Raw genomic sequence first — 57,671 nt, forward strand, 5'->3', positions numbered from 1 at the left:
TGGAAAGAGGGAGACTTACCAAATGCAGAGCAGTATTATAGAGGCTGTTTAAGCTTACCTATGTTTCCAACACTTACGGAGGATGAATTGGATTTTATAATCAATGCTGTATTTGAATATTATGGCTAACCTATGCATAATACCTGCCAGAGGTGGGAGCAAAAGAATTCCCAATAAGAATATTAAAAATTTTCTTGGAAAACCGATTATTGCCTATTCGATAGAAACCGCATTAAAAAGCGGACTTTTTGATGAGGTTATGGTTTCAACAGACTCAGCTGAAATCGCGGATGTTTCAAGAGAATTTGGAGCAATAGTCCCCTTCAATAGATCTGGTAAAAATTCCGATGACTATGCAACTACGTCAGATGTCATTCTTGAAGTGATTGAATCCTACAAAGCAAAATTATCTCGAGAATTTGAATATGTATGTTGTATTTACCCTACTGCTCCATTTATTAGTGTGGAGAATCTTACAAAGGCATACGATTTAATGTGCTTAGAAAAAAGAAGTACGGTGTTTCCAACTGTTCGCTATGCATACCCTATACAAAGGTCGCTTAAATGGAGCGATAAGTTAGGAAATATTGAATTTGTATGGCCTGAATATGCACAAACTAGATCTCAAGATTTGGATGAACGATATCATGACGCAGGACAATTCTATTGGATTAATGTTGATAAATTCAAAAGCCAACCTACTCTTATTTCTGAGAATACCTCTAGTATCCTCATGAAAGAAATAGAAGTTCAAGATATTGACAATATCAGTGATTGGAAAATTGCAGAATTAAAATATGAGGCATTACGAAGCTCTTAACAAGCAAGTTTATTCAAATGACAATTACTCTATTGTGCCTATAAGGGAGGAAGATAGGTACGAAATAATGAACTGGAGAAACGAGCAGATTTATCACCTCAGGCAAAGTGAACCATTAACTACAGAAAAGCAGGATCATTACTTTTCTAATATCATTTCGGACTTATTCAAAGCTGAAAATCCAAACCAAATTCTTTTTTCATTTATGAAGGGAGAAAAGTGCATAGGTTATGGAGGACTCGTTCATATAAATTGGATAGATAAAAATGCCGAAATTTCTTTTATAATGGATACCAAACTAGAAAACTCTGAGTTTCGAATAAACTGGGAACAGTATTTAAAACTGATTGAAAAAGTAGCTTTTAAAGATTTAGCTTTTAATAAAATATTTGTCTACGCATTCGATTTAAGACCTCATTTGTATGATGTTTTAGAACAGCAAGATTTCTTTTTAGATGCTCGATTAAAAGATCATTGCTTTTTTGAAAATACATTCATTGATGTTGTGATATACTCTAAGCTAAACGGTCAATGAAAATAGCATTATTAATTAGCGGACATTTAGGATATTTATTATTTAAGCAACTGCTAAATGATTATTTAATAACCGCTGTATTTACTGATAAAAATTCTCAAGAAATAATTAAGAAGTGTAACTCATTATCTCTACCATGCTTTGTAGGCAACCCTCGTGAAGGACGTGCCAGCGAGTTCTTAAAAATGGACCGGCCAAATGTGCTGCTTTCAGTCAACTATTTGTTTCTTATTCAATATGATATAATTCAATGGCCAACTTTGGTAGCCTTGAATGTACATGGCTCATTGCTGCCAAGATATAGAGGAAGGACTCCCCATGTATGGTCAATCATCAACGGCGAAAGTAAAGCTGGTATTACCGCCCATGTCATTGAAGAAGAATGTGATTCTGGTGATATTGTAGCACAAGTTTCTATAGATATAGAAGAAAATGATACCGGTGGCGATTTACTAGAAAAATATAAAGTAAAATATCCGGAGCTAATTAATGGTACACTTAAAGACATTGAAAAGGATAGTCTGAAAAGAGTAAAGCAGGATGAACAAAAAGCCACATATTTTGGAAAACGTACACCAGGTGATGGCCTCATTGATTGGAATTGGCAAAGAGAGAGGATAAGGAATTGGGTGAGAGCTCAGGCGAGCCCATATCCGGGAGCATTTTCTTTCTATAAGACACATAAATTAATAATTGATGAAGTTGTATATTCAGATTACGGATTTCAGGCAAGCCAAACAAACGGAACAATACTTAACACTGAGCACGGAATTGTTGTAAAATGTCCGAATGGAGCTGTTATGATATCCAAACTTCGAACTACACTGCCATCGGATCTGAGTGAAGGTTATATATTGAATTGATATGTATATAGGAAATTACAAAATAGATGAACACAGTCCTGTTTTTATTATTGCAGAGCTTTCTGCCAATCATAATCATGACAAAGAAATTGCATTGAAAACAATATATGCTGCTAAAAAAGCAGGCGCTGATGCAATCAAACTGCAGACATATACTCCAGATACACTTACCATTGATTGTGATAATGAGTATTTCCAAATAAATCAAGGTACACTCTGGGATGGAAAAACTCTTTACGATCTTTATAAAGAAGCTTTTACACCCTGGGACTGGCATGAAGATTTATTTTTAGAAGCCAAAAAATTAGGGTTAGAGTGCTTTTCGTCACCTTTTGACAATTCTTCGGTTGATTTGTTAGAAAGTCTGGGTGCACCTGCTTACAAGATTGCTTCATTCGAAATACAAGATATTCCCTTAATACAATATGCTGCTTCTAAAGGGAAACCAATGATTCTAAGTACAGGGATTGCCACATTAAATGACATTGAATTAGCCTTAGAAGCTTGCAAAAAAATGGATAATCAGGATGTTGTTCTGTTGAAATGCACATCTTCTTATCCTGCTCCTATTTCGTTGGCAAACCTTAGGACAATGGTTGATTTTCGTACCAGATTTAACATTCCTGTAGGGCTATCAGATCACACTATTGGAAACATAGTGCCAACTACATCTACAGCTCTTGGCGCAAGAGTTATTGAGAAACATTTCATACTTGATAAGTCAATAGGAGGGCCAGATGCCGATTTCTCCCTTGACCCAACGGAGTTTAGGTCCATGGTAGATTCAGTTCGTTCCGTAGAAGAATCATTGGGTGATATCACTTATGAAATTTCAGAAAAGGTTAAAAAGAATCAAAAATTTGCACGTTCTCTGTTTATTGTAAAAAACGTTCAAAAAGGAGAAAAATTCACACCTGAAAATGTCAGATCAATTAGACCAGGGTATGGATTACATCCAAAATACTATGAGGATGTAATTGGTTCTACGGCAAAACGAAATATACAAAGAGGTACACCGCTGGTGGAGGGGATGTATTGATGCTGCAATTTGCGAAGCATATCTATCATTATTTTAGAGCTTTATGGTATATACTGCTTTTAAAACCGCCTGCGGTTAAAGGGAAGAAAATTATTTTAGTCATTAACCATTTCTTTGATCAAGATATAGCTGCATTGAAAGCAGCTGAAGATGAATCAAGCGTGCATTTTTTTGTGATCGAACCTCAAAAGTTGTTTGCTCCAATTATTTCTACATTCCCACATGAAATAAAATTTGCCAGCATTCCATACGATGACCCTACCCAAACTAAGAACCGGAGGAAAGCATCGAAAATTTCCAGATATATTTTAAAGATCTTACTGAGTAAGATTCCATTTGATCTAATTCTAACACCGTCTGATTTATACTACTGGCTCAGAGAATTTATTCATACAGCAAAAAATCAAGAAATAGAGACAATCGTTTTAGACAAGGAAGGGATAATTTCACCGCATTATTATTTTCATCACGCAGAGAAAATAAAAAATCTTTTTCCTCCAATTTCTGATCAGTTTATTGTTTGGTCTGATCGTCAAAAATCTTTCTGGGAGAATGTGGGAATTAGTAGCAGTCTTATTAAAGTAATAGGTCAACCACGTTCTGACCTCTTGTTCACTTTAAAGAAGCAAGATCTAGGACTTTTTGAGGATGAATCAAGACATCAGGTTTTGTTTTTCACCTATTTCGAGAATGCTTATATAACACCTGAACTGGAAAAAGAAAAAGGACTTTCATGGCGCGAACTAAGAAGCAGCACTCATAGTCAAATAAAAAAGCTAGCTGAATTATACCCAACCACTCACTTTATAGTGAAGTGCCACCCGCAACAATTAGACATTGATAAAATCGAATCTTTTTTTGCAGGAGTAAAGAATGTTATAGTGTTGGCAGGTGCTGAGTCGTCCAATCAGCTTTTGATCAATTCCAGTTTAGTTGTGGGATTTCAATCAACAGCTCTTATTGAGTCAATTGTCCTTAGAAAACCTACGATATATACATTTTATACTTCGGATGTTAAAGCCTTTAAGGAAGGTATACTACCATTTCATGAGTTTGATGTTTTTGATATCGTACAATCGGAAACCCAATTATTTGACAGAATTTCGGCTTATATCAGTTCGGAATTTAAAAGTATACCGAATGAAAAATCGCGAAATGAATTATTGAAGCTTTATTTTAATGATCCTGATGGTGATACTGGCAAAAAAGTGATTTCTTACTTAGAGTCTATTTTAAAGTGAGTTTAAGTAAGAAGATAGCTAAAAACACCTTAATTAACGGTATAGATCTATCGGTAAGTATTTTATTCGGATTTCTTGTTGTTCCAATATTATTAGGAAGATTGGGTGAGGAGGTATTTGGTATATACAGTTTAATAGTAGTCTTTTCAGTCGGCGGATTTCTTTCATTCTTTGATTTAGGTCTGGAAGGTGCACTAGTAAAGTTCCTTGCAAAGTATGATGGATTAAAAAATTATAAAAGCTTCTCAAAATATTTTTGGAATGGACTCGTGTTGTATACTATTATAGGAGTTGCCATTTATACTTTACTGTTTGTAACATTCTACTTAACAGAATTTTTCCCATTCGATATCTCTGAACCGCTTATTTATTTAAGTAGAAATGTTTTAATGGTATATATATATCAATTCCCATTTCAATTTTTGTCTCTAGGCCTAAGAGCTACCCTGACATCAGTCCATAAGTTTGCCGCTTTAAAAACAATTAACGTTATATATGTGGGAGCTAACTTCTTACTGATTTATTTTCAGTTTCAGAGTGAGAATGATTTTTTGCAATACATTTATTATTTCAACTCACTATTTATACTCAAGTGCCTAATTGAGTTTGTAGTGTCAGTAAGAATTATTCCATCAAATTTGAGGTTTCAAATCTCTTTCCAAAGAAGTGTACTAAAAGAGCTTTTTTCTTTTGCCAAATATCTATTTCTAAGCAAGCTCGTAGGCTTTGTATACAACTTTACTGATAAGTTAATTATCAGTTTTTTCATGCCTATAGCTTATCTTTCTAAATTCAATATTCTTGTTAAACTGCCTAATTTGATGACCTCAATCAGCTCAGTACTTAACTCAACAATTGTTCCAATAACTTCCAATTTATCTGCAGCCAAGGATGACAATGCACTTAAATCTCTTTTTATTAAAGGAACGAAGTATAAGATGATGATAATCATTCCATTTGTAATTGTTTCGATTTTTGCTGCAGATCAATTTATCAGGCTGTGGATAGGAGAAGAGTATACAAATCTTGCACTTCTTTCTATTATACTTCTTATACAGTTTCTATTTAGTCAGTTCACATCGTTTGGATCCACTATGGTGGTTGGTAGTGGCTATGTTAAAGAAGTATTACCTTATTCGATATTTGGGAGTATTATTAATATTGTTGTAAGCCTATCTTTATTATCTAGACTTGGTCTTTTAAGTCTTGTTTTAGGGACGACAATTTCTCATGCAGTTATTTTTTTACCGTATACCTTGAAAATAATGAGCATGTACAACATCTCAAAGAGAGAGTTTTGGATTGAAATTAGGAAACCACTACTATCATTTATTCTATTTGCTTTGCTTTGTATTCCAATCAAATCATTTTTTGATCCAGGAAATTTTTTCATGCTTGGTGTTGAAATGGCGACATTGTTGTTTTTTTATTTTCTGATTGCACTATTTTTTGTACTGAGTAAGAGAGACAGGAATCGTGTAAGAGGCATAATGAAAATTTAATGGACAGTATGTCTTATGTGATATTATTAAATACGTTAATGGTTGCTCTTTATATCCTTTATATGGTAAGGATTTTTAGAACACTAGGAGCACATATATTTCCGTTATTATATCTAATAATCATTTCTTCGTGGATTTTATCCTCTGTTTATGCCCTTGACTTTGGAGGCACATATATTTTTGAATTGAGAATAACTTCTACTCAATCATTCGCTACAAGCGCTTTGGTTCTTTGCAATATTGTATTTTTTGAAGGTATATTTTCATATTTAAAAAAGAGGGACTATTCCATTACGCCGATAATAGATAAGCCACTCATTCTTCCTAAGAAGCTACAATTGCTAGACTTCTCTATCAACATCCTTGTTTTAATAGTGTATAGTTCATTTGTAATTACTGGTATTCCCCTTTTATCGGGAATGGATAGAGCATCTTATTGGGATCTGGTTTCTGAGATTCCAATAATTAACATTGTTTTGGGAAATTACCTGTTGATTTCATTTTTAGTTGGACTCAACTATGGGCTAAGAAAGAAAATGGGACAAAAAGCTGGGTGGTCTTTTTTCCAATTAATATCGATTATTGTTTTCTTCATACTTGCGGGAAATAAATTTTCAGCACTATTTAGCATCATCACAAACTTCCTCATTTCACCAACTTTTCTAGGAGTGTTTGATTCTATCTCATTTAAAAGACTATTCAAAATAGGATTTGCCTCAATTGGTTTTTTTCTGATTGTTATTTTTATTCAAAGTAATACGTATTCACTATCAAGCGAATCATATGGAAAATATAAAATCTTCTCATATCTATTTCAGCGGGTTTTTGTTTTGCAAGGAGAGCTTTGGTGGAAAACGTTTCAAGATATTATTGTCGAAGGACAATTTGATAGTGGCCATTTGATGGAAGAATTGAATGCTGTTTTTTTCAGAACTCAAGAGTCATATACGGGATTGAGATATTTAATGATTGAGTCGGCAAATGGGAGTTTTATTTATGAAATTTTAAAAGGAAATTATATGTACACAGGAGCATTTCCTGCTATTATAATTGCCACATTTACCAAAGTCTTGGTTCTGCCCGTCCTTTTTGTTTTGGGAAGATTAATAGCGATTCTTCTACTGATCTTTAAGAAACTTCACTTTAAAAGAAGCTTGTTTAGATTGTATCTCATTTATGTGTTATACAGTACTTGTTTATCTATGATATTGGGCGGAGCATTCGGTAATTTTTTTATGCTATCGAATGTGCTTAGAGTTATAATTTTACTCGGAATTACGCTTCTCATTCATGACAATTATAAGAGAATAAAAATACAAACCAATTAATCACAATGGAGGGTAAGAATGTTTTATTTATTTCAATTTTTGATTTGACGAAAGTCTTTGACGCTATAAGCAAAAAACTCCCTCCATCTAATAACTACTTTTGGATAACGACAAATGAAATTTGGACAACATACCTACTTGAACAAGGTATTGAAAAGCATAAAATCCTTCAGCTAATTTATAAGGAATCAGATTTTTTATCAGATGCCGAAAAAGATGAATTGATAACTGATGTTGTGAATGATGAAAACATTGCTGATTTAAATATTTTTCAAAGCATAATAATGGACAGGTTTTTAATGCACTCAAACATGAAAAACATAGATGACTATGTTTTTCTCTACTACAGAGACATTAGAAATTTCTTATTGAATAATAAGATGAATGTCGTTTTCGGGGAGCCGACCAATTTTAATGAACTTCTTCTTTACATAATAACTAAAGCTCACGGTATTGAATTTATATCTCCTAATCATATGAGGTATCCAAGTGATAGGGTAGTATTTACAAAAGGTTATTTAAAATCGGAGCTGGTTAGAATGAATAATAAGCAAGACCGTGCTTTAGGAAGTCAATATTTTATTCGATTCAAAACTGAAAGAGATCTTCCATCGTATTTCACTATTAATAACAAGAATAAGATTTTTAACATACCCCGAATTGTTAAATCCCTTCGACAAAGATTGACTCAGTATAGAAGAGGATCTATCAATCACTTGACACACCATCCTCTTCGGGAAAGAGTTTCTTATAATCTCAAGAGAGTTTTCAATTCTTTCGTTTTGCGAAAAATATATAGATACCAGTCGCTTAGTTCGATAAATACAAAAATTGCCTTTTACGGAATACATGTGCAGCCAGAGAACTCCATTGATGTAATCGCCTCTTTTTTTAGTGACCAGGTAAAACTCATTAAAGATCTAAGGCGGTCTTTACCCTTTAATTTTACTTTAATTGTAAAAGAGCATCCGAATAAATTAGGATCGAAGCCTCTTAGATTTTATTCAGAAATAAGAAAAATACCAGGTATTGTTATAGTCCATCCATTTACAAGTACTTTTGAAATTATGGAAAAGTCAAGTTTAGTATTTACTGTTTCAGGGACAACGGCATATGAAGCTGGTTTACTTGGCAAACCCGCCATTATGTTTTCACCTTTATTTTTTAATGATTTATCAACAATTTCTTATTGCAAGAACATTTCTGATCTAAGTGATCTTGTAAAAAAAGCGATATCCACTGAGCAAGATGCGAAAAAAGATGAAATTGCAATGGAAGATTTATTCGAAAATTCAGGGGAAGGTTATTGGACCGATCCATATACAGATAGTAGTGTATTGAAGGATGAGAATATTGAAAAGCTTGCAGTTGCATTTGATAGAGTTATTTCAAAATGTTAAAGTATTTATTTCAAGATAAAGCTCGAAATAAAGGCAATCCAAAATTTATTTTCATCCTAGCCTTTTTCCGTTTGGTGCACCTTTTCGCAAAAGATAAAAAAAGCTTCTTATGGTTTTGTGGAATACCACTTATGGCAACTTATCGCATTTTTGTTGAAGATTTTTTGTGCATAGAAATAAGAGCAGCTACAAAAGTGGGACAAGGTTTGAAGATCGAACATGGATTTGCTTTGGTGATAAATGATAGCACAATTATTGGAGATAATGTACATCTTAGACATTCTACAACTATAGGCTGCAAAATGAAAAAAGATGGAAGTCAAGGACCGAGCCCAGTAATAGGAAATAATGTTGAAGTTGGAGCTCATGTAGTTATTCTTGGAGGTATATATATTGGGGATAATTCTAAAATTGCTATTGGAAGTATTGTTATAGATGACGTGCCACCAAATTCAATAGTTGCAGGAAATCCAGCAAAAGTAATTCGCCAGAGACCATAATTTCTTTCTGTATGGAAATTAAAACCATCATTATAGTTAATGATTTTGCATATGTAAATGGTGGAGCTAGTGAAGTAGCAATTTCTTCAGCAATTGCCTTGTCTAAAAAATATCGTGTTATATTTTTTTCATCGGTAGGTCCAATTGATAAAGTATTAGAAAAAAGTAATGTTGAAATAATTTGCCTCGGACAGAAACCGATTGGAGACGGGAAAAAGTCGATCGCATTAATTCAGGGAATTTGGAATCAAAGAGCAAAGTTAAAATTCAAGCTGTTACTTAAATCATTAGACAATAATAGTACAATCATTCATTTACATGGGTGGACCAAATCTTTATCCTCATCGTTTGTTCCAACAATGAGTAAAATGAAATTTAAAAGCGTTCTTACCCTACATGATTATTTCACTGTCTGTCCAAATGGAGCTTTTTACAATTACAATAAGCGTGAGATATGCAAATTAAAACCTATGTCTGCGTCTTGTTTAGCTTCCAATTGTGATAAGCAGTCATTTTACCACAAAATGTGGCGAGTTCTCAGGCAATTTGTGCAGAAAAGAATTTCAGGCATACCCGGAAAAGTAAACGGGTTTATAAAAGTATCTCATTTTAGCTATAATATCCTTTCTCAGTATCATAAATTTAAAAATGTTCAATTAGTAAAAAACCCGATCAACATGTCTATGCATGACCCTGTGAATGTAGCCAAGAATGAATCTTATGTTGCTGTTGGGTCTATTGACTTTCAAAAGGGGCCATTTCTCTTTGCCGAAGCAACTAAAATGGCGGATGTCAAATCCATGCTTATTGGATCAGGTCCTTTAGAAGAGAATATCAAAAAGAAGTTTAGCGAAATTGAGATTACTGGGTGGCTAGCACGACCCGATGTAATTGACAATTTAAATAAGGCGAGAGTGCTAATATTTCCTTCTGTATGGTATGAAACTCTAGGGCTCGTGGTGTTGGAAGCTGCTTCACTTGGAATTCCCTCAATAGTAGCAGACACTAGTGCAGCAAAAGAATTAATTGAAGATGGAGTGACTGGACTCTTATTTAAGAGCAATGACGTAAATGATCTTACGGAAAAAATAAATACTTTGAAATCAGATCAAATTGTATCCAAACTCGGAAAAGAAGCCTATCTAAGGTACTGGAAAGATCCTCAAACGAAAGAGACACATTTTGATGAACTAAAAGCAGTATACAATAAATTAGCTAGTTTATGAGCCCTAGCAATTACGCAGATTTTGACAAAACCATCGGGTTAGTATGTCCGACATATAATGCTGGAAGTATGTGGATTGAGTGGATATCTGCAGTCAAGTCACAGTCTGTTAGATTGAAAATTCTCATTATTGATTCTGGATCTTCCGACAATACGGTAGCTCTGGCAAAAGATGCTGGATTTGAAGTGAAATCTATCTCAAATAAGGAGTTTAATCATGGATCGACAAGAAATCTTGGTGCTGATTATTTCGGTGATTCTGTTGATATTTTGGTTTACTTAACTCAAGACGCAATTCTTGAGTCCACAGATTCCATTTTGACTATTGTAAATTACTTTCAAGATTCTAACATTGGTGCAGTATGTGGTAGACAATTACCTAGAAAAGGGGCTAAAGCGATTGAAGCTCATGCAAGAATATTTAATTATCCTTCTGCTTCTTCAACTAAATCGAAGATAAATATTGATGAAATTGGGATTAAAGTTGCTTTTATGTCAAATTCTTTTGCAGCATATCAACGATCACTCTTTTACGACTGTGGCAAATTTCCAGATGATACCATCTTTGCAGAAGATATGAGCCTTGCTGCTCGCATGATTTTAAAAGATTATAAAGTTGCTTACTCGGCTGATGCAACTGTGTATCATTCTCACAACTATACATTCACTGAAGAATTTAAAAGATATTTCGATGTTGGTGTCTTTTATTCAAGAGAAAGTTGGATAAAGGATAGGTTTGGCGGAGCAGGAGGAGAAGGAATTAAGTATGCGGTTTCAGAATTAAAATATCTAATTAAAATTGGTAAAGCCTATTTACTATTTTATGCAATAATTAGAAATATTCTAAAATTCATAGCATTTAAACTTGGAGGAATAGAATCTCATTTACCAAAAGGTATCAAACAAAGGCTTAGTATGAATAAAAGTTATTGGAATAGATGAATGTAATAATTACGGGAGGGTCAGGCTATATAGGGACGCACATAATAGAATCTCTTTTAGAAAATCCTAAAGTTGATCATATAATTAATATAGATTTAAATCCTTCTACCATCAAACATTCTAAAATTGAAAATAAGATAGGAGATATTCGTAATTCTAAATTATGTGAAGAATTGGAAATTGAAGGGGATTACAGCTATTGTATACACTTGGCAGCATTGTGTAAGGAGCCTGGTTTCGAATGGGATCAGTATTTTGAGACTAATCATCAAGGCACAATCAATGTTATTGAACTTTGTGATTCACTAGGCATTGAGGAAATAATTTTTACAAGCACAATGATGGTATATAAAGCTGGAGAATATCAAAGGAATGAAAGCTCTATTACCTCACCAGATACAGCATATGGTATTAGCAAATTACTTGGGGAAAAAGAACTTTTTGCTTGGAAGGCGAAGAAAAGATCCAAGAGAAAAATTAAAGTAGTTCGTCCTGCCGTCGTTTTTGGAGAAAATGAAAATGCTAATTTCACAAGGCTTTACAAATCTTTAAAAAAAGGATTTTTCCCGTATGTAGGTAAATCAACGACTATTAAGTCATCAATTTATGTTAAGGAGCTAGTCAGTTTTATTGATTTCTTAACTTCTAAAAATGTAGATTCTGATATTTTTAATTTGGCATTCCCTGAAGATCAATCTATAAAAAAAATAATAGAAATCTTCAAGGAAGTATTTCGTATTAGGTCTTTCAATCCGATAATCCCATATAAATTATTATTACTAATTGCCAGAGGATTTGAAATGCTGAATGCTATGGGCTTAACCAATTCTATTCATCATAGAAGAATTCAAAAATTATATTTCAGTACCAATATATTTCCTCAAAATGCATTGAGTGCTGGATACGTTTTTAAATACAACCTTAAATCCTCTTTAGAAGACTGGGAACAATCTAATGATCCGAATATAGTACGAAAGTATGCTACTATAGCTACTATATTTGTGCTATAATAAGGTTCATGCCAGCGCAACACAGATATTCTCAATACTTTCCCATACTATTTCTCTTAATAGATTTAGCGTGTTTAAATATTGGAATATTTGCGTCGAGTCTATATCGTTTTGGATATTTGATTCCTGGCAATGATTATCAAATTCTTCAGCTTCTTCTCAATGTTATATGGATAGGAGTTTTTTTCAGCTCGAACCTCCAGCGGATTAATAGAAATTCTAGACTATTGGATCATTTGAATAAGGTATTGACTGGATTGGTCATAAACCTTTCAATTGTATTTGCTCTATGGTTTGCACTAGAACCCGTTGATTATTCTAGAAAGTATCTTTTTATCACATATCTCATTTTTACGATTACAATATTATTTTGGAGAAGTATCTGGCATTACGTAATAAGATATTATCGAATAAAGGGATACAATATTCGTAAAGTTGTAATAATTGGAAAAGGAGATTTATCTGATTCGCTTGCAGAGTATTTCACAGAATCTCCAGAACTTGGCTACCAACTAGTTGGAATTGTTGATGATAACTCAGAAGCAGATGAACGCTTAGTAAATTTCGAGAAGTTTACAATCTCGCAAGAAGCTGATATTGTTTTTTGTTGTCTTCCACATCTAAAAGACGAGCAAGTAAAAGATGTCATTGATTTTGCGGAAAATAATTTGATTAAAGTCAATTTAATCTCTCAGTTTAGTCGGCTTTCCAACTATAATCTTTCAATTGAACAGTTTGGAAGTATTCCAATAATAAATGTTAATTCGATACCACTTGATAGCCTTGTTAATAAATTTATTAAGCGGATTTTTGATTTAGTGTTTTCAAGCATTTTTATTATACTCATTCTATCCTGGCTGGTTCCAATTATTGGTTTCCTTATCAAGATGGAGTCTAATGGCCCCATTTTCTTCAAGCAGAAAAGACACGGCAAAGACAATCATTTTTTTGTATGTTGGAAGTTTCGTACGATGAGTTTTGAAAAAAATGCTGAGTTTAAGCAAGCTACAAAGAACGATAACAGAATAACCAAAATTGGTACAATCCTTAGAAAAACCTCCATTGATGAATTACCGCAGTTCATTAATGTTTTTTTGGGGGATATGTCTGTTGTTGGCCCTCGACCACATCCGATCAAACTGAATGAAGAATTCCAGCCAAAAATAGATCGTTTCTGGCAAAGGCATGCTGTAAAGCCAGGAATTACAGGATTGGCACAAGCCAAAGGCTTCAGGGGAGAAACATCTGAGTTAAGTGATATGAGTGGACGTGTTAAACTCGATCGATTTTACGTCAAGAATTGGTCTCTGATACTTGATCTTAAAATTATTCTATTAACAGCCCTATCTATTTTAAAGGGTGATCAAAACGCCTATTAAAAATGAAAAATGTGTTGGTGACTGGAGGGTTGGGATTTATTGGTTCCCACACTTGTGTTGAACTACTTAATGATGGATATAAAGTATTAGTAGTTGACAATCTTTCCAATTCTCACGAGGATGTTAAGCATCAAATTGAAAAAATATCGAATGATAAGATTGGCTTCATCAATCATGATTTGATAAATATTCAAGCAGTTGAGCCTATCTTTTCTACAAGGAAAATCGATTCCATCATCCACTTTGCTGCACATAAAGCTGTAGGTGAATCAGTTGATCAGCCGTTAAAGTACTATCAAAACAACTTGATTTCACTTTTGAATTTGCTCGAGATGAGTAAGAAGTATAATGTAAATCAATTCGTGTTTTCATCTTCTTGTACGGTTTATGGTCAGCCTGACAATCTCCCAGTTACAGAATTATCTCCTATTAAAGAAGCTGAATCACCATATGGAAATACAAAGCAAATCTGTGAAGCCATTATAAAAGATTTTTGTAAATCGAATGGATCGTTTAAAGCAGTCTCATTGAGATATTTTAATCCAGCAGGTGCTCATGCTAGTGCTTTGATTGGGGAACTGCCTCTTGGAGTTCCAAACAACTTAGTTCCATTTATAACTCAAACTGCTGTAGGTATCAGAGAAAAATTAAGTGTCTTTGGTGGCGACTATAATACGCCTGATGGGACCTGCATTAGAGATTACATTCATGTGGTAGATTTAGCAAAAGCACATATTGCAGCTTTGGAATACATAGAAAATATGAATGAAAGCTACGATATTTTTAATGCTGGTACAGGTACAGGACATTCGGTATTAGAAGTCATTAAATCTTTTGAGAAGGTATCAGGTGTTAATCTAAATTATGAAATTGTGGGTAGGAGATTGGGAGATATTGAAAAGATTTTTGCTGACACAAAGAAGATTAATTCTGTTTTAAAATGGAATGCCGAATGCGATCTGGATACCATGATGCAGTCCGCTTGGGAATGGCAAAAAAAGCTGAAGGAGCTCTGAAATGGTATTTCAACTATGAAAATCGTCCATTTGGCGAAATAGTTATAAAATCCCTATAAAAATTAACATTTTTGAACTGGTTTTAAATTACCATAAAAATAAAATGACACTGCCGCTCGCCATAGCAACCTCGTTCTTAGTAACGCTAACCATGATGCCTGTTATCATTAGGGTGTTCAGATCTATAGATTTATTAGATAGACCGGATAAGCGCAAGATTCATAGAATTAGTACACCTAGTTTAGGAGGTATCGGAATATGTGCAGGGATAATACTAGCGCTACTAATTTCAATCTCATTTGCCGATTTAGCAACTCAGAAGTATTTCCTGGGAGGAACCATACTGATATTCCTTCTTGGAGTAAGGGATGATCTATCAAGCTTATTGGCACAACATAAACTCGTCGTACAAATATTTGCAGCTTTTTTGGTTGTATTCTTTGGAGGTGTAAAGATTGAAGGATTTAATGGATTATTTGGAATTAGCAGTTTCCCATGGTTGTGGGATGAAGTATTCTCAATATTTGTCATTGTAGTTATGACCAATGCATTTAATCTAATTGATGGTATAGATGGATTAGCCGGATGTATTGCGCTAATAATTTCATCATTTTTAGGATGGGCAGCATTTCAAAGCGGACATATTATGGATTCTGCGATTGCTTTTTCTATTGCTGGGGCATCATTAGGATTTTTATTATATAATTGGTATCCCTCCAAAATTTTCATGGGCGATACAGGATCAATGGTTTTTGGGTTTATGCTTACAGCATTAATGATCAAGTTTTTGACTACCCCTGCCCCTCCATCAGTCATTTTATCTCCTGTAGCAACAAGCTTAGCATTGTTTGTACTTCCTGTGTATGATACGCTTAGAGTTTTTATCATCCGTTTCATCAACGGTAGTCCTCCTTTGGCGCCTGATCGTAATCATATTCATCATGTATTGTTAAAGTTAGGATTGAATCATGCGCAATCAACTGCTTGTCTTAGTACATATAACATCCTTATTATTTCGTTTGCAGTCTTTTTTCAATCCATTGGTGAGCTTTGGATCATGCTCTCGATGACAGGTGTAACCGTTGGATTGGGCGTTATATTGGATCGTAAGGTTATTAGAAGAGAAGCTAAACGACTTGCTAAAATCATTCCTCCAGAAATTAAATTAAGCAAATCACATACCTCAGTATAATTGCTATTTTTGCAATTCATTTTGAATTGTAATTAGAAGATGCTGGACAAGGTAAAATCATTTATTTCAGAAATAGCGAATGCTACTGCGAAGACTGAAGAGGATATAGAAAATTTCCGACTCAAGTTTGTTGGCAGAAACAATGTGATAAATGATCTTTTTGACGAGTTTAAGAAAGTGCCTTCTGAGCAAAAACGTGAACTTGGCCCAGCGCTGAATAAGTTAAAAAATCTAGCACAATCTAAGTTAAAGGAATTATCCAGTTCGGTTGGAGTCTCCTCAAATACAAGATATAATGTTGACGTAACACTTCCTGGAACATTTGGATCTGAAGGATCAATTCACCCAATTTCACAAACGAGAAGCAGAATAATTGAAATATTTGAAAGGCAAGGTTTTAATGTAGAAGATGGCCCGGAAATCGATAACGATTGGAACAATTTTACCGCATTAAACTTCCCTGAGAATCATCCAGCTCGTGAGATGCAGGACACTTACTTCATAGAAAAAAATCCTGATGTTTTGCTAAGAACTCATACTTCGAATGTTCAAATAAGGCTGATGAATAATAAGAAGCCTCCTATTCGTGCAATCATGCCAGGAAGGGTATATAGAAATGAGGCTATTTCTGCTAGAGCACATTGCTTTTTCCATCAAGTAGAAGGGCTGGTTGTGGGAGAGAATATAAGCTTTAGGGATCTTAAAAATACACTTTATCATTTCTCTAGAGAAATGTTTGGAAAGGATACCAAGATAAGATTGAGACCATCATATTTCCCTTTTACAGAACCTAGCGCTGAGATAGACATCAGCTGTTTCATTTGTGGAGGAAGCGGATGTAAAATATGCAAGCAAACAGGATGGGTAGAGATTGCCGGCTCTGGAATGGTCGATCCTAATGTTTTAGAAAATTGCGGAATCGATTCGACCAAGTATAGTGGTTTTGCTTTTGGAATGGGGATAGAACGAGTAACTATGTTGAAGTATCAGCTTGATGACTTAAGGCTTTTTTCAGAAAACGATGTGCGCTTCTTGAAGCAATTTTAGAGGAGATCGGAAATAATTTTTTCCTCCGTTATTCCTTCAGCTTCAGCTTTAAAGTTTCTTACTATTCTATGTCTGAGCACTGGCGTTGCCACCAATTTTACATCTTCAATATCCGGAGAATATTTTCCATTGATGAGAGCATTGCATTTTGCTGCAAGAATTAAAAACTGACCTGCTCTTGGTCCGGCTCCCCATTCCAGGTATTCTTTTGATATAGGATCTGCCTTCTCCCCATTTGGTCGAGTCTTGGTAACAAGATTTACCGCATACTCAAATACGTTATCGGCAACAGGTACTTTTCTTACAAGTTGCTGATAATTGATGATCATGTCTTTACTAATTACTTCTTTCACCTCTTCCTTTAGATCAGATGTTGTGCTTTTTATCACCTCAATCTCATCATCGTATTTAGGGTAATCCAATTTTATCATAAACATAAATCGATCTAGCTGTGCTTCTGGTAACGGGTACGTTCCTTCTTGCTCAATGGGATTTTGGGTAGCTAATACGAAGAATGGTTTATCGAGATCATAGTTGGTGCCGGCAATCGTAACTGCACCCTCTTGCATAGCTTCCAGTAGCGCAGACTGTGTTTTTGGAGGCGTTCGGTTAATCTCATCAGCGAGAATCACATTTGAAAAAATAGGTCCTTTGATGAATCTGAGATTTCGTTCTTTATCTAATGTTTCAGCACCAAGGATATCCGAAGGCATTAAGTCTGGAGTAAACTGAATGCGGTTAAAATCTAGTCCCAGGCATTGAGAAACAGTTTGAACCAATAATGTTTTAGCTAAGCCAGGTACTCCTACCAGTAAAGAATGTCCGTTGCAGAAAAGAGAAGTAATTAATAGTCTTACGACATCTGGTTGGCCGATAATTTTTTTTGAAATCTCAGTCTCAAGATTTATAAAATCTTTAGCCAATTCATCAGCAAGTTTAACATCCTTTGTTTCTGCCATATATTTTGATTTTTATTGGTATGCTCTACTCTTAATCGAAATTTAGTTGGTGATGTTACAATAATCGTATTCAGGGTCAATTTCTATGAACACGTTGCCTCTGGCTTTATCAAACCAAAGTGAAATTTTATTGTTCTTTTTTTGAGCAAGGGCAGCAGATGCAATCTTTTGATAATCATCCTTCAAATTAGCCTGATGTGGAGCAATTTTGTTTTTGTAATAAATGATTCGATACGCATAACTTCCATCTTCTTTTTGAAACCGAATAGGCTTAGTGATATTACCAATCTTCATTGTATCTATTGTAAAGAAGATGTTGGGATCTAGTGTTTCAGCTGAGACTCTTAATGCTCCAGTTTCATCTTGAAAAAAGCCGCCTGCTGAGGAAGTGAGCTGATCATCTGAATGTTCTTTAGCTGCGGATTGAAAGGTCATACTATCTAAAAGGATCAAATTCCGTAAGCTATCGAGGAAGTTTTCGGTTCGAACGTAATCATCTTGATTGGGCTGCGGAGTGATCAATATATGACGAGTTTTATAAGTATTTCCTCTTTTCTCTTGAAGTTGGATTAGATGAAATCCAAATTGTGTCTCTACCGGCATTGATAATCCATCAGGTTTCATTGAAAGTGCCGCAGCTTCATACTCTGGAGCAAGTTCACCTCGTCCATAAAATCCAAGCTGACCTCCATTGGCAGCAGATCCCGGATCCTGCGAATACTGCTTGGCTAAAGCCGCAAATGATTCTCCATTTTCTATTCTACTTCGAAGGTCCAGCATCAGATTCCGTACTTTATCCTTTTGTGTTTTTCCCGGATCTGCCTCTTTTACTATTTGGGCTATAGATACTTCGGTGGAGAAATATGGCAATGAGTCTTGTGGAATGTTTTTGAAGAATTTTTTCACTTCGGAAGGGGTGACTTTCAGTGTTGATGTCAATTCAGATTGCATCCGCTGAATGGTCAATTGCTCCTTGATATTGTCGAAAATCTCCGATCTTATCTGCTCAATACTTTTATCATATGCCCGCTCTATTTCTGCTTCTCCGCCAAATTGTTGTGCCATTACGGACATTCGTCTATCCAAGCTAGCGTTTACTTCCGAATCATCCACAAAAATGGAATCGATCTCAGACTGAGCCATTAGCATTTTGTTTACTACGAGTTGTTGGAGAATCTGACACTTAGCGTTACTTCCTCTCATTTGACCTCTGGAGAGAAAGTCAAGGTATGAACGTTCCAGTTCAGATTTTAAAATAATGTAATCGTCTACTTTGGCAATGATCTTATCGATAGCTACCTCATTAGTTTGTGCCAATGAGGATAGCGAGAATAGAATCGTCGCACTAATTGCTATAAATCTCAAACGCATTTGTCTGTTCTGCTTCTTCATAAATTTTCTTTTCCAGCTCCTTCTTTAGAGCAATTTTTCGCTTGTTGATGATGATATCTGCTATGCTCTCTTTTATAAACTCTAAAGGGGCTATTTCCCCCACAACTTTATATTCAAAAATTTTAAGGAAATAAATAAAATCTTCATCTGACACCTCTATTGAGCTGTTTGCTTTCAAAAAAGCTATTTTGTCATTTACTTCTTTTAGAGGTGTTTCAAGTAACACTTCGTCAAATTTTACCCAAACAGAGTCTTCTACAAAAGCTTTAATAGCATGTTCGTTGGCATATTCCCAAATTTGCGTAGTGTCCTGTGGATAGTTTTTCAGGTTTCTCCTAAATCGCCAAACATTAGGTGCCTTTGATGGTATTTTAAAGTATATGCACTTAGCTAGATTTTGTCTGAGTACAAAATTTTCAGCCTTTTGTTGATAGTACTCTTTTATTTCAGTCTCACTCACATCTTCATTCAGGTTGGCAATAATGTGTTTCTTTTCCAATTCATGAACCATAAGTGCATACTGATAATCCAACACCTTCTGCTGAATGCGTGCTTCGTTGAAGTCTATTGCTTCTTCAGCTTTGGTAATCATCAATTGCTTTTTCACCCAGTCTAATACAAATTTTTCAACGAAAATCGCACTATCGGTAGATGTTAGATTCACAGGAATCAATCCATAGAGGTTTGATGCGACAAGTGTTTTATCACCAACTCTAGCAATCACCGGCTCAGAAATCTCTTCCTTAGGCTGGAAATACTGACAACTAGAAAATAATAATATGTTGAAAATGAGGATATTTCTCACCTACGGATACATTTTAATAAGCCTGCAAATATTGTGATTCTTTTCAGTAGAGAACTCAATTTTATCCATTATTCTTTTTACAAGCATCAGCCCTAATCCACCTTGTCTTCGCGTGGATATGAGTTCTTCCATTGATGGAGATTTGTATTCATTAATATCGAAGCCTACACCTCTATCTTTGAATGTGAATATTATTTGCTTTGGCTTGAAGTCAATATTAAACTCTATCCTACTAGCAGGATTACAATCATTGGCATGGATGATGAGATTGGCGCATACTTCGTCAACAGCCAACACTAATTTATGCGCCTGAAGATCCGGAACATTGTGTTCGTCTAGCTGGTCAGAAGTGAACTGACGTATTCGAACCAGTTCGTCCTTGTTACACCCTATGGTCAATTTGCTACTCATCAAACGATTTGATCGCTTCTTCTTTAGTTTTTTCTATAGTTAATAATTTCTCCAAACCGAGAATATCAAAGACTTGTTTCACAGTTTCATTAATTCCAAATAGTGTCAGCTCAATATTTTTCAATTTAAACTCGTCTAGATGAGAAATAAATACGCCCAAACCTGCAGATGAGATATAGTCCAATCCCGACAAATCAGCTATAATTTTCTTCTCTCCATTGTCCATTGCCTGTTTTAAAGCATTATCCAGATATATGCTAGAACCGGCATCTATTTCTCCATTCACTGTTATGAAGTGAATTCCATCTGTATTTTCAGTACTTATATCAGTCATTCTTTTTGTCTTTAAATTGGACGACTACCAATGTATAATCATCGTCGATAATCATCTCTCCAATAAATTGGGAGAGGTCATTTTTAATTCCTTCTTTTACTTGGTCGGGTGCTTTGGAGGCATGGGTGGTAAACGAATCTTTTAGACGATCGCTACCAAATTGTTCTCCGTCTTGATTTTTTGCTTCAGTGATTCCATCTGTATATAAAAGCAGCGTATCACCAGCATGATAGCTCATTGTATTGCTATGAACGTAATCCTCGTAGCTTGAGTTTCTTACCATACCCAATCCCATGCCATCACACTTTAGATAATCTACGGTATTTTCATTTTTACAGTAAAATAAGCTGGGACAGTGTCCAGCTCGAGAAAACGTGAGGATGTTCTCTTCAGTATTTATGTCAAAATACGTAGAGGTGATAAAGGAGGATCTTTCAAGACATTGGCTGAGAGCGATATTGGCTTTCTTGTTAAATTCTGAAGGGGAAATCCCTTGATTGGCCAGGCTATGAAATATACCTTTCATTTGAGCCATTTGAAAAGCGGCACTTGTTCCTTTACCCGAGACATCTCCAATAATGAGTCCAAATCTATTTTCACGGTACTCTAAAATATCGTAGTAATCTCCACCAACTTCATCTGCCGCCATGGAAAAGGCTGCTACGGTGAGGTGATCATTGTTGACGAGCGCTTTTGGAAGGAGGCTCTTTTGAACATTCTTAGCAATTTTCAGTTGCTCTTTATATCGTTCATTTTCGATGGATTCCTGAATGAGTGAAAGGTTTTCTAAAGAAACACTTGCTTGATTTACGAAGGTGGTAATAATGTTAACCATCTCCCGGTTGAAAGCTTCAGAGACTTCATTGAGAAGAACAATAAATCCAACTTGTTTATTTTGAACCATGATAGGCAAAGCAATGATGGATTTGAACTGGGAATGTTTAAGATCGTCAGTCAATTTACCAGGATTCACTTCGTTTTTAAGCTCAAGTCTTAAAATTGCTTTTATTGTTTCACCTTTTATAGCCGACTTTATTTCATTGACTTCTTCATCCTTTAGATTCCTGATGATTTGATTGGTTCCTCCTTCTTCCTTGACTTCTAGCCAAGCAGCATCGGCAAATACGGCGCTCATTGAACTTTCAAGCAGTATTTCGTAGGTCTGATCTTTTGTTTCCCCTCGAGGAATAGATTGGCTAAGCTTTTGGAAATCCAGCGCTTCTTTGAGCTTTTGTTCAAATACAGATGACGTTGGGAGATTGAATAATGTCACTAGTATTGAAATGACAGCATAAAGGAATAAGAACGCAAATAGCCCTAAAATGAAAACCCTGTCCAGCAAGTTCATTATGACCATATCTGTTGCCACAAACCAGCTGAGCTTAAGCAGAAAATGGTAGAGATAGATTCCAGATAGAAGAATGAATAAGATTCCCTTCCACTTTTGTTTAAAGTTGAGATACGCGACCCATTTGAGGTTAAAAACCAGGATAATAGAAAATAAAGCGAGTATGACGAGTGATAATTGAAAGTAGGGTTCTCCAAACTGAATTCCCCAAAAATCAAACAATAGGGAAGCCATAAGTGCGATTTCAAAAAAGCCCCAAAGCTTCAATAGATTTTTGGATTTTTGATAGAGAATGAGTCGCTTCCAAACAACCAAGGTCGAAACCATGTATATCACTACCAATCCCACAAGAATATTATAGAAGAAGTTGATAGTAAGCGGACTTTCGACCAACGTTGTACTTGCGAAAATTGAGAAGAAAAGCTGTATCGCCAATGAGATCAGCGTGGTGATAAGCCCGGTGATAAAAACCTTCCATAGAAGATCAGTGAAGTTCAGACTATCTGCTTTGGTTATGATGTACCTATAGTATGCGAAAGTGGTAAGGACAAATCCGGTAAAACACAGCTGAGGAAAGAAGTTGGAAAAGTCCACCTTCATGTCATAACTCTGCACTAGCAACAAGTAAATGCTGGAACCGGTAAACAGAAGCCAACAGATAATTGCTCCTAGAAAGCTCAGCCTTATTTTCACCTTATCTGACACGCTGCAAAAATAGTTATCTAAATGCTCTTTGTCATCAGTATACCTTCGGTTTGCATATTGATATTAACATAATTAAACATATACTCACTATTTAGTCAATGGTATATATTCGCCAAGTGAGAGGATTTTTGTTCATACTATCATTGGTGCTGGGATATGCACTATCCGCCCAGCAAGGAAATGGATTTTCATTCATTTCCCTTTTGGATTCACTTGAAGAGAATACTGACTATGAAATCTTTTATAAGAACCAGTGGATAGAAAAAGTTACCTATGAAAGACATGTAGGAAGCATCACGGAACTTCTCAATCAAATTTCAAATGAAAATGGTCTATCTGTTATTTATCGAGGAAGATACATAATTCTGATCCCGAAAAATCCAATGTTATTTGTTGATGAAAAAAACCTGATTGATCAGTATGGGGATAATGTTATTGTAATTGATTCAGAACCTACAGATAACAAATATTGTGAAGTTACCTTTCGAACCGTAAACGGAACTGATCAATCACCACTCATAGGCGTTCAGGTTTACATTGAGGAACTTGGGGAGGGCGGGGTCTCTGATGAAAATGGTGAGGTTAAGTTGCTTCTACTCCCTGGTCTTTATACGGTGAAATCCTCATATTTAGGATTTAATGAATCTGAGGTTATGGTATTGGCAAAGTCAAATGGAGAAGCTAACATTGATCTATTTGAATCACTTACACAACTAGATGAAGTGACCGTTAGTGGAAGCCGCGTGGAGGAAAATGTAGAAGGCGCAAAAATGGGGACTAACACGATCTCAATGGAAATTGTAAAGAAACTACCTTCATTATATGGAGAAGTGGATGTCATAAAAAGTGTGATATTGCTTCCTGGGGTATCAACTGGCGGAGAAGGTACACAGGGATTTAATGTTAGAGGATCAGATAGTGATCAAAACTTGCTGTTGTTAGATGGTTCTACTATTTACAATTCGTCACATTTATTCGGGTTCTTTTCCAATATCAATTCGGAGGTCATAGGGTCAGCTACTTTGTACAAAAGTGGAATTCCTGCCTATTTTGGAGAGAGGGCTTCCTCAGTTTTTGATATTACAACAAAAGAACCATCATATACTAAGCGATCAATTGGTTTAGGCGTTGGGCTAATTTCCAGTAAAATTTCTGCAGAATTCCCATTGATAGAAAACAAGAGTAGTCTACTGGTAGCTGGAAGAATATCCTATACCTCATGGATTTTGAGAAAACAAAAGAATATTCAGGTAAGAGATAGTGAAGGACGGTTCAATGATTTTAATGTAAAGTGGTCCACTAGATTAGGCTCTTCGAATAAAGTTTCCATTTCTGGTTACAGAAGTTTTGACGAGTTTAAGTTTCGATCAGATACATCATATAGCTGGATATCAACTTCAATCAATCTGAATTGGGATCATTTTTTTAATCCAGAAGTGTCGACACGTCTTATAGCAGGCGTATCAGAATATTCCTTTTTGATAAATGGAGAAGCTCCTAACCTTAATTATCGATTAAAGAATGGAATTGAAGATAGATCCCTTGAAGGAAAGCTATTTTGGGAACCATCTACGGATATAAAACTTACTGCTGGCTATAAGTTCTCGGATCAATCTATTAGCCCTGGTACTTTTGAGCAACGAGATGAGGCTTTACTGGCAGTTGAAACACCTCAAGATGAGCGCTTGAGAATTCATGCTGTTTACGCTCATAACCAACACGAACTGTCCAATGATCGTGTTTCTTTAGAGTATGGATTAAGGCTAAATCTGTATCAATATCTTGGTGATCGCGAGGTTGGTATATATGATCAAAGTAGATCAAGAACGCCACAGTCCTTAGAGAGTACCAGATCATACTCCTCTGGAGAGGTCATTGCGCAGGCATTTAATCTGGAGCCCAGATTATCACTAGGATATAAGCTGAACAGTCAGAACAGTGTCAAATTGAGCTATAATAGAATGCATCAATACATCCATTCCTTATCCAATTCAAGCTCCATAACTCCAATTGAAATATGGAAAGCAAGTGATACATTTTATGAGCCGTTTAGAAATGATCAAGTCTCTGTTGGTCTGTTCAGAAACAGTAAAACAGGCATGTATGAGACTTCATTCGAGATTTACTATCGAAAAATCCATAACCTGATAGATTATAAAAACGCCACGACAGTTTTCTTGAATTCGTATCCTGAACAAGCAATACTGAGTGGTGATGGTCGAGCAAAAGGCGCAGAACTACTAGTGAAAAAAGTGAAAGGAAGACTGGTTGGTTGGTTGAGCTACTCGCTTTCTAAAACTGAAAAAAGAATCCAAGGTACTTTTGGCGATGAAACCATAAACGACGGCAAGTATTATCCATCAGAAAACGACAGACCTCATAAGTTTGTGCTTGCTACCAACTATCAGCTAGATAAGAGACTGCAGCTTGGAATGAACTTCACTTATAATTCAGGAATCCCATTTACTGGGCCAGATGTAAAATACATTTCCAATGGCGTCTTGGTAACTCATTTTGCAGAACGTAATCAATATCGAATTCCTGACTATCATAGGCTTGACATCTCATTGACACTGGAAGAGTCCAATAAGAAAGACAAAAAGCTTAAAGGAAGATGGATATTATCCTTTTACAACGTCTATGGCCGAAGAAATGCGTATTCTGTTTTCATCGGAGAACGAGCTACAAGTTCACCAACTGCATATAAATTATCTGTACTTGGCAGAATGTTCCCATCCATATCTTACAACTTAAGGATCAATTGATGAAACGGTATTTAAAATATATCATCTTCATTTTTCTGGGCTGTCAGGAGCCAGTAGAATTAGAATTTACGTCTGATGATGAATACTTGGTCATCGATGGATTCATTACAGATGAGAGCGGGCCACATGTGATTACGATTACTAAATCTCAGCCATTCACTAATGATGAAATTGTAATTTTTGAGAAAGTGCAAAATGCATCGGTTGCTATAATAGATGATCTGGGAAATGAAACTATACTTAGTGAACTATCACCTGGAAGCTATCGGACAAGTACAGCATTTGTTGGTCAAGTTGGACGTTCTTATACGCTTACAGTAGAATTGAACGGAGATACTTTTCAATCCACTCCTCAGCTAATTCCGGCAAAGTCAAGCTTAGATTCTGTCTACTTCAGACAAAGTGAACGAGTAACGATTAATGATGATGGTGAGGTATTGAGAAATCCTACCGTAGAATTTTTGTGTAATGTGGACTATGCTACTCAGAGTAGTTTTACCGCCATAACCTGGCACGCAACTTATGAGTATAAGACGGTTTTGACTCAAACACCATACGATTGTTATGTTAATGAACAGAATAATGGTTTCTCAGCAGTTCTTACTAATGAAGAAATTAATACTGGGTCAATAAATGAAGTAACAGTTGGTGAACTGTTGTTTGATTCCAAATTCAAATCTGGATATTCTCTAAAGGCTATCCTTTATAGTATGAACAAGCAGGCATATGATTTTCATTTTCAAATAAACCAACAGCGAAGCTCTACAGGCTCAGTTTTCGATCCTCAACCCTTTCAGATTTTTGGAAACATTCAAAATCTGAATAGCCCAGACCAGATAATATTAGGATTTTTTGGTGCATATGGGAAGGTGGACAAAAGAGTATTTGTATATCCGTCGAATATAGATGCACCAGAGCCTTTTGATATATGCAGTCGAGTAGGTGGGCCTGGATTTCCTCCAAGCTATTGTTTCGATTGTGCAAATTTTCCAGGTGCATATATTCAAAAACCAACCTATTGGCAAGATCAATGAAAGCAGTCATTCAAATCGTACTGTTGATTGCAGTGCAAGTAGCACAAGCTCAAAGCAAGTATCACATCGTTACAGATCAGTCTTTCTATTTCTCTGGAGAGCAAATGTTAATCACTGTTCTAAAAAGTGATGCTTCTAAAGTGGAAGTAATCTCGTTGTTTTTGGGAGATGAAAAATTGCCACTTATTGAAAGGAATATGCAAATGGTGGAGGGATTTGGAACAATAAAAATTCCAATTCCAAAGAATACTAAATCAGGCACTTATGAATTGAATATTCACAATCAATATGAAAACATTGGAGCAATACCAATTCGAATAAATGAACGAAGCAATGATGATCCATTAAAGGATATTCTTGCAAAGGATTCTCAAATGGAAGAACTGGTCAAGATAGATTTGGCTGATACTGTGAATACCAGCCAGCAAATATCTGCTATTATCTCATCAATCAATGATACCGATGATGCTGTATTGAATGCTTTCATTACTAATAGAAAACCGCGCCTTCAAAGCTTCACAAACAATTCGGCAACTACTCAGCCACCGCGTGAAGGAGTTTTGATAAAAGGATTCCTAAAAGACTGGGAAGGAAAGATTTTAGCTAACCACTCTTTCATGATGGTGGTGCCATCTGTAAATAAATTTTACTCTGGGCAAAGTAATGAACAAGGATTTTTTGAAATAGAAGCGGACGTATTCCGATCGGAATTCTATGGAGTATTTCTGTCATTCTCTCCGCAGACTCATGAAAAAATTCAGGTTGATTTAATCAATAAATCCTGGAACTCTGTGAATAATAGTTCACGATCAGAAATGACTTCTGCAAAGCGAGAGTTGGTAAACATGGTAATTAATGATGCTTTCAAACCGTTTGATTTTGACAACACTAATTCTACAGAAAAGAGCGATTACAGCAAATACTATGACCGAGAGGTGAGGCCTGCCGAGTACACAAGTGAGTCTATGTTTCAGGTATTTAATGATATTGTTCCAAAAGTACATGTTAGAGGAAATACATTTGGGATGTATGCGCTCGAAAGTACCACCAAATTAAGGGTGCCACCTATGCTATTAGTAAATGGAATTCCTACATATGATTACGATTATGTTCTGGGCTTAGAAGTGGATGAAGTAGAATCTATTGGAGTGATAGCCTCCTTCAAGACTCTGAGAAGGTATTTCCAAGCTGGAAATGGAGGGATAATTGAAGTTAATACGGTCAATAAGAATTTAACTCCTCCATTGACAGGAAATGTAGTAATGCTGAAAGGTATCGATCAACCTTTGGATGAAGAAATAAAAATCAGTAGCGAAGAAGTATCATTTTCCTCACTTCTTTTGTTCAAACCAAGATTGGAGCTAAAACAAGGAAAGCCAATCAATTTAGCATTCGAAACCTCGTTAGAATCGGGATTCTACTATTTTATTGTTGCTGGAATTGCTAAAGAGGGAAGACTTTGCTATCAAGCCATTCCTTTCTACATCAGCCAACAAAAAGCAAATCAATAATCTGTTTCAAGTAGATTTTATCTGTTTCATCAAAGTCATTTAGCTGATCGCTATCTACATCTAAGACACCGATAACTTCACCACCTTTTTGCAAAGGCAACACGATCTCAGATTTGGAAGCAGAGGCGCACGCTATATGGCCTGGAAATTCGTCTACATTGGGTACAATTAATACCTCATTTCTTTGCCAGCTGGAACCACAAACTCCCCTACCTTTTTTAATCCGTGTACAAGCTACCGGTCCCTGGAATGGCCCAAGCACAAGCTCATCTTCAGAATCCACCAGATAGAATCCAATCCAGAAAAAGCCCATACCTTCCTTAAGAGCCGCAGAAATATTAGCCAGATTTGCAATCAGGTTTTTTTCTCCAAACATCAGCCCTCGGATTTGCGGGATCAGGGATTGATACTTAGCCTCTTTGTCGGCTTCTCTCAGTATGGTTAAATCTTCAGCCATGGTAATTTTTGTAGGTGATTAATTGATCGTTAAAAACTGATTCTTCTTTTTCAATCGGCGCTTCAATTATAGGAGCAGAAATACCTTTTTCAAATGTGTTTTCAGATATAAATACACGTGCTTCATCCCAACAGTCTTCATTGATGAAAGAGTTCAAAACCTGCGATCCTCCTTCAATGATTACTGACTGAATTTTATTTTCATGTAGTTGTCTTAGGACACTCCAAGGATTGTTCATATCAGTTTTTACCCACTCGATATTTTTTTGTCTCTCCTCTTTCAAAGAGTTGAGAACGTAGGTGGTTGCATCCGCATTGAATAAATTGCTTGACTTTTTAACTTCCAAGTTACTATCAAGTAATATTCTAATGGGATTTCTACCCACCCATTCTCGGGCTGTAAGCCATGGATCGTCATAGATTGCAGTATTTTTTCCTACAAGGATAGCGTCTTCTTCAGTTCGCCACTTGTGGACAAGCTGTCTGGAGTGTTTATTGCTAATCCATTTGGAGTCGTAATTTTCTCGTGCTACGAATCCATCAGCAGTTTGAGCCCATTTCAGAACGACATATGGTCTTTGCTTTTGAACCGAAGTGAAGAATCTTTTATTAAGTGCTTCAGCCTCATCTTTTAAGATCCCCAGTTTTATCTCAATCCCAGCTGTTTTTAACTTTTCTATACCTTTCCCATTCACTTGGCTAAACGGGTCTCTACAGGCAACCACTACACGTTTTAGCTTCTTTTCTGCCAGCAAGTCTGCGCAAGGAGGTGTTTTGCCCTGATGAGCACAAGGTTCAAGGGTCACGTAAGCAGTGCTTTCCGGAAGTAATGAATGATCTTTTACAGATTGGATAGCGTTGACTTCTGCGTGAGCTTCACCATATTTTTGATGATAACCTTCGCCAATAATCACACCATCGTGAACGATTACACAGCCAACCATCGGGTTGGGAGAAACATGGCCTATGCCTAGTTCAGCAAGCTCGAGCGCGCGTTTCATGTATCGAAGATCATCCATTGAATGTGTAGTTTCGCTTTGAGATGCAAAATGTCAAGCAAATCTGGAAAGAAACAGCGAAACAGCTGGAAAAAGTTTATAATCGGCGCGAAGCCGAGCATATCGCATACCTACTACTTGAGGATGTATTTAAAATAAAACGTCCAGATATACTTGCTGATGAAAGAAGAGAGGTATCATCTGGAGTACTTGATGATTTAGTGAAAAGATTGCTCGCAAAAGAGCCTGTTCAATACGTTACTGGCATTGCAGATTTCTATGGAAGAAAATTTGAGATCGCTCCCGGAGCTTTAATTCCCAGACCTGAAACCGAAGAGCTTTGTGAGCTTGTTATCAGAGAAAATAAGGTTTTAAATCCTAAAATATTGGATGTCGGTGTCGGTTCTGGTTGTATAGCAGTTACGTTGGCTTTAGAACTGAATGGGGATGTATTTGGTACGGATATCTCTAATGATGCGATCGCAATTGCAAACAAGAACGCAGCAAAGCTTCAATCAGAAATAAATCTAGTGAAGAGTGATATTTTGAATGAAGTGCTTGCCGAAAACAATCTGGATATTCTTGTAAGCAACCCTCCGTATATTCCAATCAGTGATCAGTTAGAGATGCATGAAAACGTGCTTAAATATGAACCAGAACTAGCGCTATTTGTACCCGATAATGATCCAATTATTTTTTACAAGCGAATCGCGGATCTTGCGATGAAGAGTCTGAAAAGAGGAGGTAAGCTTTACTTTGAAATCCATGAGCGATTTGGAATGGAAGTCCAGGCATATCTGGCAAAGGTTGGATACACAGAGATCCAATTACATAAGGATATGCAGGGGAAAGATCGGATGATTGTTGCTATAAATTCAACCAATAAGTAGCCTTAAATACGATTTGACGATTTTTTAAGCCCAGCCCATCCATCTCATAGTTGTCAGTATACACTAAAAACAGATCTGACATTGGGCGATACCTCCACTGAAATCTGGTGAAGAAATTATAATTTTCGCTTTGCGAGTTGAATTGAACTGCGGAAGTAAGAAACATTGAATTAGAGAAGCTGATTTGGGCATTGGTTCTGAGCAGATGAAAATCTGATTCACCATAGGCACCCGGCAGCTGCACTTTATTATAATCGTAAGAGATTCCAAAGTTCCCCCAGGGTTGAGCTCGAAAGTTTAGGCCGGTAGATGTATTGATTCGAGTGCCATTGAAGAAGTTTCCGAATCCAAAAATGAGATTAGCACTCAGTATTTTTCTGCGATCTGTATTGTATCGAATATCTGCACGTGTAAACTGATAGTTAGCTACAGGCAATGGCTCGAAATCGTCTCCAAGCAGCGCTGTAGGTACTGGTAAGTTTATTTCTCTGTAAACAATGTTTGGTCTTAACCACGAAGTGTTTTTGAAATTCACATTGTAGCCTAATCCGTTTACTCTCTCATTGACACCTGTTCCATCTTGATTCAACCAAATGTTAAACCAGGAGACTGGCCCATGAGAATTCACCTTTCCGTTTTCAGGAAAAAATTGATAGTTCACCCAAGGGTTTATTCGCGTGTACCCTTTTCTAGAGGTTTCCTCAGTTTCGGCATTGTAATTTTCCAACCGAGGGTTAAATCCGAGCTCAGTGATGTAGTTTTCTCCCACTACGTCCAAAGACCATCCCATTCGAAGGTTTCTACTATTGTAATTTCCACCGAATCCGTAAAAGTGGTTATCATCCAGATTCTCCTGAGTGATTGCTGTATGGAACCTGACAGTGTTACCAAACTTGCCATTGTTAGACAGATAGGCAAATTCTATCCCCCCATTTCTCGCAAACTGACCTTCTTGTAAATTTCCACCTGCTTCTCGGTTTATGAAAATGGCTTTGATTACTGATCGATCCAACACCTGCTGATGAACGGCAGCTACAGAATAGTTCTGAGCTGCAATTGAATCAAAATCATCGGTTTGGACATTTAGCAAGCCAATTCGTGTTTTCCTGGATACATTTCCAGTCAGTCGTGCACCATAAAGAATCGGAACTTGCTCACCATCTATAAGGCCTATTCGTCGGCTGAAGAAAGGCGAAATTTGCCAACTACCAAAGTTGGAAAAGATATCTCCGTTTTCAAGGAAGAAATTCCTACGCTCTGGGAAGAATATGCTAAATCTGGAAAGGTTGGTGACTTGCTGATCAACATCAACATTGGAGAAGTCCGGGTTTACTGTCAGATCAAGATTGAGAGATCCAGTGATAGCCACTTTTGCATCCAACCCTACATCTGAACTCTTCTGATAGCTGCGTTGCTCTTCCTCTTCAAAATCTCGTTGAGTACCTCCAGACAAATAGGGGATAAGCACCACTTTCCCGCTCGCTTTTTTTGGACTTTCGTCCCAATCTAAAGTACCCATGAAATTCAGATCGATACCACCATAATTGAGCGGAAACTGAGTCCATGTTGAATATACATTTCGTTCCATATCTCCGCGAATGAAGTTGACACCCCATTCAGATTGGTTAGGTGTATATCTTAAGGTTTTAAAGGGAATGGCCATTTCTACCGTCCAGTGATCGGCGTAGCTTCTGACTGTTGAGTACCATTTGTTGTCCCAGTTTTGATCATATCGAGTTCTGGGGCCATTTACATTTAACTGTGCTTCTATCTGTGAGCCACCAGCATTTACCCCGAACATGAATCCATTTTGCTTGTTGTTCATTGGATCTATTACAAAGGTGAAATTATCGCTGTTCCAATGTCCGTCATCATCATCTCTACGAAGTGATTGCACTACACGATTGCCATTGTCGTAGCATATGGCTAAAACATATAGAAACTCCTCGTCGTACGTGACTTTGACTTGGGTAAGAGCGTCTGCGTTACCAGAATCTAAAGGCCAATGGTTGATGAAATTTGGAATATGGTTGACGCTAGCCCACGCAGGATCATTCTCATCACCATCAACATTGATTGTTTGTGTAGTCTTATTGATAGAATATCGAAAGTTTTGGCGAGTCTCTTGTGCGTGAAGATGGATGCTGAAGAGAATGAACAAAATGGACGATATAAGCTTAGTCATGGATGTTAAGTTTTGAGTCCGTATACCCGCTAATAAATCCTTAGTTGCCCTATTGGACCTTTTTTAGCTATACGACATCATCCATGCTCCAAAGTTCACCTTAGTGGTCACTAGCGCATTTTGGGTTTGTTTGGAGGTTGTTTGGCAGGATTAGCTTGTTGTTTGTCGATGTGGATTCGATTTTGAAACGGAATATATAAGTTTGGGCGTTTAGGTATGAATTATGAGTAGGATCAAGCTGGAAAATATTTTATTTAAACCGCCAAGGATCATTTGGCACCTGGTTTTCTGGATTGTGTTTATCAGTTTTTTTGCTTTGGTGTATGGAAGTTTTGAAGAAGATTATGGAAGGCAATATCTCATCCTCCTGACAGATGCTGTTTTACAGATCCCTGCTGTGTATTTCACATTGTATTATTTGATGCCAAAGTTCCTTTTCAAGGAGAGATATATTGAATTTGCCATTTATCTGATTTTACTCATTCTCCTTTTTAGTGTGCTGCTATGGTTCAATTATGTGCTTGTTCAAGATCCAATATTTTGGCCGGATAATGGCTATGAACCGCATTTTTTGAACTTCGGAAAGATGCTGAAGAATACAACTAAAATCTATCCTGTCTTGGTTTTAGCCATTGTAATAAAATGGTTCAAGTATTGGTATCGAGAGCAGAAGTCGAACCAACTTTTGGTTGAAGAAAAGCTGAAAGCAGAACTTAATTTTCTTAAAGCGCAAGTACATCCACACTTCCTTTTTAATACGCTTAACAACTTATATGCTCTCACCTTGAAGAAATCTAAAGATGCTCCAGAGGTGGTTTTAAAGCTTTCTGATCTGCTCAATTACATGCTTTATGAATGTACTGCTGATACGGTATTGATAGAAAAAGAGGTAAAACTTCTTAAGGACTATATCTCTTTGGAGAAAATAAGATACGGAGATCGGCTGAATATCTCCTTCAATATTTTGGGCAATGCTGGCGGGATGCGTGTGGCACCTTTGATGTTACTTCCGTTCGTTGAAAATAGCTTCAAGCATGGTGTGAGTGAGGAAATGGATGAAGCCTGGGTGAGCATTGATCTTGAGCTGAAAGAGGAGAAGCTAACCTTGAAGGTTGAAAACAGTAAAAGTAAGCACGAAGAAAGGGATGATCAGTTCAATTATAAGCAAGGCATTGGGTTGAAGAATGTCCGGCGAAGACTAGAGCTTTTGTACCTTGAAAAACACACCCTTGAGATGCATGACTCACTCGATTCATTTCTTATCATACTGACATTAGAATTATAATTATGTCTATTAAGTGCCTGATAGTAGATGATGAGCCCTTGGCTATTGAGATTCTTCAATCGTATGTAGAGCGCGTAGATTCACTCGAACTGGTAGGCACGTGCGGTAATGCGGTGCAAGCGTTTGATGTTTTAAAGAAGGAAAAAGTTGATCTCCTCTTTTTGGATATACAGATGCCTAAGCTTACAGGTATTGAATTTTTGAAGGCCTTGAACCCAACTCCTTCGGTCATTTTTACCACTGCGTATCGTGAATACGCGGTAGAAAGCTACGAACTTAATGTGGTGGATTATCTGCTCAAACCCATAGCATTTGATCGTTTTTTAATGGCCATTAATAAAGTCGTGGAAAATGGGAATTCTCATGTAGAAATACTTCAAAGTGCTTCGGAGGGAGCAAATGAAAGTGATCCATTTCTTTTCTTAAAAGTCGATCGAAAGATGGTGAAGGTTTACCTGAAAGACATCACTTACATAGAGAGCTTGAAAGATTATGTGCGTGTAAAAACTGAATATGGGAAAGAATTGGTTTCGCTCCAGAAAATCAGCTACCTGGAAAAGAAGCTACCAGCAGATTGCTTTCTTAGAGTTCACAAATCCTACATCATTTCTGTAAAGCAAATTTCTGCTTATTCAAATACAGCTATTGAGGTGGGAGGTACAGAAATTCCCATAGGAAGGAGCTACAAATCTGAGGTCATGAAGGTGCTTAACGATCAAGTTTAAACTTTATTCGCACTGTTATTTTATCCTCAATTCTGATTCCATCTTTTTCAGCAGCACTCCATTTTGGACCTTCATTCACAAGTCGGATTGCTTCCTGATCACAGCCATATCCAAGGCTTTTCTTTATTGAAACATGTGAAATTTCACCGCTTAAATTAATGGTGAGTTCCAAGAGGACAGTCCCTTCAATTTCATTGGTTTTGGCTGCCATCGGGTAGATCAGATTTTCGTTCAGATATTTTTTGTACGCTCGATTTCCCCCAACCGGCTGTGCGGATGAATAACCGGTTTCCTGATTGCTAGCTTCAGTGCCATTGCCGACCACAACAACTTCCTGTAGCTCTGTAGCTCCACCGAGGGTAACGTCTATATACGACCTGCTTCCGACTTCTATTTCTTGTGATTCAAATCCTACAAAAGAGGCGATCAACGTTTGATTATCTGTTTTTGGCAGCTCAAAATGCCCATCCATGTCAGTGATAACGCCTGTAGTAGTACCTTTTATCACAACATTAACTCCTGGTAATGGTTCTCCTGTATCATCAATAACCACACCTGAAACCATGTCATTTGCGGAAGCACTTCTTAGAGCCGCTACAGGTTCAGACTTGGATCTTTTGTTAGACTTTTCTGCTTTAGCCCTTGTATTGCTACTCAGCTCACTCTTTTTAGCAACAAGAGGCTGTGCAGTAATGACTACCTCATCCAGATCAGCGGAATCCGTGAATGAATCTGCTTTGAATTGGCTCACTTGAACCCCTGCAGCTCGGCCTTGAAGCGCAGGTACGGCGTCTTTTTCATCAGCGACAACCAATTCGTCGGAGATCTCTGCTTCTTGAATTTCGGCGACATCCTCAGCATTTATCTGCTCCACAACCAATTCTAGGGGCTCTTCTTCCTCAATGGCCAATTCTGCTACTTCCTCATCTTGATCTGCTACTTTCAGTCCGTCCTGGTTGAATGTCTTAGGTTGAGTATCCTCTTTCATCAATTCTTCGACAATCATTTCTTTACTTACTGGAAGCTTAACCGTATCTGGTTCTGGACTACTTTGTACAATTTCTTCCATAGGCTCTTCTTCTGTAGCTAGCAGCTCACCTTCGATAGTGTTGGTGAAAAAGTAGACTGTGAAAGAGCCGAGGATTAGCAAAGTAATAGCAGCAGCAACTCTCATAAGAGGAAAAAGTGCTTTCTGGCGAGAAGAAATTTGATTTTTTAGTTTGGCAAGATCGGCAAGGGCTTCTTCGCCATTTGTTTCAAAACCTTCCAAGGCTTCTTGTACAAATGGGTCGTTCAGAACCTCACGCTCAAAAGCATGTGATTCCTCAGGACTCATTTGTCCTTTCAGATATTTTTCAAATTGTTCGCTATGGTTTTTATCTTCTGACATTCTTGCTTTCGAGGCACATTTTTAAATTACGCTTACCATTTTGGATGTAGCTCTTGACTTTATTTAAATCTATTCCTGTTTCTTCTTGAATCTGATTGTAGCTTTTCTTGTTCAGGAAAAAGAGTTTGACGCAGTGCTTTTGCTCAGTTTTTAATTCTTCAATGCAAGCTTCCAATGCTTCAAGATCTTTTTCTAATTCTATCTTTTCATCATTAAGATGCACAGCTTCAATAGATTCCATAAAAATATCCGCATGAACTTCCGGATTCTTTTTACGCAATTCCATCAGGCAATGATTTTTACTTACCATATATAGCCAACTTTTGAAATGCTGTACTTCTGTGGTTAGCAATTTTAAGCTGGTATGTTCATAAATAGCCATTACAGCATCTTGACTGTCATCACGGTTCTTTAAGTACTTCAAACAAAGCCCATACACCAAGTGCATGTGGGTATTAAACAGATTTCCAAATAACTCCTGATCACCTGTTGCTCGGTATTGAGAAAGGATTTCCTCATCAGTTGGCGATATGGATTTGAGTTTTGACAAAGGAGTAAATATCTCTCCTTTCAGTCGAGATGACAAGTAGTAGGAAGTCTCTGGTCATTTCGAACGCAGTGAGAAATCCATTCCAATTTTTTTAAGTTCCGAGAAAAAACAAAAAATTTTTTATGGAATCTATTTCATGTCTGCATCTCAATATCAAATCAAATGAAAACGACATGAAAAATTTTATAATCATCTTATCAATGTTGGTGGCATTCAATGTAAATGCCAGGTATGTAAATGGTACTGTCTACGATGATGCTGGTCAGGTTCTACCTGGTGTAAATGTGATCGTCAAGGGAACAACTAGTGGAGTCACTTCGGATATGAATGGATTTTATTCGATCGAAGTGCCAGACGAAAGGTCAGTATTGGTCTTTTCTTATATCGGATTTGAAACTCAAGAAATCAAAATCGGAAAAAGGAAAATCATTGATGTAACTCTTTCAAGCAGCGTCAATGACCTTGAAGAGATAGTTGTGATAGGCTATCCAGCAAAAGCGGAAAAACGCTCACTTAATTATTCGGTAGCCGATCAACTCCGAGGGCGAGCAGCTGGTGTGAGTATTATGCCATATGAGCAAAAAAATCACAACACAGAAGAGTATGCGACGATCCAGGAAAATGGTTTTAGAAAAGTACTGGATCATGCGCTATCGACCTTTTCGATAGATGTCGATGCCGCTTCATACAGTAATGTTCGAAGATTTATCAACAATGGGCAGTTGCCAGAGAAAGACGCAGTACGAATTGAAGAAATGATCAATTACTTCAACTATGAGTATAAGAACCCATCTGGAAAAGATCCATTTTCGATCAACACAGAAGTAGCCAAGGCACCTTGGAATGGTCAGCATTTGATTGCTCAGATTGGGCTTCAGGGAAAGAAGATAGAATTGGAAAATCTACCCGCATCTAACATTGTGTTTTTGCTTGATGTTTCGGGTTCGATGAGCGCGCCAAACAAACTTCCACTGTTGAAATCAGCATTCAAGCTATTGATAAACGAGCTAAGATCGCAAGACAAAGTGTCAATTGTGGTGTATGCTGGAGCTGCCGGAGTTGTACTTGAACCAACCGATGGGAATGATAAGAAGAAGATTATGGACGCACTTGATCAGTTGCAAGCCGGAGGATCTACTGCAGGAGGTGCAGGCATAAATCTAGCTTATAAATTAGCAAAGGAGCAATATGTAAAAGGGGGTAACAATCGTGTGGTTTTGGCTACTGATGGTGACTTTAATGTAGGCGCTTCAAGCAATGCTTCGATGGAGCGATTGATCGAAGAAAAGCGAAAAGAAGGCGTTTTTTTAACCGTTCTTGGATTCGGAATGGGAAATTATAAAGACTCCAAGATGGAAATCCTAGCTGACAAAGGCAATGGAAACTACGCGTACATAGACAACATGAAGGAGGCAAAGAAAGTGTTGGTCAATGAATTCGGCGGAACCATGTTCACGATTGCGAAGGACGTAAAAATTCAGGTTGAATTTAATCCAGCGGTAGTACAAGCATATCGATTGATTGGGTATGAAAACAGAATGCTAAATGATGAAGACTTCAATGATGATAAGAAGGATGCAGGTGAGCTGGGGAGCGGACATACGGTAACGGCATTGTATGAGATTATTCCGGTAGGAGTGGAGAGTGAGTTTGTTAAAGACATTGATCCACTTAAATATCAGACCAATAGCTCTCAGGTGATCTCAGATTCTGATGAGTTGTTGACAGTTAAGTTTCGCTACAAAGAGCCTGATGGAAATAAGAGCAAACTGATTACTCAGGTAGTTCAAAATCAAATCAGAAAGTCAAGTAATAATCTGGATTGGTCAATGGCAGTAGCTGGATTTGGAATGTTGCTTAGAGATTCCGAATACAAAGGAGATTTGAGATATGCTGATGTGTTGAGGATGGCCAGATCTTCAAAAGGAGAAGATGCTTTTGGGTACCGTAGTGAATTTATTGAGTTAGTGGATTTAGCGAAGAGCATGAGTCCGCAATAAGTAGTGTTTTGAGTTAGTCTGAAGGCAGGGAATCATTCCCTGCCTTTTTTGTTTTTTTGTACTATGGACAAAGTACAACTCGGAAAATCGGATCTAAAAATCTCTCCCATCGTGTTTGGAGCCTGGGCCATTGGCGGCTGGGCCTGGGGCGGCAATGACGACCAGCAGGCGATGGAAGCAATCAAAACCAGTTTTGATGCTGGTGTGACTAGCATTGATACGGCGCCTATATATGGGTATGGGCATAGCGAGTCATTGGTAGGAAAAGCGATTAAGGAGCTTGGAAGAGATAATGTAGAAATACTCACGAAGTTTGGGATCAACTGGAAAACCACGAAAGGTGAGTTTTACTTCAATGCGGAAGGAAACGGTGAGTCGTATGAAGTGTATGCATATGCTGGGAGAGATGGAATTATTCAAGAGGTTGAAGACAGCTTGCAGCGATTGGGAACAGACTATATTGATCTTTATCAGATTCACAGACCGGATGCTACCACGCAGATTGAAGAAACCATGGAGGTTCTCAAAGAGTTGCAGCAACAAGGAAAAATCAGAGCTATAGGGATGTCTAATCATACTGTCAAGATGATGAAAAGAGCCGAAAAGGTCATTGATCTGGCATCTACTCAGTCACCTTACAGCATGGTGTATCGCAAGATTGAGAAGGACATAGTTCCATTTTGTGTTGAGGACAATGTAGGTATTTTGGCCTATAGCCCTTTGCAGAGGGGTTTGCTTACAGGGAAAATCACAGCAGATTATGAATTCAAAGGAGATGATCATCGTCCCGGGACTAAATGGTTCAAAGAACCGAATCGATCCAGGACCAACGACTTTCTACAGAAAATCAAACCAATCTCCGAGGATCATAACGTATCTCTGGCTCAGTTAGTGATCAACTGGACCGTCCAACGTCCCGGTATTACAGCAGCTTTAGTGGGCGCTAGAAATGCAGATCAGGCAAGTGAAAATGCGAAGAGCATGGACTTTGTGTTATCTAAAGAAGAAATTGAAAGAATTAACACTGAATTGGAGAAAGTGGTAATTGATCATGATGTTTAATACTTAGTAATAGAGCCCCACAAAAACCAGAAAACCAACTACTAGAGCAGCTTCGATGGTGTTTTGAATCCGTAGCGGTTGTGCTTGAATCGTTTTTTTACAAATAAAGCCTACAATCCAACTGACAATAAGTCCTATTATGCCAAAGGCAGCCAAGCCCAAGCTAAATAAAAGCCCCCAGCCCTTACCGTCATTCAATTCACTATAATACCAGAGGGACCATATTATAGTCAAAATAATATGAAGGATGGAAACTATCTTGAGAACAGTAAGCTTTTTCATGCTCCCAAAGTAAGATTTCAATCGGTGCGATACCTATGATATTAAGCATCGCACCGTATGATTTTTTTTAGAATCTCAGATTTAATGCCACAAGGAAGTTCCTTCCAGCCTGTGGATAAAAATAGTTTTCTCTGACAACAAATTCACCACCAGCATAACCGAAGGTGTACCCATTTGAAGAGAACTCTTCATTCAAGATGTTGTTAACTAATAAGCTCACATTTATCTTTTTCAAAGATTCTAAACTGAACTCATAGCTAAGTCTCAAATCATTTACAAAATAAGCATCAATACTGCGTGCATCATTGCTGGTGTTGTCCAGGAATTGTTTGCCAACATACTTGCTTAAGAGAGCTGCTTCGAATCCTTCAAATGGCGAATATGTCAATCGACTTCCGCTGATTACACTAGGCGAGAATGAGATGTCAGTGTTTTTGAATTGTGTTTCCTCTACAATGAATTCATCGAAGTTGGTGCCGTAATTGTAAAGTACCTCAGTAAAGTTTTTGATCTTGTTTTTACTCAAGGTCACATTGGCTTCCCATTTTATCTGATCTGTAAATTGATAGGCTCCTACTAACTCGATACCGGTACGGTAACTATCGGGAGTGTTTTGACGGATATTGGATCCTACATCATTCAGTTCACCTGTAAGCACGAGTTGGTTTTCATAATCCATCAGGTAGTAATTGGCTTGAAAGCTAAAAGCCTGACCAAATCTGCGATATCCAACTTCAAGATTTCTAAGTGTCTCATGCTTCGGTGTTATTCCATTGGGCGCATCCACAAAGTCGTTTCTAACTGGCTCACGATTGCCAATAGCAAAAGAGGCATACACATTGGATTGCTCATTTAACATGTATGTAGCTCCAAACTTTGGATTGAAGAATGTGTAATCATCACCTGTGTCTAGCGTGCGCAGGTCATTATCAATGCCTTCTGTTTGATACTTAACAGTACGCACTTGCACATCTGCAAAAAGGTTGAGGTTATCAGCCAATAGATAATTGGCTTTCAGGTAAGCATTGAAGTCGGTTTTCTCTCCTACATTATCATAATATCGCTCTCTGATATCACTATTGATGGCAAATTGAGACCAGATGATTTCACCAAAGTGATCTCCATCATATTTATTCCAGGCACCTCCTAGCATCAGTTCAAGATTGTTTTTCAGGTAATTAAATGCGAAGGTGGTGCCATAAAAATCGTTATCCAGCCATCTTCTTCTGATCAGATCAGTTGAGGTCAATGTACTATCACCGATGGTGACATCATTTAGTCCGTAATCCGAAAAATCATCACCTTCTCTGAATTGTTCAAAGTACCCCCGTCCATATGTATAATGTCCGGCAAGATTTACTGTAAATGCTGGTGTTACACTATGTGATAAGTGAAGTTGATAGTGATCTTGCTGGTAGTTATCTACTTCATTTTCATACAGGTAATAGTTGAACGTTCTTCCTGCGGAGCGTATGTTTTGCGCTTGTTCTGGTGTATAGCCATTATTGGAAATAACAGCTTCAATTCCAGCAGCATCGTTTTCCAACACAGCTTGCGGAGTTCCCCACCAACTTTGGTAAGTCACCTCTTTACCTCCAAAAACCAGCGCTTTTAAAATCGTCTTTTTTCCGTAGTAGCCTCCAGAAAGAAAGTAAGATCGAAGGTCGGATTCGGCTCGATCGATGTATCCATCAGAAGTAATTTTAGATAGGCGCGACTCAAATGACCATTTGTTGTTTAATAGACCGGTGTTGTAAATCAGTGAATGTTTTCGTGTGTTGAATGATCCAAAGCTATTATTCACTTCTGCAAACGGATCTTGAGAAGGCACATTGGTTTGAAGATTCACTGAAGCACCAAACGCGGCAGCTCCGTTGGTAGATGTGCCCACTCCTCGCTGAATCTGAATGTTGTCCACTGAGGAAGCCAGGTCTGGCATATTCACCCAGAACACTCCATGCGATTCAGAGTCGTTTACAGGTATTCCATTCATGGTGACGTTGATGCGAGTCGCATCACTCCCTCGGATTCTCAATCCTGTGTAACCTACTCCTGCTCCTGCGTCTGAGGTGGTGACCAAAGATGGTGATAGGTTTAATAGCATAGGAAGATCTTGTCCAAGATTCACACGCCTTATTTGCTCCCTTGAAATCTCCGAAAAGGTAGTGGGCGTGTTTTCATTAGCACGTGTGGCATAGACAATCACATCGTCCAGCTCCTTAGTTTTCAGACTATCTTGCGCAAAAGCAAGGCCTGACATCAGCACAAGTGCTGATAGAAATAAAGTTCTCATTGTTTAAAACATTAACATTTAACCATTGAAGAGCGGGGACCCTTCATTATTGGTTATCATACTTGATCATGATTTTCATCTCGATCCGTCCCTACGCCGGCATTATCCGGATCAGGTTTATGGGTATGATCTCAGCCGTTTCTACTGCATTTGCAGCTCGGCACCCCTTATAATGATCCAAAGGTAGTTACGGTAATCATGTAAATCCTAAACAACAAACAAAAAATCAAACCTCACTCAACTCCAACCAGCGCATTTCTTTTTTCTCCAGATCAGCTTCCACTGCTTTGATCTGGTCACTGATGGCTTGCAGTTTTTCGTATTCGGTTTCAGAATTAAGTGATTCCTGAAGTTCTGTTTTCTTGGCTTCCAATTTGGGAATGTCCTTATCTAACTGGTCCAACTCGCGCTGTTCGTTGTAGCTAAGCTTCCTTGATTGTGACTTTGCTGCGTCTGCTACTGCTTTTGGTTTTTCTTTATCCTGTGGAGGAAGCTCAGCCACCGGTACTCCCTCTTTGGCTCTATAATCGGTATAGTTGCCCGGGAAGTCACGGATTTTTCCGTTTCCTTCAAACACAAATAAGTGATCGACCAGTCGATCCATAAAGTATCGATCGTGAGATACAATCATCAGGCAGCCTGCAAAGTTCTGAAGGTAATCTTCCAGCACATTGAGTGTGGTGATGTCCAGGTCATTCGTGGGCTCATCCAGAATAAGGAAGTTTGGATTGGCCATAAGTACTCTGAGAAGTTGTAATCTTCGTTTTTCTCCACCGCTCAGTTTTCCAACAAAGTTGTGTTGCATCTTCGGTGGAAACATAAACTGATTGAGTAGCTGAGACGCGGATACCTGGCTGCCATTTTCAAGCTCAATATACTCAGCTACTTCTTTCACAATATCCAATACCTTCTTGGTGGGATCAAAGATGGTTTCGTCCTGTGTATAGTAGCCAAACTTAGTAGTTTGACCGATTTCGATATCGCCAGAATCTGGCTTTATCTTCTGGCAAAGTATATTCAAGAACGTAGACTTACCAACCCCATTTGGTCCGATGATTCCAATCTTTTCTCTTCGCTTAAAGACATAGCTGAAATCCTTGACCAGATTCAAATCTTCATACCTTTTGTTTACATGGTCTAACTCCAGAATCTTCTTTCCCTGACGTTCGCCTTTCAGGTTCACTTCCATCTTTTGGCTATGAATTGCACTATGAGCCTTTGCCTTCACGTCATGAAAGGCTTCCACCCGATACTTTGCTTTGGTGCCACGAGCCTTAGGTTGTCTTCGCATCCATTCCAGCTCTGTTTTGAATAGGTTTTTGGCTTTATCTATGGAGGAAGCTTCCATCTCCATTCGCTCTGCTTTTTTTTCTAAAAACTGGCTATAGTTGCCTTTATATCTAAAGATATTGCCGTGTTCTATTTCCAGGATTTCGTTTGTAACTCTGTCTAAAAAATAGCGATCGTGAGTCACCATCAATAACGTGAGATTGGCAGTAGCCAGATAGCCTTCCAACCATTCAATAAGCGCCAAATCCAGATGGTTTGTGGGCTCATCCAGAATGAGAAAATCTGGATTCACCACGAGTGCTTGTGCAATCGCCACTCGCTTCTTCTGTCCTCCAGAAAGGTCCCCCATCTTTTTCTCCAGATCATGAATGCCAAGTTGACCAAGAATAGCTTTAATCTGATGCTCATATTCCCAGGCATTCAAGGTGTCCATTCGCTCAAGTATTGGAGTCAAGTCTGGTGCATTTTCGGGATCGTGCTCGATTTTAAACATCGCCTGCTCATAATCTCTTATGACATTGAGTTCTTCTTTGTCCTCTGCAAAAACCGCTTCAATGATTTTTTCATCGGGATTGAATTCAGGATGCTGGGGAAGCATTGAGACTGTTAGGCCTTTCCGAAAGGAAACAACTCCTCTATCAGGTGCTTCGATCCCTGCAATTACTTTCATTAGGGTAGACTTTCCTGTTCCATTTACACCTACCAGTGCTGCTTTCTGTCCTTGATCCAGTCCAAAAGTGATATTCTCAAAAAGTTTCTTTTCATCATAGCTCTTGCTAAGACCCTCAACCGATAGATAATTCATGCCGCAAAAGTACGTGTTCGATAATTGGAACAAATCATCTGTTTTTAGTTTTATATCTATAAACCGATCCAATATGAAGAATTTCATGTATTCCTTTCTACTGATTTCGCTCATTGCATGTGCACCCTCCAATTCGCAAGAGGTATCTGACGAAACCCCCCAAGATTTCAATAGCTATTGGTATGCTGGAGAAGCTGAAATAACCAGCTATGAGCTGGAGCAAGCACGTTATGGAGAGATTCATGCCGGAGAGTCTGTTTTGGTGTTTGTCACCGAGCCATTTTCTGAGAGCAAGCAGGTAAAGCTTGACGATTGGAGAGATGAGAGTTCGGATAACGTTAGCGTGATGAAACTGAATATGACAAAGAAATTTTTAACAGGTATCTATCCGTATTCCATGATGATGAGCACTTTCACACCGGTTTCAGCTGACAAACACCCTGATCCATTCAAGATTACGACCTCTTCTCAGGAGTGGTGTGGACATACTTGGATGCAATTGAACCTGGGTGAAGATGGATATCGTTTTCGTGGATTTTCTTACTTCGAGTCCGAAGGTGACATTGATATTTCAGTTCCTAACGTAATTATGGAAGACGAGCTATGGACAAGATTACGACTCAATCCAGAAAGCTTGCCTGTCGGGGAAGTTGAAATTTTTCCGTCCACGTTTTATCTAAGATTGCGTCACAGACCTGCGGAGGCTAAGAAGGCTTCCACAAAACTGTCATCAGTTGAAGCTTCGGATTATTCTGATAAGGCCCATGAAATATATGAGATTGAATACGCTGACCGATCACTTTCTATCTATTTTGAATCAGCATTTCCATATGCAATTTTGGGTTGGGAAGAGACCTACATGAGTGGCTTTGGTAATCCTGAAATGCTCACCACTAAAGCAAAAAAAATCAACACGATCAAGTCAGCTTACTGGGGAAAGAATAGCAACAAAGATCGAGAGATTCGAAAAAAACTTGGTTTAAGCTCCGACTAGTGTTGCTAGCTCCATTTTATCTTTGCAGAATGCAAGATAAAAATCCGTGGATCACCCATAGCTCCAAAGAAATATATTCCAATTCCTGGATCGAGCTTACAGAACATGATGTTACAAATCCGGGAGGTGGAAAGAGCATTTATGGCAAAGTGCATTATAAGAATTGGGCCATTGGCATCATTCCACTCGACGAAAATCAGAACACTTGGCTAGTCGGACAATATAGGTATACATTGGATGAATACTCATGGGAAATTCCCATGGGAGGAGGCCCTCTTGGAGTATCTAGACTGGAATCGGCGAAACGTGAACTGAAAGAGGAAACTGGATTAAAGGCTGACAAGTGGACAGAAATCTGCAAGATTCACACCTCAAATTCTGTAACGGATGAGACCGGTTTTGCCTATCTGGCTGAAGGGTTGACAGAAGGAGAGACGGCTTTTGAAGAAACTGAAGATTTGGAAATAAAAAAGCTTCCATTTAAGGAAGCTCTGATGATGTGTGATCGTGAAGAAATCACTGACAGTTTGAGTGTAGCAGCGATTTACAGACTTGCAAGAATCTTGAAGTTATGAATCTATGCCGAGGCTAATGGTAATGAAATAGTAAAGGTAGTTCCTTTGCCTTGCTCACTTTTGGCTTCTATTTTGCCTTTATTGAGGGACACAAATTCATAGACAAGTTGCAGTCCAAGACCTAGTCCGGTTTCTCCTAAAGTTCCTTTAGTAGAGATGGTCTCATCTAGCGTGAAGAGCCCATCAAGCTTCTCCCTAGGAATTCCCACACCATTGTCAGTAATTGTGATCGTGCAGTTTCTATTGTCAGGATCAGCTTTTGCAGTAATCTTTACCTGGCCTCCGGTGTTGGTAAACTTGATCGCATTATTAATTAAGTTTCTCAAAATAGTAGAGGTCGTATTTTTATCAACCATGAGATGATAAGCTTCATCTGCTTCAAATTCGAGTTGAATGCTCTTAGACATGGCTGTATCTCTAAACATTTCAATGACATCTTTAGCCATTTCTCCGAGATCCAATCGTTCAGGTACATATGGAAAGTGGCCTCTTTGCTGAAGTGCCCAATTCAAAAGTGTATCCAATAATTTGGTGAGTCGGTCCACTGACTCACTCATTTTGTTCACCATGCCTTTCACCTGATCTCCTTTACCTTCCTTGAGATAAAGCTGAGATACCGTGACCAATCCATTTAGGGTGTTCACAGGGCCTCTAAGGTCATGCGAAATGATGGAGAAGAATTTATCCTTGGTGTGGTTTAAGACAACCAGATCATCTTTTTGTTTTTCGAGTTGAATGCTGAGTCTGTTCTTCGCTTTGAAGTAGGAATACACGATCACTACAAGACAGATAAACGCTAATAGAAGTACGCCCCCAGTAATCATAATGATTCGATTATTGCGTTTTTGCTCAAGCAAGAGGTCTACCTCTGCTTGTTTTCTCCCAACCTCATATTCTGTTCTCAGGTCGCCTAGTCTTTGTGTAGTTTCCAGATTCTGAATACTGTCTTTGTACGCATAGTATTGTGTTTGATATTCTATGGCCTCAGTAAGATTCCCTTTTTTTAAATGCAATTGAAACAATAGGTTGGACGCATCTCGAACTTGTTCCTTCAGTCCAATTTCTTTTGCTAATTCAAGACCAATCATGGTATGTCTTATTGCTTCTTCATCATTATTTTCTTCCTTGTAGATATTACCTAGCTGATTATAGTAATCTGCCATACCATATTTGTCTCCCATTGGTTTCAACATTTCAATGGCTCGGAAGAGATCTTCTTTCCCTTTTTCAATTGCCCCAAGCTTCCAAAAAACTAACGCACGATTTCCGATGATGTATGCTATCCCCAAATCCATGCCTATGGCCTTTAATATTGGCTCTGACTCATTGTAGTAGGCCATAGCAGAATCGTAGTTTCCTTTCAGATAGTAATCATAACCATAGTTTAGTAAACTCAATGCAAGTGTCTGCCTCCTACCTGATCCTCTGAGCAATTCAATAGTCTTAGATCCATAGTATAGAGCATTTTCAGAATCACCATTTTGCGTGTAGCAAGTCGATATTTCACCATAAACTTCTGCAAGAAAAAGTTTGAATTGCTGCTTGCCTGCTGCCTCATCTGCACTTTTGAAGAGGTACTCTAGAGCTCTTTCTAAATTCCCCATGAATCGATGTGCAATGCCTATCTGCATGTATGCTTTTATGCGATATTCGAGGCTATTAGCCTCTTCCGCTAATTCCAATAAGTATTCTGCATACTCGAGTTTCTCATCAGGAGCAATGGTATGAGTAGGTAAACGATAGTACGCTTCCATCTCCTGACTTGGAGACAATATCCCTTTGGCTATTTCATTCTTGATACTATCCGCCTTGATCTTATTTTGAGCAAAAGCTAGAATACCAATTAGTAAGCTAAGCGTCAGGGAAACGAAGTGTTTTTGACTGATCATTTTCTTAATTAATCAACCTTCAGGTGTTTCTTCGGCAGGTTCCGGATCTACTACTGTTTGACCTCCAATCGTAATTTTAGGATCCAGGCGTATTACAACTCCTTCGTTGTCTTTGGACTCGTACACAATGTCGTACTTTAATTCGGAATGTGTTGAATCATATTCTGTAGGTATCTGAAGAACCCACATCGAATCAGCTTTGTATTCTTCAGGCAGTTGGTCAAGATATGCTTCTGCATCTTCGTCAAAGTCTACCTCTTCAAGATCGTCCAGACCACCGCCTCTATACCAGAATACATATTCACCGGGCTCTACATATGCGGTAACTGTAGTTTCTGTGACTACTTGATATCCTTCTATATCATCTGTATTTGTATTGTAATAAATTTGGCCGTCTTTGTATTTTAAGATAGTAATAGCTCTTTCATACTTATCTGATCTTCCTCCAAGGTCATTAAAATACTCGTCCGCTATCAAGGTTGCGGCTGACATATCTTCATCAAAGGGCTCAGGATTTTCTAGTATTTTGTCTTCTTGACAGGAGGTGAGTAGCAGTATGATAATTAATGCTAACTGCTTAATACTTAAGGTCTTCATGAATGGTGGTTTAGTAATTAAAGATACAAATTATTAAAATCTTTATCAAATGATAATGTAATCACCTAACCATTAGATGAATGGAATGAAAAGTGCGATGGAATGGGTGAATTTGATTATTAAATTCACTTAACACCAGAAGAAGAATTTTTTAACAATAAAAAGGCATTTGTTACACGATTTTAATATCAGCTGATGCCTTAATGATCTAAGATATTACCTTGCGGCTTGATTCGAAAAGCGATGACTCTTAAAGAGCATTTACGAAAAAATATCATACTATCACTACCAGTGATTATTGGTCAGTTAGGCCACATCATGGTTGGTGTGTCTGATAGCATTATGGTGGGCCGGTTGGGCGTTATTCCGTTGGCTGCGGCTACTTTCGCTGGTACTATTTACCACGTTTTAATGCTTTTCGGAATTGGAGTAAGCTATGCCATTACACCAAAAGTGGCAGCAACAGATTCTAGTGATCGCAGCAAGCTATTAAAGTATCTTGAAAATGGCTTTTTCATGAACCTTGGACTTGGGGTTGTTCTTTTCGTTTTGGGCTATGGTGCAAGTCACATTTTACATCTTTTTGGACAAGAGACACCTGTTGCAGAGGCTGCTGGTTCCTACTTGGTCATTATGTGCGGATCGCTAATTCCATTAATGATATTTCAAACGTTTCGGCAATATGCTGAAGGCCTTTCTGATACCTTCAGTCCTATGGTAGTCTCCGTATTTGCTAATCTGCTAAATGTTTTCTTCAACTACATGTTGATCTACGGGAAGCTTGGTGCTCCGGCACTTGGGTTGAATGGTGCTGGAATTGCCACCCTATTAGCGCGTATGATCATGTTTGCTTTGATGATTTGGTGGATTCGAAAGAAATGTATCGGTTTTGAGTGGAAATTTAAGTGGGAGGGAATCAAAGAACTATTAAGGATAGGTGTGCCTTCAGGCATGCAGTATGTATTTGAAGTTGGTGCTTTTGCAACGGCAGCAATTATGGTAGGCTGGATAAGTGCAGAGGCGCTTGCGGCGCATAACATTGCGCTGAACCTCGCAGCGATTAGCTATATGGCAGCTACTGGGCTTGCGGCGGCGTCCACCATACGAATTGGTAATCAGATGGGTTTGAAAGATCGTAGAAACCTAAGGATTGCTGGATTCTCATCGTTTGGATTGGTAACTGTATTCATGGGCTTATGCAGCCTGACTTTCATCGTCTTTAGAAATGCGTTGCCAGCGCTTTATATAGAGAATGATATGGTTCAAAGAACGGCATCTACCTTACTTATAATTGCTGCGGCATTTCAAATTTCTGATGGAATTCAAGCCGTTGGATTAGGCGTCTTACGCGGGTTACAAGATGTCAAGATTCCAACAATAATTACATTCGTTTCCTATTGGTTGATTGCCATTCCTTCAGGCTATGTTTTTGCTTTTGTTTTTGGTTGGGGCGTGAATGGAGTTTGGTATGCGCTTTCCTTGGGACTGACAATTGCCGGAATTTTTAATATGTGGAGATTTAACCGCTTATCTAAAAAGGTAGTTTTTTAAGTATTGTCATTTTTAGGAGGAATGGATTAACTATGCCGATCATTTTCAATCATGAAAAAGAAACAAGCTGCCCTAATTTTTATTTTCATAACCGTCCTTATTGATATCATTGGTATTGGATTGATTATTCCGGTGGTGCCTGCGTTGATCAAAGAAATTACAGGTTTGAGTACGAGTGAGGCTTCATTTTTCGGAGGAATGCTCGCTGCTACCTATGCCATCGTTCAGTTTTTTGCAGCACCAATTTTAGGTGGATTAAGTGATCAATATGGGAGGAGACCATTACTTCTCGCCTCACTCATTGGCCTCGGGTTGGACTACATTGTGATAGTCTTTGCGCCCAGCTTGATTTGGCTATTCATTGCGCGCATGATTTCTGGTCTATTTGGAGGGAGTGTAACAGTTGCTAATGCCTACATTGCAGATATCAGTACCCCGGAAAACAGAGCAAAAAATTTCGGGATGATTGGTGCCGCATTTGGACTTGGTTTCGTAATAGGCCCATCTATTGGGGGGATTTTGGGAGAATTGGGAACACGTGTGCCATTCATGGCAGCTGCGGGACTTTCCTTGCTCAACGCAACCTATGGTTTCTTCGTTGTGCCCGAATCACTCGCCACAGAAAACAGAAGACCATTTACCTGGAAACGTGCCAATCCATTTGGCACACTCAAGCGGATTTTGAGTCATAAAAAAATCGTCTGGTTGGTCGTTGCGCTTTTTGTGATTTATGTAGCAGCAATGCCACTCATGCAAATTGGTCATTTTTTACGATTGAAAAATTCGGATGGTCAGAATTAGAAATTGGTTTATCTCTAAGCTTTGTTGGTGTAATGGTAGCCATCGTACAAGGTGGCTTAGTCGGACCTATTGTTAAGAAAATTGGAGAAACGAATGCCGTTTACACCGGCTTTGCTTTCAACGCATTTGGCCTATTAATGATGGGTATTGTTTCGCAATCCTGGATGGTTTATGCCGTTATTGTGCCCTACGCGTTTGGAGGTTTAGCAGGACCATCGCTCCAGTCGATTATGACCAATCAGATACCTAAAAATGCGCAAGGCGAATTGCAGGGAGGACTTACAAGCGTTATGACCTTAACCGCGATTGTGGGACCCTTGCTGATGACAGGAATATTTAGGTACTACACCAATCCAGTGAATGACATTTATTTCCCAGGGGCACCTTTTGTCATGGGAACTTTTCTTGCCATTCTTGCCATTTTTATTGTGAGTCGCTCACTTCCGAGAAGCAGTTCCTAATCACTCATCTTTCAAATACTTAACCGGATTTGCTGAGGCTGCTTTTAGGGATTGATAGCCTACGGTAAGAATAACAAGCGTCAACACAATCACAAGAGCCAGTATAAAAGTGATCCATGAAATGGAAACTCGATAGTAATATGATTCCAGCCATTCGCTCAAAAAATAGATCGCAAACGGCACGCTGATTACAAATGCAATGGCAATCCACCTCGTGAAATCAGTAAAAATCATACCAAGAATGGTCTTAATTTCTGCTCCCAACACCTTGCGAATACTGATTTCTTTTCTTCGCTTTTCAATAATAAAAAGTGTCAATCCGTATAAGCCAAGACAAGCAATCATAATTGAGATTACTGAAAATAATCCAACCATGCCGAGGTAGCGGTTTTCCTCTTCGTAAAGAGCGGCCACACGATCTTCCATGAATGAATAGGTGAACTCTTGAGTAGAACCCAGTTCATTCCACATGGCTTCAATCTCCTCTATTCTTTCAACCAGATTGCTCATGTCCATTTTTAAGGTGATGGAATTATGAGCCACTGGATTTTCTGAAACACGGTGAAAAATAAGTGTTGGCGCCACTTCATTTTGAAGTGTTTCAAAATGGAAATCTTCTACTATTCCGATCACATTTACACGCGTGTCTCTTCCCAAGATGATGATATTTTCATCGTTGGGAGAAAACTTAAATGCGTTCATGGCAGCCTCATTCAAAATCACAGAACTTCGTTGATCTCCTTCTGTGTCTGGTAAGAAGTTAACCCCATACTTCACGGGGATATTATAGATATCAAAAAAGTCAGCGTCTACATACGTGTACCTCATTCTTAGCGGATCTCCTTCCCAATCATTTGGTCTCACAAAAGTGAAACTACCGCTCCATGAGGTGGGCACTGCACGACTGGATGAAATATCAGATACATAAGATTTGTGTTTGAGCTCCGTCTTAAAAGTGTTTAGCCGGGCCTGCCCTGATTCACGATCTGTAAAGCTTCTTGGCGAGGCTGAGATCACTAAAACCCCATCAGATTCAAATCCCATGTCCTTACCTGTCATGTAGTTGATTTGCCTGCTGACGATGATTGTGCTCGCAATCAAAAAGAGCGCAATGGCAAATTGGATGACCACTAAGGTGTTTCGAAAGCTTGAGGTGCCCCCCATCCCTAATTTTTGACGGAGCACTTCAATGGCTCCTATAGAGGAAAGATAAAGTGCAGGGTAACTTCCACTTAAAATCCCCAAAAGTGTAATAAGCAAGGCAAAGCCACCAATTAGTTGCGGACTGCTGAATTGATTCAATGAAATAGTAACATCAAAGAATTGATTGAATTGTGGAGTTGTGAAAATCACTATTAGTAACCCTAAAATGGATGCTATAAAAGACATCACAAAAGATTCTGTAATGAATTGGGTTCGTAGCTGCCCTTGAAATGCCCCGAGTACTTTTCTTAAACCAATCTCCTTGGCACGTTGAGTTGCTTGAGCAGTAGACAGGTTCATGAAGTTAATGATGGCAATAAGAAGAATCCCAAGTCCGATACCTAATAGTGTTCTTGCATTAGATGAGTCGCCAAAAAATGTATCGAATACTTCATCGAATGGCAGTAATTTGAAGTTTGTGTTTGCCCTGGTTTCCGTATCCCAAATAGATTCGATGAGGTTTGGGAAATCTGCTTCTAAATCCAGCGCATCTTTTTGATCTTTTAATAGTACATAAGTTTCCAGAAACGATCCATTCCATCTATTGGCAAGTTCCGGATACACCGGAATGCTTTCCATTGGGATTATTATAGAGGGCCGCATGGATGCATTGTCAGGATGATTACTTATAACAGCAGAAACCTGATATCTCATAGTTGTGTCTTCGTCCTGTAGAAAGATTTCAAGATGCTCGCCTACTGCATCTTGCGTATCAAAATATTTTAGCGCCAGCTCCTTACTGAGTACTACCGAGTTTTTGGTAGGAAACATTTTGGCGGTGTTTCCCTGGATTACTGGGAAAGTAAAGATTTTGAATAAATCCGAATCTGTATAGACAATAGATTCCTCCAGATATCGGTTGTTTTTCATAATGCTAGCATCCGAAGTATAATACCGTGCTGCATATTCTACTTGAGTGTAATCAGACTTTAACCGGTCTTTTAATGGCATCCATGTATCATAAGTGGCTTGTGTACCATCAGGGGTAATTCGTTCTTTGTAGGCCAAAAAGATTCGATCCTTATTTTCATGATGATCGTCAAAAGTGAAAATCTGATAGGTGTACAGAAAAATAAAAGTGAAAGCAGCAACACCAACCGATAACCCGAAAATATTGATGAAAGAAGTAGACTTTCTTTTGATCAATGTTCTAAATGCGATTTTGAGATAATTTCTGAAGATCATTGTATTGAGAGATAAGTGGTAAAATGATTTTAAGTTGACTGGGCGTAAGGAGCGGATTACTTCAATGTAGAATTTTAGTCTGGCTTTAAATTTCCCCTCTTCCTCTACACGCCAGTAATAAGCCTCTGTTATATCCCCGAGGATTTCATCGGCATAGTCTGGTCGAAGAAAATATTCAAGGAGACCCTTTGCCCATTTCGATGGATGCCTTCGATCATTCATGCAAGACTGAAGTTCAGTTTGGGGATGGTCTTCCAAATCTCATTTCTGCGATGTTGTAAATCCTGAGCTATTTCATACCCTTTGTTGGTGGCTTGGTATAGACGCTTCCCTTTTCCACCTCGCTCAGGGGTAGGCGCGCCTAATCTAGAATTGACAAATCCTTTCTTTTCTAGTCTTTTCAGAACCACATGAATGGCAGGAAGAGAAATCGATTGACTCAATTGGTGCTTGTACTCTTTGGCAATTTCTACTCCATACGTCTCCTCCTTCATCAGCAGTATGATAAGGATCATTTCCTCAAGTGTTCCCAATTGTAGATTCATTAGTGTTTGGTTTTAAGATGACTTTAATTCCGGGATAGTTGTACGTTTAATCAATTAAATTAATTTTTGTTTAAAATATGAAAACGGATAAAATTAATTTTTGTTTAAAAAATAGATTTTTCTAGGCAATCTGAAATTAATTTCACACGGACTCATTATTTAATCAGCTTGGTTTTTCTTGACATTTCAAAGCCCTCCACGTCCACATACCGGCAGCAAATTCGATGAAAGAGAAGGCGATTAATGCGAGACTGCCTCTATCGAAAGTGTAGAGCCAAACGAAGAATACGAATTGTATAATTCGTACCTGAACCGTGAACCCGAAGAAGGGGATTAGATTTTCTTTTGCATTTCTGATGTAGTAGTACCCTAGTACGGCTACTACAAAACCAAGAATTATTCGCCATACACTTTCAGGATCAGGAATACCGATTGCTGCCAGAACCCATGAAGGGGCTAGCATTAAAAACACTCCTTCGATGATCAGGTAGATGCCAAATAGCCAGACTGTTTTCGCAGGTTTATCCATTTTATTAACTTCCATGATTAAGAATTCAATCTACTCAACATGCGGCTAAACATCATTCTCTTTCTTCTTACTCCCATCGTTGGTTTTACTCAAACCCTAGCTGATCAAGTACTCGCCAAATCGGTTGCTTATCACGATCCTACAGACACCTGGTCTACCCTTTCAGCGACATTCATTTTTAGAGAAACCCGACCCGATGGACCTGATCGATCGTCGATTATCACCCTCGACAATTCGAAAAGTTATATGAAGATCAATCGGAATGATGAGGAAGAATATGAAGTGATTGGCAACGCGGCTGAAGTATTAAAAGGAGATAATGATAAGGAACGTGCGTTAGTTCTTCGTAACTATTATCTCTACTTGTGGGGACTTCCAATGAAACTGTATGACAAGGGCACTCCTGGAATTGCCCTTGCAGATGACGCGAAAGTGGGCGAAGAAAACTGTAAGGTGCTTAGAGTAGCGTATGAGGAGGATACCTGGTACTTCTACATTGATGAAAATACGGGTCAGATGCTGCAATACAAATTCTACAAGGATGCGGAAGAGACTAAGGGAGAACTCATCACATTGGGAGATGAAATTTCTGTGAAAGGGATCAGAATCCCACAGAGAAGAAGCTGGTACACCCTGCCAGAAATGAAATACTTGGGTACAGATATTCTTACTGAAGCAAAATAAATCAAGGCATACCATTGATCTCATTCCATTTACTTAACAAATGTGAAACTTATGTATTACATTCACGTTTGTTAAGTAAATATTTTTATCCATGGAATATCAATTAGGCGAATTTGAAGAACTGGTTTTATTGACAGTTGCTGCCCAGCATAATGAAGCATATGGAGTTTCTATTCATGAGTTTTTATCAGCCGAAACTAAGAAGAAAATTAACATCAGTGCGATACATGTAGCTTTGAAACGGTTAGAGAAAAAGGGTTTTGTAGACTCACGTTTTGGGGGTATTACGGAGGAACGAGGTGGTCGTAGAAAAAAATTCTACATCGTCACAGCGCTTGGGAAAAAGGTATTAGATGCTTCGCATGATTTACGCACTAGCATCTACCAGAAGATCCCGCAGCTTCAATTTGTTAACATTTAATAATGCCAGAACTGCAACCACCAAAATGGGCACTCAGATTTCTGAGATGGTACTGTCGTCATGAGTATCTAGACGAAATAGAAGGAGATATGATCGAACTGTTCCATCTGCGATCTGTCGACTCACTCCAATCTGCCAGGCTTTTTTTTGTATGGAATGTGATTCGAACTTTTAGATGGATAAACCTTAAAAAAACTCAAATAAACAATTGGACTATGAATCTATACCAAAACTATACGAAGATATACTTCCGCAGATTTCGGAAGGAGACACCACATTACCTGGTAAACATTCTTGGGCTATCTCTAGGCCTTTCCATTCTTTTCTATATCCTTATGTTCGTTTATGATGAACAGAATATTGATCAGTTTCACAGCAAAAAGGATCGGATATTTAGAGTAGTTCATGAGATTACCGAAGAAGATGGTGCGCATCATTACCTGTCTGGCCCAAACCCACTGGCTAATGCCCTGAAAACTGACTTTCCTGCTGTTGAAGAAGTAGGATGGACTACTTATTTCGGATCCCATGTATTGGCTAAAGGCGATACGAGGATAGCTGATAGAAGCTGGGCGATTGTCACTAAAGGAATGTTTGACATTCTTGATTTTGAAATACTTGATGGTGATCCACACAAGCAATTTGAAGGATCGACAGGAATCGTTTTAACTGAGGAGTTGGCGATGAGTCTTTTTGGAAAAACTGATGTGGTCGGAGAGGTTGTGGATGAATCAAGATTTGAAACTGTGGAAGTTATCGCTGTAATGAAAGACTTGCCTCGCACATCCAGTTATGAATTCACCTCACTTTATGTTTTAGAACCGACACAAATGCCAGAAGGTTGGCAAAACTTTTTTAACGACTGGGACACCCAATTTATGCAAACATGGGTGTTGTTAAAAGAAGGAGCGACTCCAGAAGACATCTATGCCTCTAAGGACAACTTCATTGACAAATACCTGGAAGGTGAGGCACGCCAAAGGTTTGATTTTTACCTGCACCCGTTGAGCGAAGTTCATTTGGGATCTACTCACATCGAAAATGGTGGACCCGCCCCACTATTAGCTATTCCTTATAGCGACCGTGAGTTTGTGTCCATGATATTGATGATGGGCTTCCTTGTGATCTTCATCGCCGCACTCAATTATGTGAACCTTTCCTCTGTCCAGGCGCTTAAACGTACGCTTGAGGCGAGTATGCGAAAAATAAATGGAGCCAATAATCGTCAACTTATCGGTCAACTTTTCTTTGAAACGTTCATCACAGTGGCCATTGCATACATTATTTCCATTGTCCTTATCATAATTCTATTTCCATTCTTTCTAGAAATCGCCAATAAAGATTTCAGTTTATCAATGCTCTATTCGGCAGACTTTATCATGTATCACATTGTAACTATTATCATTATTTGGATGGTTTCTGCAATGCTTCCTGCGCTATATTATTCAAAATTGAAACGCTCCCTGTTAATCATGAAAAATGCATTTTCAGGGAAGGGAGACTTGCTTAGGAAAGGGTTAGTTGGTGTACAATATGCGCTTTCCATCTTCTTGATTATTGGATCCATTGTAATTTTCAGGCAGCTCAACTATGTACAGTCAAAGGATTTAGGATTTGACAATCAGAACCTCATTGTGCTGGATATCAACTCAGGTGCAGCTCGGAGTAACTTCAAAAACATTATCGCGGGCATCAAGAAAAATCCTGATGTGATCAATGCGT

Annotated in this window: 52 protein-coding genes and 1 riboswitch (2 of these 53 only partly in view); of the genes, 33 read left to right on the forward strand and 19 right to left on the reverse strand. The window is 38.1% G+C overall.

Features of this window, described 5'->3' with window-relative positions; translation table 11 throughout:
* From pseC to pheS, 17 genes are all read left to right on the forward strand, one after another.
* Positions 1 to 129 carry the end of a UDP-4-amino-4,6-dideoxy-N-acetyl-beta-L-altrosamine transaminase gene (gene pseC, locus ABJG98_RS13195; RefSeq protein ID WP_348279993.1) on the forward strand. Its footprint begins 1,068 nt before the window's first position, so only the last 129 of its 1,197 coding nucleotides appear in the window; the start codon falls outside the window, past its left edge; it ends in the stop codon at positions 127 to 129.
* Entirely contained in the window at positions 122 to 820 is a 699-nt protein-coding gene (pseF, locus tag ABJG98_RS13200; protein WP_348279994.1) for a pseudaminic acid cytidylyltransferase, read from the forward strand. The genes pseC and pseF overlap by 8 nt, the downstream gene beginning before the upstream one ends.
* Positions 798 to 1,355, forward strand: a complete 558-nt coding sequence (locus ABJG98_RS13205) for a GNAT family N-acetyltransferase (protein ID WP_348279995.1) — start codon at positions 798 to 800, stop codon at positions 1,353 to 1,355. The genes pseF and ABJG98_RS13205 overlap by 23 nt, the downstream gene beginning before the upstream one ends.
* On the forward strand, positions 1,352 to 2,218 hold the full coding sequence (locus ABJG98_RS13210; RefSeq protein ID WP_348279996.1) for a methionyl-tRNA formyltransferase: 867 nt from the start codon (positions 1,352 to 1,354) through the stop codon (positions 2,216 to 2,218). Before ABJG98_RS13205 ends, ABJG98_RS13210 begins: the two co-directional genes overlap by 4 nt.
* A 1-nt stretch (position 2,219) precedes the next feature.
* Positions 2,220 to 3,257, forward strand: coding sequence for a pseudaminic acid synthase (gene pseI, locus ABJG98_RS13215; RefSeq protein WP_348279997.1), 1,038 nt, complete (start codon positions 2,220 to 2,222; stop codon positions 3,255 to 3,257).
* On the forward strand, positions 3,257 to 4,498 hold the full coding sequence (locus ABJG98_RS13220) for a CDP-glycerol glycerophosphotransferase family protein (protein WP_348279998.1): 1,242 nt from the start codon (positions 3,257 to 3,259) through the stop codon (positions 4,496 to 4,498). Before pseI ends, ABJG98_RS13220 begins: the two co-directional genes overlap by 1 nt.
* Positions 4,495 to 6,000: an oligosaccharide flippase family protein gene (locus ABJG98_RS13225; protein ID WP_348279999.1), complete on the forward strand. Its 1,506-nt coding sequence runs from the start codon at positions 4,495 to 4,497 to the stop codon at positions 5,998 to 6,000. The genes ABJG98_RS13220 and ABJG98_RS13225 overlap by 4 nt, the downstream gene beginning before the upstream one ends.
* A gap of 8 nt (positions 6,001 to 6,008) precedes the next feature.
* Complete coding sequence (locus ABJG98_RS13230; protein WP_348280000.1) at positions 6,009 to 7,328, forward strand: DUF6418 domain-containing protein; 1,320 nt, start codon at positions 6,009 to 6,011, stop codon at positions 7,326 to 7,328.
* A 5-nt stretch (positions 7,329 to 7,333) separates the two neighbouring features.
* On the forward strand, positions 7,334 to 8,728 hold the full coding sequence (locus tag ABJG98_RS13235) for a hypothetical protein (RefSeq protein WP_348280001.1): 1,395 nt from the start codon (positions 7,334 to 7,336) through the stop codon (positions 8,726 to 8,728).
* Entirely contained in the window at positions 8,722 to 9,228 is a 507-nt protein-coding gene (locus tag ABJG98_RS13240; protein WP_348280002.1) for a serine acetyltransferase, read from the forward strand. The genes ABJG98_RS13235 and ABJG98_RS13240 overlap by 7 nt, the downstream gene beginning before the upstream one ends.
* Before the next feature lie 11 nt (positions 9,229 to 9,239).
* Positions 9,240 to 10,454, forward strand: a complete 1,215-nt coding sequence (locus tag ABJG98_RS13245; protein WP_348280003.1) for a glycosyltransferase family 4 protein — start codon at positions 9,240 to 9,242, stop codon at positions 10,452 to 10,454.
* Positions 10,451 to 11,395 (forward strand): glycosyltransferase, encoded by a 945-nt coding sequence (locus ABJG98_RS13250; RefSeq protein WP_348280004.1) that lies wholly within the window; start codon positions 10,451 to 10,453, stop codon positions 11,393 to 11,395. Before ABJG98_RS13245 ends, ABJG98_RS13250 begins: the two co-directional genes overlap by 4 nt.
* On the forward strand, positions 11,392 to 12,405 hold the full coding sequence (locus tag ABJG98_RS13255) for an NAD(P)-dependent oxidoreductase (RefSeq protein WP_348280005.1): 1,014 nt from the start codon (positions 11,392 to 11,394) through the stop codon (positions 12,403 to 12,405). The genes ABJG98_RS13250 and ABJG98_RS13255 overlap by 4 nt, the downstream gene beginning before the upstream one ends.
* An 8-nt stretch (positions 12,406 to 12,413) precedes the next feature.
* Positions 12,414 to 13,784, forward strand: a complete 1,371-nt coding sequence (locus tag ABJG98_RS13260; protein WP_348280006.1) for an undecaprenyl-phosphate glucose phosphotransferase — start codon at positions 12,414 to 12,416, stop codon at positions 13,782 to 13,784.
* A gap of 2 nt (positions 13,785 to 13,786) precedes the next feature.
* Complete coding sequence (gene galE / locus ABJG98_RS13265; RefSeq protein ID WP_348280007.1) at positions 13,787 to 14,800, forward strand: UDP-glucose 4-epimerase GalE; 1,014 nt, start codon at positions 13,787 to 13,789, stop codon at positions 14,798 to 14,800.
* 103 nt (positions 14,801 to 14,903) lie between these two features.
* On the forward strand, positions 14,904 to 15,992 hold the full coding sequence (locus ABJG98_RS13270) for an MraY family glycosyltransferase (protein ID WP_348280008.1): 1,089 nt from the start codon (positions 14,904 to 14,906) through the stop codon (positions 15,990 to 15,992).
* A gap of 39 nt (positions 15,993 to 16,031) precedes the next feature.
* Entirely contained in the window at positions 16,032 to 17,039 is a 1,008-nt protein-coding gene (pheS, locus tag ABJG98_RS13275) for a phenylalanine--tRNA ligase subunit alpha (protein ID WP_348280009.1), read from the forward strand.
* On the opposite strand, the gene ABJG98_RS13280 is transcribed toward pheS, so the two are convergent.
* From ABJG98_RS13280 to ABJG98_RS13305, 6 genes are read right to left on the reverse strand one after another with little or no spacing between them, the layout of a single operon-like run.
* On the reverse strand, positions 17,036 to 17,998 hold the full coding sequence (locus tag ABJG98_RS13280) for a MoxR family ATPase (protein WP_348280010.1): 963 nt from the start codon (positions 17,996 to 17,998) through the stop codon (positions 17,036 to 17,038). The two genes, pheS and ABJG98_RS13280, sit on opposite strands and share 4 nt — an antisense overlap.
* A 42-nt stretch (positions 17,999 to 18,040) precedes the next feature.
* A complete protein-coding gene (locus tag ABJG98_RS13285) occupies positions 18,041 to 19,390 on the reverse strand; it encodes a peptidylprolyl isomerase (RefSeq protein ID WP_348280011.1) in 1,350 nt (449 codons plus the stop codon).
* Complete coding sequence (locus ABJG98_RS13290) at positions 19,344 to 20,195, reverse strand: peptidyl-prolyl cis-trans isomerase (RefSeq protein ID WP_348280012.1); 852 nt, start codon at positions 20,193 to 20,195, stop codon at positions 19,344 to 19,346. Before ABJG98_RS13290 ends, ABJG98_RS13285 begins: the two co-directional genes overlap by 47 nt.
* Entirely contained in the window at positions 20,196 to 20,606 is a 411-nt protein-coding gene (locus ABJG98_RS13295) for an ATP-binding protein (protein ID WP_348280013.1), read from the reverse strand.
* Positions 20,599 to 20,940 carry an STAS domain-containing protein gene (locus tag ABJG98_RS13300; protein WP_348280014.1) on the reverse strand — a complete coding sequence of 114 codons (342 nt, stop codon included), beginning with the start codon at positions 20,938 to 20,940 and terminating at the stop codon, positions 20,599 to 20,601. The genes ABJG98_RS13295 and ABJG98_RS13300 overlap by 8 nt, the downstream gene beginning before the upstream one ends.
* Positions 20,933 to 22,981 carry a SpoIIE family protein phosphatase gene (locus ABJG98_RS13305; protein WP_348280015.1) on the reverse strand — a complete coding sequence of 683 codons (2,049 nt, stop codon included), beginning with the start codon at positions 22,979 to 22,981 and terminating at the stop codon, positions 20,933 to 20,935. Before ABJG98_RS13305 ends, ABJG98_RS13300 begins: the two co-directional genes overlap by 8 nt.
* A 110-nt stretch (positions 22,982 to 23,091) precedes the next feature.
* Here ABJG98_RS13305 and ABJG98_RS13310 point away from each other — a divergent pair, with 110 nt between their 5' ends.
* From ABJG98_RS13310 to ABJG98_RS13320, 3 genes are read left to right on the forward strand one after another with little or no spacing between them, the layout of a single operon-like run.
* Positions 23,092 to 25,758, forward strand: coding sequence for a carboxypeptidase-like regulatory domain-containing protein (locus tag ABJG98_RS13310; RefSeq protein WP_348280016.1), 2,667 nt, complete (start codon positions 23,092 to 23,094; stop codon positions 25,756 to 25,758).
* Complete coding sequence (locus ABJG98_RS13315) at positions 25,758 to 26,792, forward strand: DUF4249 domain-containing protein (protein ID WP_348280017.1); 1,035 nt, start codon at positions 25,758 to 25,760, stop codon at positions 26,790 to 26,792. The genes ABJG98_RS13310 and ABJG98_RS13315 overlap by 1 nt, the downstream gene beginning before the upstream one ends.
* Positions 26,789 to 28,303 (forward strand): hypothetical protein, encoded by a 1,515-nt coding sequence (locus ABJG98_RS13320; RefSeq protein WP_348280018.1) that lies wholly within the window; start codon positions 26,789 to 26,791, stop codon positions 28,301 to 28,303. The genes ABJG98_RS13315 and ABJG98_RS13320 overlap by 4 nt, the downstream gene beginning before the upstream one ends.
* Here the strand turns inward: ABJG98_RS13320 and ABJG98_RS13325 are convergent.
* Both ABJG98_RS13325 and ribD read right to left on the reverse strand, forming a co-directional pair.
* Complete coding sequence (locus ABJG98_RS13325; protein WP_348280019.1) at positions 28,278 to 28,760, reverse strand: GAF domain-containing protein; 483 nt, start codon at positions 28,758 to 28,760, stop codon at positions 28,278 to 28,280. The two genes, ABJG98_RS13320 and ABJG98_RS13325, sit on opposite strands and share 26 nt — an antisense overlap.
* Positions 28,753 to 29,778, reverse strand: a complete 1,026-nt coding sequence (gene ribD / locus ABJG98_RS13330; protein ID WP_348280020.1) for a bifunctional diaminohydroxyphosphoribosylaminopyrimidine deaminase/5-amino-6-(5-phosphoribosylamino)uracil reductase RibD — start codon at positions 29,776 to 29,778, stop codon at positions 28,753 to 28,755. The genes ABJG98_RS13325 and ribD overlap by 8 nt, the downstream gene beginning before the upstream one ends.
* Positions 29,779 to 29,801: 23 nt before the next feature.
* Between ribD and prmC the strand changes: the two genes are divergently transcribed.
* A complete protein-coding gene (prmC, locus tag ABJG98_RS13335) occupies positions 29,802 to 30,647 on the forward strand; it encodes a peptide chain release factor N(5)-glutamine methyltransferase (RefSeq protein ID WP_348280021.1) in 846 nt (281 codons plus the stop codon).
* On the opposite strand, the gene ABJG98_RS13340 is transcribed toward prmC, so the two are convergent.
* Complete coding sequence (locus tag ABJG98_RS13340; RefSeq protein WP_348280022.1) at positions 30,625 to 32,832, reverse strand: DUF5916 domain-containing protein; 2,208 nt, start codon at positions 32,830 to 32,832, stop codon at positions 30,625 to 30,627. The two genes, prmC and ABJG98_RS13340, sit on opposite strands and share 23 nt — an antisense overlap.
* A gap of 223 nt (positions 32,833 to 33,055) precedes the next feature.
* Between ABJG98_RS13340 and ABJG98_RS13345 the strand changes: the two genes are divergently transcribed.
* The gene (locus tag ABJG98_RS13345) at positions 33,056 to 34,117 is read left to right on the forward strand and encodes a histidine kinase (RefSeq protein ID WP_348280023.1); all 1,062 of its coding nucleotides are present in this window, start codon (positions 33,056 to 33,058) and stop codon (positions 34,115 to 34,117) included.
* A 2-nt stretch (positions 34,118 to 34,119) separates the two neighbouring features.
* A complete protein-coding gene (locus tag ABJG98_RS13350; protein WP_348280024.1) occupies positions 34,120 to 34,842 on the forward strand; it encodes a LytTR family DNA-binding domain-containing protein in 723 nt (240 codons plus the stop codon).
* Here ABJG98_RS13350 and ABJG98_RS13355 read toward each other — a convergent pair.
* The gene (locus ABJG98_RS13355) at positions 34,826 to 36,232 is read right to left on the reverse strand and encodes a TonB family protein (protein ID WP_348280025.1); all 1,407 of its coding nucleotides are present in this window, start codon (positions 36,230 to 36,232) and stop codon (positions 34,826 to 34,828) included. The two genes, ABJG98_RS13350 and ABJG98_RS13355, sit on opposite strands and share 17 nt — an antisense overlap.
* Entirely contained in the window at positions 36,219 to 36,818 is a 600-nt protein-coding gene (locus tag ABJG98_RS13360; protein ID WP_348280026.1) for a sigma-70 family RNA polymerase sigma factor, read from the reverse strand. The genes ABJG98_RS13355 and ABJG98_RS13360 overlap by 14 nt, the downstream gene beginning before the upstream one ends.
* A gap of 137 nt (positions 36,819 to 36,955) precedes the next feature.
* Here ABJG98_RS13360 and ABJG98_RS13365 point away from each other — a divergent pair, with 137 nt between their 5' ends.
* A complete protein-coding gene (locus ABJG98_RS13365) occupies positions 36,956 to 38,782 on the forward strand; it encodes a von Willebrand factor type A domain-containing protein (RefSeq protein ID WP_348280027.1) in 1,827 nt (608 codons plus the stop codon).
* Positions 38,783 to 38,845: 63 nt separating this feature from the next.
* Positions 38,846 to 39,844 carry an aldo/keto reductase gene (locus ABJG98_RS13370; RefSeq protein ID WP_348280028.1) on the forward strand — a complete coding sequence of 333 codons (999 nt, stop codon included), beginning with the start codon at positions 38,846 to 38,848 and terminating at the stop codon, positions 39,842 to 39,844.
* A 3-nt stretch (positions 39,845 to 39,847) separates the two neighbouring features.
* On the opposite strand, the gene ABJG98_RS13375 is transcribed toward ABJG98_RS13370, so the two are convergent.
* The 3 genes from ABJG98_RS13375 to ABJG98_RS13385 form a co-directional block, all read right to left on the reverse strand.
* Entirely contained in the window at positions 39,848 to 40,126 is a 279-nt protein-coding gene (locus tag ABJG98_RS13375; RefSeq protein ID WP_348280029.1) for a hypothetical protein, read from the reverse strand.
* A 67-nt stretch (positions 40,127 to 40,193) separates the two neighbouring features.
* Positions 40,194 to 42,419, reverse strand: coding sequence for a TonB-dependent receptor (locus tag ABJG98_RS13380; RefSeq protein WP_348280030.1), 2,226 nt, complete (start codon positions 42,417 to 42,419; stop codon positions 40,194 to 40,196).
* A 69-nt stretch (positions 42,420 to 42,488) separates the two neighbouring features.
* Positions 42,489 to 42,597: riboswitch (TPP riboswitch) on the reverse strand.
* A 48-nt stretch (positions 42,598 to 42,645) separates the two neighbouring features.
* Positions 42,646 to 44,601, reverse strand: coding sequence for an ABC-F family ATP-binding cassette domain-containing protein (locus tag ABJG98_RS13385; RefSeq protein ID WP_348280031.1), 1,956 nt, complete (start codon positions 44,599 to 44,601; stop codon positions 42,646 to 42,648).
* Between ABJG98_RS13385 and ABJG98_RS13390 the strand changes: the two genes are divergently transcribed.
* The gene (locus ABJG98_RS13390) at positions 44,588 to 45,508 is read left to right on the forward strand and encodes a hypothetical protein (protein WP_348280032.1); all 921 of its coding nucleotides are present in this window, start codon (positions 44,588 to 44,590) and stop codon (positions 45,506 to 45,508) included. The two genes, ABJG98_RS13385 and ABJG98_RS13390, sit on opposite strands and share 14 nt — an antisense overlap.
* A 29-nt stretch (positions 45,509 to 45,537) precedes the next feature.
* Complete coding sequence (locus ABJG98_RS13395; protein WP_348280033.1) at positions 45,538 to 46,083, forward strand: NUDIX hydrolase; 546 nt, start codon at positions 45,538 to 45,540, stop codon at positions 46,081 to 46,083.
* 2 nt (positions 46,084 to 46,085) lie between these two features.
* Here ABJG98_RS13395 and ABJG98_RS13400 read toward each other — a convergent pair whose 3' ends face one another.
* The gene (locus ABJG98_RS13400; protein WP_348280034.1) at positions 46,086 to 47,972 is read right to left on the reverse strand and encodes a tetratricopeptide repeat-containing sensor histidine kinase; all 1,887 of its coding nucleotides are present in this window, start codon (positions 47,970 to 47,972) and stop codon (positions 46,086 to 46,088) included.
* Positions 47,973 to 47,984: 12 nt separating this feature from the next.
* Entirely contained in the window at positions 47,985 to 48,569 is a 585-nt protein-coding gene (locus ABJG98_RS13405; RefSeq protein WP_348280035.1) for a hypothetical protein, read from the reverse strand.
* 243 nt (positions 48,570 to 48,812) lie between these two features.
* On the opposite strand from ABJG98_RS13405, the gene ABJG98_RS13410 reads away from it, so the two are divergent.
* Genes ABJG98_RS13410 through ABJG98_RS13420 form a run of 3 tightly spaced genes read left to right on the forward strand, consistent with a single transcriptional unit; the run spans position 48,813 to position 51,382 of the window.
* Positions 48,813 to 50,120 (forward strand): MATE family efflux transporter, encoded by a 1,308-nt coding sequence (locus ABJG98_RS13410; protein WP_348280036.1) that lies wholly within the window; start codon positions 48,813 to 48,815, stop codon positions 50,118 to 50,120.
* A gap of 51 nt (positions 50,121 to 50,171) precedes the next feature.
* On the forward strand, positions 50,172 to 50,921 hold the full coding sequence (locus ABJG98_RS13415) for an MFS transporter (RefSeq protein ID WP_348280037.1): 750 nt from the start codon (positions 50,172 to 50,174) through the stop codon (positions 50,919 to 50,921).
* Positions 50,894 to 51,382, forward strand: a complete 489-nt coding sequence (locus tag ABJG98_RS13420; protein WP_348280099.1) for an MFS transporter — start codon at positions 50,894 to 50,896, stop codon at positions 51,380 to 51,382. Before ABJG98_RS13415 ends, ABJG98_RS13420 begins: the two co-directional genes overlap by 28 nt.
* Here ABJG98_RS13420 and ABJG98_RS13425 read toward each other — a convergent pair whose 3' ends face one another.
* From ABJG98_RS13425 to ABJG98_RS13435, 3 genes are all read right to left on the reverse strand, one after another.
* Positions 51,383 to 53,992, reverse strand: coding sequence for an ABC transporter permease (locus ABJG98_RS13425; RefSeq protein WP_348280038.1), 2,610 nt, complete (start codon positions 53,990 to 53,992; stop codon positions 51,383 to 51,385). It abuts the gene before it with no gap.
* Entirely contained in the window at positions 53,989 to 54,315 is a 327-nt protein-coding gene (locus tag ABJG98_RS13430) for a PadR family transcriptional regulator (RefSeq protein ID WP_348280039.1), read from the reverse strand. The genes ABJG98_RS13425 and ABJG98_RS13430 overlap by 4 nt, the downstream gene beginning before the upstream one ends.
* A 163-nt stretch (positions 54,316 to 54,478) precedes the next feature.
* A complete protein-coding gene (locus tag ABJG98_RS13435; protein ID WP_348280040.1) occupies positions 54,479 to 54,859 on the reverse strand; it encodes a hypothetical protein in 381 nt (126 codons plus the stop codon).
* Positions 54,860 to 54,883: 24 nt separating this feature from the next.
* Between ABJG98_RS13435 and ABJG98_RS13440 the strand changes: the two genes are divergently transcribed.
* The 3 genes from ABJG98_RS13440 to ABJG98_RS13450 all read left to right on the forward strand — a co-directional run.
* Entirely contained in the window at positions 54,884 to 55,528 is a 645-nt protein-coding gene (locus tag ABJG98_RS13440; RefSeq protein WP_348280041.1) for a DUF6503 family protein, read from the forward strand.
* 91 nt (positions 55,529 to 55,619) lie between these two features.
* Entirely contained in the window at positions 55,620 to 55,949 is a 330-nt protein-coding gene (locus ABJG98_RS13445) for a PadR family transcriptional regulator (RefSeq protein ID WP_348280042.1), read from the forward strand.
* 2 nt (positions 55,950 to 55,951) lie between these two features.
* Positions 55,952 to 57,671: the 5' portion of an FtsX-like permease family protein gene (locus tag ABJG98_RS13450; RefSeq protein ID WP_348280043.1), read on the forward strand. The gene runs 911 nt beyond the window's last position; 1,720 of the gene's 2,631 nt are visible here — the first part of the coding sequence; the start codon lies at positions 55,952 to 55,954; its stop codon lies beyond the right edge, outside the window.

It is taken from the genome of Ekhidna sp. (genome assembly GCF_039960695.1).
Classification (GTDB): Bacteria; Bacteroidota; Bacteroidia; order Cytophagales; family Cyclobacteriaceae; genus Ekhidna.

Bases quoted from the DNA above. Each gene is read 5' to 3' on its own strand.
- ABJG98_RS13270 (WP_348280008.1), top strand. From the start codon at position 14,904: ATGACACTGCCGCTCGCCATAGCAACCTCGTTCTTAGTAACGCTAACC.
- ABJG98_RS13240 (WP_348280002.1), top strand. From the start codon at position 8,722: ATGTTAAAGTATTTATTTCAAGATAAAGCTCGAAATAAAGGCAATCCA.
- ABJG98_RS13445 (WP_348280042.1), top strand. From the start codon at position 55,620: ATGGAATATCAATTAGGCGAATTTGAAGAACTGGTTTTATTGACAGTT.
- ABJG98_RS13385 (WP_348280031.1), bottom strand. From the start codon at position 44,601: ATGAAATTCTTCATATTGGATCGGTTTATAGATATAAAACTAAAAACA.
- ABJG98_RS13230 (WP_348280000.1), top strand. From the start codon at position 6,009: ATGTCTTATGTGATATTATTAAATACGTTAATGGTTGCTCTTTATATC.
- ABJG98_RS13350 (WP_348280024.1), top strand. From the start codon at position 34,120: ATGTCTATTAAGTGCCTGATAGTAGATGATGAGCCCTTGGCTATTGAG.
- ABJG98_RS13325 (WP_348280019.1), bottom strand. From the start codon at position 28,760: ATGGCTGAAGATTTAACCATACTGAGAGAAGCCGACAAAGAGGCTAAG.
- ABJG98_RS13300 (WP_348280014.1), bottom strand. From the start codon at position 20,940: ATGACTGATATAAGTACTGAAAATACAGATGGAATTCACTTCATAACA.
- ABJG98_RS13430 (WP_348280039.1), bottom strand. From the start codon at position 54,315: ATGAATCTACAATTGGGAACACTTGAGGAAATGATCCTTATCATACTG.
- ABJG98_RS13210 (WP_348279996.1), top strand. From the start codon at position 1,352: ATGAAAATAGCATTATTAATTAGCGGACATTTAGGATATTTATTATTT.
- ABJG98_RS13280 (WP_348280010.1), bottom strand. From the start codon at position 17,998: ATGGCAGAAACAAAGGATGTTAAACTTGCTGATGAATTGGCTAAAGAT.
- pheS (WP_348280009.1), top strand. From the start codon at position 16,032: ATGCTGGACAAGGTAAAATCATTTATTTCAGAAATAGCGAATGCTACT.
- ABJG98_RS13365 (WP_348280027.1), top strand. From the start codon at position 36,956: ATGAAAAATTTTATAATCATCTTATCAATGTTGGTGGCATTCAATGTA.
- pseI (WP_348279997.1), top strand. From the start codon at position 2,220: ATGTATATAGGAAATTACAAAATAGATGAACACAGTCCTGTTTTTATT.
- ABJG98_RS13405 (WP_348280035.1), bottom strand. From the start codon at position 48,569: ATGAAGACCTTAAGTATTAAGCAGTTAGCATTAATTATCATACTGCTA.
- ABJG98_RS13245 (WP_348280003.1), top strand. From the start codon at position 9,240: ATGGAAATTAAAACCATCATTATAGTTAATGATTTTGCATATGTAAAT.
- ABJG98_RS13390 (WP_348280032.1), top strand. From the start codon at position 44,588: ATGAAGAATTTCATGTATTCCTTTCTACTGATTTCGCTCATTGCATGT.
- ABJG98_RS13220 (WP_348279998.1), top strand. From the start codon at position 3,257: ATGCTGCAATTTGCGAAGCATATCTATCATTATTTTAGAGCTTTATGG.
- ABJG98_RS13380 (WP_348280030.1), bottom strand. From the start codon at position 42,419: ATGAGAACTTTATTTCTATCAGCACTTGTGCTGATGTCAGGCCTTGCT.
- ABJG98_RS13285 (WP_348280011.1), bottom strand. From the start codon at position 19,390: ATGAAGAAGCAGAACAGACAAATGCGTTTGAGATTTATAGCAATTAGT.
- ABJG98_RS13400 (WP_348280034.1), bottom strand. From the start codon at position 47,972: ATGATCAGTCAAAAACACTTCGTTTCCCTGACGCTTAGCTTACTAATT.
- ABJG98_RS13320 (WP_348280018.1), top strand. From the start codon at position 26,789: ATGAAAGCAGTCATTCAAATCGTACTGTTGATTGCAGTGCAAGTAGCA.
- ABJG98_RS13310 (WP_348280016.1), top strand. From the start codon at position 23,092: ATGGTATATATTCGCCAAGTGAGAGGATTTTTGTTCATACTATCATTG.
- ABJG98_RS13425 (WP_348280038.1), bottom strand. From the start codon at position 53,992: ATGAATGATCGAAGGCATCCATCGAAATGGGCAAAGGGTCTCCTTGAA.
- pseF (WP_348279994.1), top strand. From the start codon at position 122: ATGGCTAACCTATGCATAATACCTGCCAGAGGTGGGAGCAAAAGAATT.
- ABJG98_RS13435 (WP_348280040.1), bottom strand. From the start codon at position 54,859: ATGGAAGTTAATAAAATGGATAAACCTGCGAAAACAGTCTGGCTATTT.
- prmC (WP_348280021.1), top strand. From the start codon at position 29,802: ATGCAAAATGTCAAGCAAATCTGGAAAGAAACAGCGAAACAGCTGGAA.
- ABJG98_RS13355 (WP_348280025.1), bottom strand. From the start codon at position 36,232: ATGTCAGAAGATAAAAACCATAGCGAACAATTTGAAAAATATCTGAAA.
- ABJG98_RS13295 (WP_348280013.1), bottom strand. From the start codon at position 20,606: ATGAGTAGCAAATTGACCATAGGGTGTAACAAGGACGAACTGGTTCGA.
- ribD (WP_348280020.1), bottom strand. From the start codon at position 29,778: ATGGATGATCTTCGATACATGAAACGCGCGCTCGAGCTTGCTGAACTA.
- ABJG98_RS13250 (WP_348280004.1), top strand. From the start codon at position 10,451: ATGAGCCCTAGCAATTACGCAGATTTTGACAAAACCATCGGGTTAGTA.
- ABJG98_RS13345 (WP_348280023.1), top strand. From the start codon at position 33,056: ATGAGTAGGATCAAGCTGGAAAATATTTTATTTAAACCGCCAAGGATC.
- ABJG98_RS13260 (WP_348280006.1), top strand. From the start codon at position 12,414: ATGCCAGCGCAACACAGATATTCTCAATACTTTCCCATACTATTTCTC.
- ABJG98_RS13255 (WP_348280005.1), top strand. From the start codon at position 11,392: ATGAATGTAATAATTACGGGAGGGTCAGGCTATATAGGGACGCACATA.
- ABJG98_RS13375 (WP_348280029.1), bottom strand. From the start codon at position 40,126: ATGAAAAAGCTTACTGTTCTCAAGATAGTTTCCATCCTTCATATTATT.
- ABJG98_RS13395 (WP_348280033.1), top strand. From the start codon at position 45,538: ATGCAAGATAAAAATCCGTGGATCACCCATAGCTCCAAAGAAATATAT.
- galE (WP_348280007.1), top strand. From the start codon at position 13,787: ATGAAAAATGTGTTGGTGACTGGAGGGTTGGGATTTATTGGTTCCCAC.
- ABJG98_RS13315 (WP_348280017.1), top strand. From the start codon at position 25,758: ATGAAACGGTATTTAAAATATATCATCTTCATTTTTCTGGGCTGTCAG.
- ABJG98_RS13440 (WP_348280041.1), top strand. From the start codon at position 54,884: ATGCGGCTAAACATCATTCTCTTTCTTCTTACTCCCATCGTTGGTTTT.
- ABJG98_RS13235 (WP_348280001.1), top strand. From the start codon at position 7,334: ATGGAGGGTAAGAATGTTTTATTTATTTCAATTTTTGATTTGACGAAA.
- ABJG98_RS13340 (WP_348280022.1), bottom strand. From the start codon at position 32,832: ATGACTAAGCTTATATCGTCCATTTTGTTCATTCTCTTCAGCATCCAT.
- ABJG98_RS13415 (WP_348280037.1), top strand. From the start codon at position 50,172: ATGAAAAAGAAACAAGCTGCCCTAATTTTTATTTTCATAACCGTCCTT.
- ABJG98_RS13205 (WP_348279995.1), top strand. From the start codon at position 798: ATGAGGCATTACGAAGCTCTTAACAAGCAAGTTTATTCAAATGACAAT.
- ABJG98_RS13370 (WP_348280028.1), top strand. From the start codon at position 38,846: ATGGACAAAGTACAACTCGGAAAATCGGATCTAAAAATCTCTCCCATC.
- ABJG98_RS13410 (WP_348280036.1), top strand. From the start codon at position 48,813: ATGACTCTTAAAGAGCATTTACGAAAAAATATCATACTATCACTACCA.